The organism is Pontibacter qinzhouensis, assembly GCF_008017455.1.
In the GTDB taxonomy this organism is placed as follows: domain Bacteria; phylum Bacteroidota; class Bacteroidia; order Cytophagales; family Hymenobacteraceae; genus Pontibacter; species Pontibacter qinzhouensis.
Genome location: NZ_VRTY01000018.1, coordinates 1 through 57,671, shown reverse-complemented (window position 1 = coordinate 57,671; position 57,671 = coordinate 1). Strand labels below are relative to the sequence as shown.

Here is a 57,671-nt window from a genome sequence, read left to right as displayed (position 1 = left end):
CACCTTTTTCTCAGGCTGCTCTCCCTCCTGCTCTACTATATACTTATCGTTTGTAAAAACCTGCCACTGTATGGGCTGGCCATGCGGGGTATAAAAAGTAAACGAGCGATCCACTTCGGGCTCGCTCTCGTCGTTAAAGATTAAGCGCCACCATATCCAGATAATAAAAAGGAAGGCAACAATACAGCTTCCTGCTATCAGTTCTTGTATCATGCCGAAAGGTAGCAGCGGCAGGTTACTTTATTGTTACCCATATATTATCATTGCTTTACAATAAACACAAAGACTAAAATAGCTGATTATCAGCTTTACCCATTTATATTTATAACCTGATTTATATTTCAGTCCACCTGGCCTATACCAAGCGGGCCTGTACTTGCCCCTGCCACAACCATTCGTTAGGGCACCTCCAGAAGCAGAAAATTAGTTATAGATCTTTCAGAATATTTTCTTTTCTTTATAAGATGCGAATCAGGTTAAAACTGATTTTGCTACCTAAAACAGCATCTTTATCCGCCCAAAACCCAACTACATGGAAAATCTCATCAACGCTATTAACGACATCGTCTGGAGCAATGCTCTTATTGTACTGTGCCTGGGAGCAGGTATTTATTTTTCTATCAGAACACGGTTTCTGCAGCTGCGCTTATTCCCAGATATGCTGCGGCTCCTGTTTAAAGGCGAATCGTCTGATAAAGGTGTAAGTTCTTTTCAGGCATTTTCTATGGCCATTGCAGGCCGCGTAGGAACCGGAAATATTGCCGGGGTGGCCACTGCTATTGCCATGGGTGGCCCTGGAGCTGTTTTCTGGATGTGGGTGATTGCTTTTTTAGGAAGTGCTTCCGCGTTTATAGAGGCTACGCTGGGCCAGATCTTTAAACAAGTACAAGACGGCCAGTACCGTGGAGGCCCCGCCTACTACATAGAAAAAGGTTTAGGCATGAAATGGTATGCAGTGGTTTTTGCCCTAGCCACCATCATCAGCATGGCATTTCTGCTGCCTGGTGTGCAGAGCAACAGCATCGCCACCAGCATGTATGCGGCTTTTAACATTCCGGTAGGTATAACCGGTGGTGCCATTACAGTTCTGCTTGCCCTGATCATTTTTGGCGGAGTGCGCCGCATTGGTCGGGTAGCTGAAATTGCTGTTCCTTTTATGGCTGGTGCTTATCTGCTGATGACCTTTGTTATTATAGGCCTTAACATTACAGAAGTGCCCGCGGTACTGAGCCTCATCATAAAATCGGCCTTTAACATAGAGCCTGCTTTTGCCGGAGTGTTTGGTATGGCTATTTCGTGGGGCGTTAAGAGGGGCATTTACTCAAATGAAGCCGGCCAAGGCACTGCCCCACATGCCGCAGCTGCCGCAGAAGTAAGTCACCCCGCAAAACAAGGACTGGTACAGGCATTTTCGGTTTACGTAGATACTATGCTGGTGTGCACTGCTACTGCCTTTATGATATTGTTTACAGGTCAATATAACGTTATTAATCCGGATGGAGGATTTATTGTAGAAAACGCACCAGGTATAGCCTTCGGTCCGGCTTTTACGCAACAAGCTGTTAATACCCATTTTCCTAGCTTAGGCGGCGGTTTTGTAGCCATCTCTTTACTCCTCTTTGCCTTCACCACCATAATGGCCTATTATTATATTGCTGAAACCAACCTCAGCTACCTTAGCGCCAAAACCAGCAAAGGCCTTCTGTGGGCGCTAAGGGTACTTATGTTGGCAGCCACCTTTTACGGATCGGTAAAAACAGCAGAAGCAGCCTGGGTGCTTGGCGATATAGGTGTAGGCATTATGGCCTGGCTGAACATGGTTGCTATGCTTCTGCTATCCAAGCCAGCCTTGGCTGCACTGAAAGATTACGAAAAGCAGGTAAAAGCCGGCTTGGACCCTGTGTTCAGCCCTATACATCTTAACATAAAAAACGCCTCAGAATGGGAGAAACCGGAAGAAATTAAAAAAGAAGTAATTGCTTAACGGCACAAAACTATTTCTATCTTAACAGGAACAGCCAGAACAGCAACTCTTTCTATTAGAAAAAAAGCAGCAGGCCTTGACACCCTCAGGCATTTTTTACCTTCTGAAGGCTCTTTTCATTAGAATAATTTACCTACCGAATACTGATTGTTTATGGCTGGTTGCCAATTGGAAGTTGATTTGGATAGTGCTCCTCCATTTAATTTTTTTGAATTATGCCCCCTACAAAACAGTTTCAAAGCAGCCAGTGGCCGCAGAATAATCGTCAAGAGCGAGGACGCTCGCGCTATCATAATTTTTAATTTCTAATTTGGCGAAGCGCTAGTTGATGATCTGGATACGATAAACCTAGTTAGAGAGGTTAATTCAGAAACAGCAAAGCTCCTGCAGGCGTTTTGCTGTTTTTGAACATTACCCTGGCAGCAACTGCACCAGGTAAGCGGCTAAACCAGCCACAGCGCTTATCGCTATCCAGGTTATCATACCAATTTTAAACCGATACATCGCAAGCACCGACACCAGAACCCAGGCCAGCGCCAGCCAATCTGGCTCCCTGCCCTGCCGTAGTACCACCGCACTCCCGAAATAAACCGCCAGGTTCAGCACCACTCCCACCACAGCTGCCGTTACAACTCCCAGAATAGATTTTACCCATGTGTTGTGCTGTGTGCGCTCTATAAGCGGACCGCCTACCAATATAAATAGAAAACAGGGCAGAAAGGTGAAAAACGTAGTAGTGGCAAGCCCTACTGCTCCCATCAGCAAAGAGCCACCGTATTGGTTATAGCCTGCCATAAAGCCTACAAAAACCAGCACCATAATCAGCGGCCCAGGCGTCGTCTCGCCTAGCGACAGGCCATCAATCATCTGCAGCCTGCTGAGCCAGTTAAAATCCTCTACGGCTACCTGGGCTACATAGGGCAGCACCGCATAGGCTCCGCCAAAAGTTACTAAGGCGGCTTTTGTAAAGAAGAACGACAAGGTTTTCCAGAAAATAAAATCCTGGCTGAACAGGTAAAACAGCAGGAACGGCGACAACCATAAAACTACCACCATTACCCCGCGCCACAACAGCTGCATCGGTTTGAGCAATACCTCTGTCTCCCCAGTTGTGCCCTGTACCAGATAAGCTGATGCTTCTACATCTCCGGCAACAGTATATGGCTGGGCTTCTGGATGCAACAACTTCGGAAACAGCTGGCGTGCCAGCACAGCCAGCAGTATGGCACAAATTATAATGTACGGGAAAGGAATGTTAAGAAAGTAAATAGCCAGAAAACTTGCCAGCGCCAGCAGGTAGTGCAGCACACTCTTCAACGACTTCTTTCCGATCTTCAATAGCGCCAGCAACACAATAGCCACCACAGCAGGCTTTAACCCATAAAAGAGGGCCGACACCCAAGGTATAGAACCGTAGCTTACGTAAGCCATGCTCAAACCTAGCAAAATAAAAACCGATGGCAGTACAAACAGAATACCTGCTGCCAACCCACCCCTGACACCATGCAGTAACCAGCCTATGTAGGTAGCCAATTGCTGCGCCTCCGGTCCCGGCAAGAGCATGCAATAGTTAAGCGCATGCAGAAATTTGGCATCAGAGAGCCACCTCTTCTTCTCCACTACAAACTCATGCATGATAGCAATCTGCCCGGCAGGACCACCAAAACTAATGAAACCCAGCTTCAGCCAAAACAGTAGCACCTCTTTAAAAGCAGGCATGGCTGGTGGCGGAAGCTGATTTGCTGCCTCATTTAGTAACTCTTTCTTGTACGTTTTCATGCTGCACATCTCTGTGGTTTAATGAAACTTATAACCAATACCATAGGTCCAGGTCCAGCTGTGGTCGCTGCTCCTATGGTAAGCGGGCGCCATAAAAACCAGGTTCTTATAGTCTACCCTTGGAGCCAGGCCAAGCTTGGGCTCGGCCTGGCCTTTTACCACCAGCAACGAAGGTAAAGCACCTGCTCCTATCGAAAAGTTCGAGTTAAATTTTAGCCGAATGTTTGGGCCTCCTACGTTAATTGCAAAAGTATTTCTGGCATTTGTCGTAATGCCCACCATTCCTTCCAGTGCCAGGTTAAGGACCTTACGTTCTGCTGCCGGAGCCGTGTCCTGTGCTTGCACCTTGCCAGGAGACATAAAAGCAATAAGTAACACAAAAACCATAAAAAGGCCTTTCCCATAAAAATAGAAAGGTTCAGCCTTGGCTGCATTCATTTGAGTATTCACTTTTACCATCGTAAACTGTTGTTTTAAACTTGTTGTACTTCTTTATTACTCATGCAAGAAACAACCAACAGTGCGGGAAAAATAGAACGTGATTAACCTTTAGAATCCTTTTTACCTTTTGCCAAAGATTTTTTGTATTCGGATGGACTTTGGCCTATAAACTTTTTAAAGATGCGTGTAAAATGGCTTTGGTCCGAAAAGCCTGTGAGATAGGCAATTTCTGATAAAGAGTGGTCGGTAGTCTGAAGCAGGTGCAAAGCCTTTTCGATACGCAGTTTCCGGATGTACTCGCCATACGACATGTTATCGAAATACTTAGCGAACTCCCTCGACACATATGCCGGATGTACCTCAAGACCTTTCGCTATCTCACTTAGGCTCAGGCTTAGATTCGTATCAACTTGGTCCTGTATAATTTCCTTTAGCCCTTGTGCCCAGGCTGGTACTTTTTTCCGCTCTTTCTGCTGCCGCATGTAGCGGTTGAACACCTGCAAAAAAAGGTTTTCGGTGGGTTGCTGCAGGTGCTTTACTCCCTGCAGCTGCTTTGCCCAAGTGTACAAGGCATCGTAGAGCACCATTCCTTTCTCCAAAAGCTCATAATCGTCTTTTATGTTGACCGACAGGCCCACCGATATAGCCCAAAGCCCGGCCGACTGTTTGGTTAGGCTGTGATCGTCTGTATCAGCACCTCTTAGTATAGGCGCCATGGTGTGCAAGGCCTCATCTGTGAGCTTATACTTTTCCAGAAAAAAATCAAACGTGCACCGGTCGTTGTAATGCGTCAGCTCGGCTTCCGGAATATCAAACGGAATGGCCTGCAGTTCCTGCGCCTTCTCCAGCACCTGCTGGTAAGGCACAAAATAAAATATAGCCTCATTGTCTATAAATCTCCTGATAAGCCAGGGGCAGGCAATCCGGTCTACCTTTGGTCGTTCGCGTGTAATCCAGTTCATGAAATAAGTTGTAAATACACCAATTTAATAACAGGTAATTACTTTGCTCCAAGCTTCTGACAATAGATTTGCTCCCCTATCAGAAACTGAAGGAAACTAAATTATGTAAATTAAAATAGCCTGCCGAAGCCATTTTGGTCCTAACATAGCCTAGGCCTAAGATTGCCTTGTATGTAGTCTTTCCCAAATTATTTTTTATAAAATTATAATTTAATTTGATTGAAACATAAATCCACTTAAATTTGTATACTAATTCTATAGGAATTAAATATTAAATTAAAAAAAGTGTCAACATGATAAAGGAAATCGCTTTTAGCTTTGCGCAATATGCTCCTTTGACCAATATAGGTCAAGTCCTTTCCAGCATGACTGACACATGTTGTTGTTGCTAAACAATTAGGCAGCTTAACACCCTCCGTTTCTAACTGCCCATCCGTAACCGGGTATCTTTTTCGCTTCTTTTTAACGTAAGCTTTTACAGATTCAACAAATTCGCGCAGAAGAGGCGGCTATGTCCGCTGGTACTTTTAGAGTTTAATGGGCGCCTCGGTACCCAACAGACAAAATGCTGCTATAGGTTACTGTTGTTAGCGCCTTATGCCATAGCTAACTTACCTCCTCCTCCGCATTATAAACTGAGGCCAGCACAGGCAGTAAATCGTACCGCATTAGCTTGTTTTGCGACAGCCAGCCTGAATATGTACTCCAGTAGCAGCAACTTTTTAAGGGAAAAGGCCTAACCGTAAGCCATCAGGCAACAAAAAAAGGTCAACAATAACAAAAAATCAGAACTCATGCAAACTTTACATATCCATTTCGACTCCAGAAACTACCTGTACCAAAAAGCTTTGGCTACTCAAAACATCAGCCAGACTACCACTGCCAACGCGTTTAGCCTGCCTGCTCTCGATAAACCATTTAGCTGGAATGCAACAGGCAAACCAATTTTCTTCTCCGACCGGCTAAGCCAGGCCAGGTTTAAGCTCTTCAGAGCTTTACTGAAAAAAGGACAGAACGTGCTAAGCCTGAATTCTGATTCACAGAAGTGGCAGGAACTGGCTCATTATAAACGGCATGGCTACAGCATCCGGCAAAACAAAACCCCTGGTAATTTGGCCTATAAAGAATTAGTAGATGAGCAAACGGGTATCCTGTACCTGGCTACTATCGGAGATGATCTTTCTGTACCTGATTTCCAGAAGGTAATCCGGTTTGCGCAAGACAGGGGTATAAAAGTAATTGTAGACAACACTGCCGGTGCCGAAGGAATTTTGTTCGACCCTATTGTTTGGGGTGCCGATTATGTTTTATCGAACCTGCTGCACTGGCACCCAGATATAAAAACCCAGGGGCATGTGGTGGTGCGCACTTCAAGCCTGATAATCGGAGACGGATGGGGAGACCAATCGCCTTATAAAAAACAGAAAGCCGGAGAAAGCAGGGTTATTCCGTTACCCACCGCCAGTTTCTGGCGCGAAAACCCAAATGAGGTTGCTCGCATTAAAAACAAGCTTGCTGTTACACTGCAGTTAGCAAAATGGTTTCAACTCGCTGCATTAACCACAGCGGTAGTGTACCCGGGGCTTCCTACGCACCCCGATCATTTTAATACGCTCAAATTTTTCAGGAATGGCTACGGCAATCAGTTCTTTTGGTCGTTGGAAGGCCAGCACCACACTTATGATAAGTTGCAACAACAATTTATAGGCGTTCCCGTGCCTGGCGTTAAAATTACAGCTGTACCCGGCAAGGCTGTATTTAAAATAGAAGTGAGAGACGGAAATCTGAAGGAAATAACAGATGCTCTTCAGCGTGCTTTTGCTCTGGTAAGTAATGCTATAGGAAATAAGCAGCGCCAGGATCAGGAGGCGCAAAAACTCTCGGACCAGATCCGCCTCAGTTTCGAAAACGATACCATCAAAAAAATAACTGCCTCTGATTTTTAGAATCCTTGTCAGTAACTGTATCTTTATATAAAATCAAAACACATAAAGCTATGACATTACAACTTGGAGATGTAGCTCCTGACTTTTCAGCAGAAACTACTTTAGGTAAAATTAACTTTCATGAGTGGCTAGGCGACTCGTGGGGTATTCTGTTTTCGCACCCTGCAGATTTCACACCAGTGTGTACGACAGAACTGGGCACAACGGCAAAACTGAAAGGTGAGTTTGAAAAGCGCAACGTAAAAGTGGTGGCTCTGAGCGTAGATCCGCTCGACTCGCACCACGAATGGATAAAAGATATAAACGAAACGCAGTCTACAGAAGTAAACTTCCCGATTATTGCTGACTCTGACCAGAAGGTGGCGCAGCTTTACGGCATGATTCACCCAAACGCCTCCGACAAGCTGACAGTTCGTTCGGTGTATGTGATCGGTCCAGATAAAAAAATAAAACTGACCATAACCTACCCTGCCTCTACGGGCCGCAATTTTAACGAACTCCTGCGTGTAATAGACTCGCTTCAGCTTACGGCTAACTACAGCGTGGCTACTCCCGCCAACTGGCAGCATGGCGAAGATGTGGTTATAGCACCAGCTATCAAGAACGAAGACATTCCGGCAAAATTCCCGAAAGGTTATAAGGAGGTGAAGCCTTACCTGCGCACCACACCGCAACCGAACCTATAAAAAGCACTGCAGTCCAGTGTATAAAAAGTAGCTAGTACAAAATCAATGTAAAACTTCTGTTAAGGCACTTCAAAGTTCAAGTTTTTAAAAGTCAACTTACTGCTAAAACTTGTGTCTTTGGTTTTACTTAATATTAAACAGCCTGCCTGTTCGGATTATACCCGACTGGCAGGCTGTTTGCATGTTGGTAAGGCCCGATGACATAACAAAAGCAGGACTATCCTTTTAATATGAGCACGGAAGGCGCGTATCTTAACCATACACTCTGCGTCTGTACCAGTTGCTTCCAACTTGAAAGACTAATCAGCATAATATCTTGCTGCCGCAGAAAATCGCGAGAAATATTATTGTCGGTATACAGGGCAATGTTGCCTGGTGCCACCTGCTCCATAGACCGAATAGCTTCTTTAAACTCAGCCGATGCGCCTATCTCTCTAACAGCATCAAGTAATATAATGCCTGCATCATTGTTTTTTATAAGCATTCGGGCGTATTGCAGCAGAAAAATATCCTTTTTCGAGAATACCGGAATAAATACTCTCTCCACTTTCTGCAAACCTTTTTCTATTAAAATGCCAACTGGAATTTTTGTCGCTTTGGTTATATGCCGCACCCGATCGTCAAGCACAGCTTCTGCAAACAGCTTCTCTCTTCCGGAAAGTGTCTCCAACAGTTTTTCTGGATTAATTATTTTGGTAGATACACCTAGAATTTTTCCTAATAAGGTATTCTGAAAGACAGATTGCCCCATTCCGATTAACATCAGGTCGAAATCGCCGCGGTTGGCAGTTTCAATAATTTCCTTGCTGATGTCCTGCGATGGCTTGTAGAGGGTGTTTATCGCTATGTTCAGCCGCTCTGCCTCTGAAAGCACCGGGAAAAAGCTCTCCCGCTCCAATTGCCGCTCCTCAAACAGGTGAGTTTCGCTGCTTTGCGATAAGTGCAGCGCCGTAATGGTCGTGTTATCAGCTGCCCTCTTTGTTAAACTATTTGCCAGTTGCAACATTACCCGTCCACTCTCCGGGTTCCCGAACGAAAGCAGGATATTGAATTTGCCCTTCACTGTTATTCGCTCCGAGAAAGGCGACAACGGTTTTTTCGCAGGCAGCACCTTGTCTATCAGGTCAAGGGCCGGGCCGGTCAGGAAAGTGGTTACGAGCGCCATCAGCACCATCATGGCAAAAATCTCAGGCGACAATACGCCCAGGTCGTAGCCGATGTTTAGCACCACCAGTTCCATGAGCCCGCGTGTGTTCATCAGGCTGCCTATAATGAGGCTTTCGCGCCATGTATGCCCTACGAAACGTGCTGCCAGGGCACTGCCCACCAGCTTGCCGATTGTGGCTACCACTATTATCAGGGCACATATAAGCCAGAGGCTGCTGTTGTTCAGCAAACCTATCTGCGTGCGCAGCCCTGTAAAAACAAAGAAGAGTGGCAGTAGCAGCACTAGTGCAATATCTTCTATTTTCTCTACAAATATGTTGCGGAACCTTATGTTGTCAGGCATCATAACGCCAGCCATAAAAGCACCGAAAAGCGCATGAATGCCAATAACCTCCGTCATATACGCCGACAGCAGCAATACCAGAAAAAACACTGCCACAATGGGCTTGCTCAGGGTTTCTTTGTTTGAGTAGATGTTGCCGAGCCGCTTCAGGAACGGCTGCACCAGCTTTAGCATAAACACCACATAAGTTATTGCCAGCACCATGGTATAAAGCGAACTCACAAACGAGCCAGCCTTTACGATGGCAATAACGGCAGCCAGTATGCACCAGGCCGTAATATCGTCGGCGGCGGCGCAGGTAATAACCACCGTGCCAAGCCTTGTTTTAGAGATACCCCGCTCCTGCACAATGCGCGCCAGCACCGGAAAAGCCGTAATACTCATCGCTATGCCGGTAAAAAGGGCAAAGGAAAGGAAGCTGACATTGGCCGGCGCGTAACCCGCATATATAAAATAGGCCAGCCCCATGCCCAGCGCAAACGGAATAATAATACTGGCATGGCTGATCACAACGGCATCGTGCGCTTTTGTTCTCAGCACTTTTAAATCCAGTTCCATGCCTACCACAAACATAAACAGGATCAGGCCTATCTGGCTCAGGAATTGCAAATTACCAAGCGACTGCACCGGGAACAGCACTACCGAAAGCTCCGGAAACAGCCAGCCCAGCAACGACGGCCCCAGGAAAATACCGGCCACAATTTCTCCTATAACAGTAGGCTGCCCTATCTTGTTGAAGAGGAACCCGAACAGTCTGGCTGTTACAATAATCACGATTATCTGCACGAGCAAAATGGCAAGCGGGTGCGTCAGGTTATGCGACATTGTTTCCAGGAACTGCTCCCAGGTGGTGGTTTCCACGTGGCTGCCGGTTTCTGTTACTTTGGCTGCCTCCAGTAGTTTCCCCTGCACTACTATCCAATACATCAGCGCCGAAAAAACACTTACCACCAGCACATAAAACATGGTGTTCTTCATGCCTTTCTTCTTTGTTGTTCTCATCGCTACTGCTTCCATTTCTAGTGGTTTTAGGGATTCAACATTCTTTGCGGTACTCGTTCATGATGTTTCTTACCAGTTCGGCTGAGGACGGCGGCGTATAAGAAACTGCGTTGGCTCCGGCGGCTATCACCTCCTGTATGGTTTCGGCTGTTTTGCCACCTGTTGCTATAACTGCGCAACCCGGGTCTATGGCCTTTATCTGCCTGACAATGGCTGCCGTTTTCTCCGCTCCCGATACATTAAAAATATCGGTTCCTGCTGCCAGCCGGCCGGCAATGTCGTCGTTCATAGAAACAACTGTTACCACTACCGGAATCTCCAGCTTGTCTTTCAGTTTCCGGATGAGCTCGTTTGGCGTTGGCTTGTTAACAATTACTCCCAGCGCTCCCTGAAACTCGGCATCGAGGGCAATCTCTACGGAACGCTTGCCGCTTGTTACCCCGCCGCCTACACCACAAAATACAGGTTTATCGGCAGCCAGCATAAGGGCATGTGCAATAATAGGCTGTGGTGTAAAAGGGTAAAGCGCAATAACGGCATCGGCATTAATATTCCGGATTATAGCCACATCCGTGCTGAAAACGAAAGATTTCAGAAGCTGGCCAAATACCTTTATACCGCTGCACCTGTTTATTTCGTCAGGTACGGTAATAAAGTGCTTTCTTAAATTTCCTGTAATAGTCGGTATCATAGCTCCGCCCGGTTCTGGTAAACTGCAAATTAAAAAATAGGCTGGTTTATTGATTTGCCTTGTAACCAAGCGGGAAGAAAACGTAACAAAAGGCAGTTTTTCTGTACCGAAATTTTACCGGCGCAACAGCTCCAGGAAATGCTGCCGGTAGGCATCGCCAATGGTAAGCGAAACAGGTCGCTGATCCTTCAGTATGAGCGTAACCTCATCGAAACTGAAGTACTGCACAGCTTTTAAGGAAATGATATCTTTCTTGCTGATGCGGCAGAAGGTATCAGGCGGCAACACCGACAGCAGGTATTGGAACGTTACATTCTTGAGAATAAGTTGATCGCCATTGGTAAGGGTGGCACACTTGTCGCGCTTATCTGGTTCTGTGGCGGTAATATGGAGCAGCTTGTCGAAAAAGAGTATAGCTTTGCCCTTGCTGGTGTTCATCTGTATAAAATCTTTCAGAGGTTCCCGTTGCTTGAGCAGGTTCTCCATCTTCTCTACTGCTTTCTGCAAACGCTCCTGCCTGATCGGCTTTACAATGTAATCCACGGCTTCGAGGTCGAAGGCATCGGCTGCATACTCTTTGTAGGCTGTGCAGATAATAACCGGTTTCTCTTTCAGTAATTGTGCTATTTCCAGCCCACTAAAGCCGGGCATTTCGATGTCCACAATAAAAAAATCAAAGTCCAGCGACTTGTACTCTTCTAGAAACCGTTCGGGCGAGTTGAAGGCTTTTACCACTTCTACCTGCGGCAACTGCTCGCAGAGCATACGCAGGTATGTCAGCCCGGGCAGCTCATCATCTAGCAAGAGACATTTTAACGTTTTTTTCAAGAAGATTCACTTTTAAGTGGGCGATAAAAGTACTGTTCTCCGTAACCTGCTCCAGTGTGTACCTGTCTCTGAATAAGACATCCAACCGTTTTTTCAGGCTGTCGTTGCCAAAGCCGCCTTTGCTTTTTTTGAGGGCAGGGCGTGGCTTTATTTTGTTTGAGACTGTCAGCGAAAAAACATCAGCCTTCAATTCGAACACAACAGAAATAAATGCGTCCGGACTGGTTAAATCAGCGTGTTTAAAGGCATTTTCGATGAGGTCTACCGTAATGAGCGGCGGCAGCAGGGGTTGCAGATACAGCCTGTTATCTTCTTCAATACGGTTCTTTATCTTCAGGTCCATGAGCGGGCTTACCTTGAGCTTGTTTATCTCTATCAGGCTCATGGCAAAGTCCAGTTCCTCCTTCAGGCTCACAAACTGCTTGTCGCTTTCGTACAGGATATAATCCAGCACATTGGCCAGTTTGTCTAAGGCGTTGTAGGTCTGGTAAGCATGCGATTGTATGGAATTGAGGATGTTCTTGAACAGGTGCGGACTCAGCTTGAACTTAATCGTTTCCAGCTGCAATAGGCTCACGCTCTCCTCCAGCTGCCTGAACCGCTGCTCGTTTTCCCTGTTCTTATGTACCAGTTGCCTGTTCTTCAGCCAAAGTGCTACTACGGCTGCCAGGGCAGCTCCAAGCAAGAGCAATAAGACAAACACCAAGGTCTCCATGTTAGCAAAAATAGCCTAATTCGGCGGGTTTGCAAGGAGAGACTTCAGAAATTGAAGCTGGTCTAGACTGCGTCTTAACTTATCGGAATCAGAAATTGCATCATCTTTAGAAAAACTAAACACGTATCACGATACACGATTTTTTATAATTTGTATAAAAGGCGAAACAAATTCCGATAAGTTGTGTCGCTTTCTATAGAGCACATATCAAGTCTGTATTTTTTTATATTGCGCCATGCATACGCCAGCTCCCATACCCATCCACTCGCTCCAGGACAGAACCTCGCTCGGGATAGACCTGCGCAGGCTGCACAACATCGGCCCCGAAGAGGCTGCCGCTTTGGGTACCCACCGGGATGACCATTACATCTTTATTTTTCAGCAAATCGGTAACGGCCGCTTTATGGTCGATTTTGAAGAAGTGGTGCTTCATGACTGCGCTGTCTACTGCCTGTTGCCCGGCCAGGTGCATCAGGGAATTGCCGCCCACCAGTCTACCGGCTGGTTTATGGCAGTAGAAACCATGCTGGTGAGCGATGCCTACCGTGCTGTGTTCGAAGAGAATGTGCTGCTCTATGAGCCTGTGCCGCTTACTATCGAAGAGGCTACCACCTTGAGTAAATGCCTAGGGCTTCTGTCTGAAACATGCGGGCAGGAGCACAAACCGCCGTTCCACCTGCCGGTTATACAGGCACTGGCAGATGCCTGCATCGGTATGTTTGCCTCCGCTTATCTGCAACGGGAAGAACAAAACACAGGTGCTGGCACCCGCCTGTCCATGATTACCCGCCAGTTCAGGAAACTGCTCTTCCGGAATTTTAAAACCATGAAAAGTCCCGCTACTTTTGCCAGTGCCCTGAATCTATCACCAGCCTACCTTAACGAAGCAGTAAAGAAAACAACAGGCTTCCCGGTAAGTTACTGGGTACACCAGCAGATTATAATGGAGGCAAAACGGCTGCTGTACTACACCCAACTGAGCGTTAAAGAAATTGCCTTTGCCCTGGGCTACGAAGATCATACCTATTTTTCCCGCCTCTTTCGTAAAGTGGCCGGGCAGTCGCCAGGGCAGTTCCGGCAGGCTTACCGCAAATAGTCCAATACATACCCTCGTTCAGCCCTTGAGGCAGGATAGCCTTTTTTGTTGCTTTGCATAAAAGAACATGTGCTGATTTTTAATTTAGAGATGTGAAGATTTGGAAATTTGAAGATGGAGGAATCTTGAATGAGTGCTTGAGTGCATAACAACTCTTAACTAATTAAGTCTTATGTCTTTAAAAAGCCTGTGGAAGGCTATTTTCATTAGAATAATTTGGTTGTTGATTGTTAGTTGTTAGTTGTTGATTGTTAAATTGTTTAATGGCTGAATTGTTGATTTGAGAATTAATAGAGGACCATAGGAAGAGCCACTTCTGTTAAGAACAACCTAAAATCAGGTTAATCAGGTTAATCCATTAAATCAAGGTTCCGACAAATGTAGCTTCAGCCCTTGCGGCTGATTGGCCCCAAGAGCCTCTGGAAGGCTATTTTCATTAGAATAATTACAAAAACAAAATTATGGAACATCATCATTCACATGAGCACTGCCACCATGAACATAAGCATGAACACAGCGGAGGAGGCCTGCATGTTCATCCGATCGTGAAGAACATGCGCATTGCTTTAGCCCTTAACCTGTCCTTTACGGTGGTTGAATTCATAGGCGGTATACTCACCAATTCCGTTGCTATCCTTTCCGATGCCATACACGACCTGGGCGATAGCGTAGCTATTGCAGCTTCACTGGTACTCGAAAAGCAATCGCAGAAAGGGCGTACAAATAGCTTTACCTATGGCAAACGCAGGTTTTCCACACTCGCGGCCTTTATAACCTCGCTCATATTAGTAGTTGGTTCTGTGGTGATCATTTTTCAGGCAGTGCCGCGTTTTTTTGCCATTCAGCCAGTACATGCCGAAGGTATGCTGTGGCTCTCGCTGCTTGGAATATCTTTTAACGGCTTGGCTTTACTGCGCCTACGCAAAGGCAGCAAAACCTCCCTGAACCAGCGAGCTGTTATGCTGCACCTGATGGAAGATGCTTTGGGTTGGATTGCCGTGCTGGCAGGAAGCGTGGTCATGTATTTTACCGACTGGTTCTGGATCGACCCACTGCTATCGTTGGGTATAGCGGGCTTTATCTTATATAATGCAACCAACAATATTGCAGCAACTCTAAAGATATTTCTACAATCAGTCCCCTCCTCTTTTAATGGGGCTGAAATAAAAAAAGAGTTGGAAGTACTGCCGCAGGTACAGAATGCCCACGACCTCCACTGCTGGACCATGGATGGCGAATACAATGTGCTGACGGTGCACCTGGTGGTAAAAAAATCTTTCCCGAAGGAAGAATGGAGCACACTTAAGCAACAGGCTTTGGCTATTGTGGCCGAATATCAGATTCAGCACGCCACTATTCAGTTCGAAACAGAAGAAGAATTTTGTGCGCTGGCAAGTTGCTAAGGCAGGAGTAATGGTTCCAATGCCGTATCTGCTGCCTCTTATAGAAGTAGCACTTTGTGTAACAATATACGTTCCCTTGGATGTGCAAATCTTCTGAAAACAGTTTTGAAGAAGCTTTAGATTAGGGTTGGGCAACAGCATCAGAAAACGCCTCCGGAAGGCCTAATTCATTAGAATAATTTGATTGTTGATTGTTAAATGGCTTAAAGGTTACATGGTCGATTTGAAGATGGAGAAATTTTGAATGAGCGAATGAGAGGATGAAAACTCTTAACTTATAAAAGTCTAGCATCTAATATCTAGTGTCTAGTGTCTAACATCTAAAAAAAGCCTCCGGAAGGCCTTTTTCATTCAAATAATTGCTCCCGAACCAGTAACATGACTTCGTGCACTTTGTCTTTCATTCTGCCCTTGTGTCCATGAGCGGACTCGAACCGCTGTACCAGGCTTTGCTGGCCTGTGCCTCACCTCTCAGCCACACGGACGTTATGCTTTAGCAGCAAAAGCTAAATCTTTTCGGGCAATTTCATTAGCTGCGTAAGTGCCTGCTCAATTTCAAGATATTTAAATTTAAATTTCCTGGCTGCAAGCACGCTGGAAACCACTCTCCTGCCCGAAAGTACCAGCTCTGCCTCTGTGCCAATGAATACCGCGCCAAATCGAGTCAGAAAAGCAGGATTAGGCAACCCGAAAGGCACTTTGAGTGCAGCCCTGATGGCTTGCATAAAATCACGGTTCTTTACAGGAAAAGGACTGGCACCATGAACAATACCGGAAACTTCATAATTGATAAGCCATTCTACCAGGTTTAGAAAATCTTCTTCATGAATCCAGGTCATATACTGCTCTCCGGAACCAATTTTACCTCCTAAACCGAATCTTGCCAAATTTGCGAACGGCTTCAGCACTCCTTTTCCGGGTTGCAGCACCATGCCTATCCTCAGAAATACTTTGCGGGTTCCGGGAATAGCGATTTTATGAAAAGCCTGCTCCCACTGCTTACAAACCTCAGGCGAAAAGCCATGTCCGGTTAAGGAATATTCATCTTTAATCTCATCGCCTGAGTTACCGAAAATGGCGGCAGAACCTGCATTAATCCATACGGCCGGTTTTTGTTGCAAACCCTGAATGGCTTTACCAAGCGCCAGCGTAGCGTTAACTCTCGACTCTATGATTTCTCTTTTATTTTTTGCATTGTACCGGCAATTAACAGACTTACCTACCATGTTAATGACAGCAGTGCTCCCCTCCAACTCCTGCGTCCAATCGCCGGGCGTTTTCGCATCCCAGAGCACGTACCTGATATTTTTATCTGCCGGTCTTAGCGTCCTGCTTAGTATGATAATATCTGTACCGGAGTTATAGTACCGTTGGGCTATAGCACTGCCTAATGCGCCTGTACCACCGGCAATCACTATTTTTTGCTTCATGTTATTTAAGTATTCAGGTTTGGCAATTAATAACTGCTGTTACGCTCATTGCCTAATGATAAATAGTTGTTTGTTAGAATCTAACGCAAATTATTCTAATGAAAAAGCTGCTTTTCAGGCTTCTATGCCGCTGCTGTACCTCTAGGTTGCTGTACAGCAGCAGGTTAGTTAACTGATGTTACGCATTAGTTTTTTGTCCCCCTTTGAAGGGGGTTGGGGGATGATTTACTTCTGAGAATAAGATTTGCACTACTGGCTGAACAGCATCAATTTTCTGCAGACTGTGAGTCATCCCCCTAACCCCCTTCAAAGGGGGACGTTTCCTCAAATGTTTAATTTAAGCGTAACATCAGTTAGTTAACTTAAAACCCGGCCTCCTTAAATTCTTGTAAGTGCGTTTGCCTTCCTTCTACCAGCGGATACTTTTTAGCCTGCTTATCTAAAACTACATAAATCGAATCGTTAAATTCGTTCAGGCCACGCAGTATAATCCGTGAAGTGCTGGGCCTGCTGTAATGCAATACCTGCGTTTCGTCGGCATGGTTCTTATTTTTATTCTGAAGGTACAAAACCTGGTTTACTGTATCGGCCTTGTAAAAAAAGTAGCGCCGTTCACCGGCCATCCCTCCTACTTCCCAGCGGGTAACACCCAGATCACGATTCTTTTTTGCTTTGGCCAGGTTATCAGAGTCCTGGGTATTTACCTGGTTCAGCGTCGTGTTCTGCTTATCGTTCTTTACCCGTAGCGGCGAGTAACCGATCATGCGGTCGGCAATTGCGGCTCTGTTTGTTTTGTAGCTCAGCGAAGACCAGTCTTCAAATATGGCATCCTGCCACCTTAATGAGTCTGTTGGGGAGTAAGGTACCACTTCGTTGTTCAGGCGAAACTCCGTTACCTGATACAGGCCTTTTGTTTCGGCAAGACCTGCCGTGCTTGGTATATTGTAGTTATTCCCGTTAAAAAAGCCATACGCCCACATCGCTGCCGCAACAGGCACAAAAAGGAAAATCGAAGTCCATTTTAATGTATTCACCAACGTTTTCTGCCATTTCTGAGTAAACACCGGGTTATAGCGATCAGGCTTCAGGACGTCTTTTTCTTTTACGAGCAGGTTCCAGATGTTAGGCAGGTCGTACCAGGCAATAAAAATACCCAGTATAGCAAAATACGCTGCCGGAACTGCCACACCGGCATCGTAGGCGTGGTTGGCGATGCAGATATTAAATGTTACTACCGCCGCTAAAGCTGCCCCCAGCACAGAGGTTTTCCTATGCAACAAGAGCAGGCCCGGCAGGATTTCCGCAAAGCCCAGGAAAACCGTGTACTCAAACGAGATGCCCACATGCGACCAATACAGCTTCTTTTCAGCAAAATCGATAAAAGGCGTATTCAGCATACCTTCTGTTGGGTAGACCATTTGCATCGGAAACGCTTTTTTTAATCCCCAGCCAACCATGCCGAAAGCCAGGCGGTAGCGTGCCAGCACCCGAATCCAGTAATATAAGCTGCGGTACTGCGTTGATTTTTTGTCGAGAATGGTCCAGATGCCTCCCCCTATCACAGCGCCGATAAACACGAGAATCAGGTTAATGTAATTCAATAACCCAAAAACACCCTCCTCCGACTCTATCAGAATAATCTGTGGCGGCCAGAATGCTACAACACTCTGAAAATCATGATAGGTTATTTTTGAGAATTCCAGCCCGAATAAATGTGTATAAAACCTGGGGTAAGTGGGTATACACAAAAACAGGATGTATAAAAACGCTACCCGGAAGGCTACTTTCTGTATTTGTGTCCATTCTCCCGGTCTCCTGCCCTGTTTTAAGGAAGTGAAAGAACTAGAAATCTCCTCCTTATAAGGAGCTTCAATATGTATTTGTTTTGTTGACATGATGCGCTCTGGTTAGATGTTTCCCAATTCCTTTTCTTTATATTTTAACAGGCTTTCGTCTTCCTTCAAACATCATGTATTTCTTGTGTATCTTTTTCAGCACCACATGAATGGAATCGTTGTTCTCGTTTTTTCCGGATAGCACCAGCGTATTCTCATCCGGCCTTTTGTAGGTCAGCTGCAGCTTTTCATCCCGGTGGTTTCTGTTTTTGTTCTGAAGTAAGAGCGTCTGGTTTACCGTGTCTGCTTCGTAATAGAAATAGTGCCGGCCTGCATGGCCGGCCAGTTCATAGTTCCGGTCAATGTCGTGTTCATGAAAAGCTTCTGCACTTGTGAAATCGATTTTAACCGGGCGGTTCACTTTAATAGTCAAGGTCGACCATTTTTCAAACACGACATCCTGCCAGCGATTCGGGTCTGTCTTGGAATAAGGAATAGTATCCCGGTTCAGAACAAACTCCTGTACACTGTAGTAGCCATAGGCGTTTTCCAAACCCGGCGTATGAGGCACTTTATAGGGGTCTGTTACAAAGTTATCGAAGGTTTTGTAGCCGAAGAGCAGCACAAAAAACAGGAAAGCCGTTCTTAAACTCAACCTCATCTTGCGTAATACCTCATCAGAGAAGTCCGGAATTAATTTATTCGCATAGGTCGGTCCCTCTTTAATCAGGAGATTATATAACCTCGGTATATCATACACAAACAGAAATACGGCCAGCAACACGATAAGACTGCTTAAGGTCAGCTCACCAATATCGTAAAGGCCGTTTACGACCGCTACATTGCCAATGAAACCGAAAATCAGGCCTACACCAAATGTTACGGTTCTCCGGTTAATCAGTAAGAACGCAGCAACTATCTCTACAAAGCCTAAAAACGACTGGTACTTGGGTGCAATCCCGACTGTCTGGAAATATACTTTCCAGGCAAAAAAATCGCCATAGTTCGTGAGCAGGTTACTTAACGATGGGTAAGGCATCTGTAAAGGAAACAGTTTAATAAAGCCATAAGCTGTTAATACAATAGCCAGCCTGTAGCGCACCACCACCCGAAGCCAATAATAAAGCACGGTGTATTCCTGCCGCTTTTTATCGACGGTGCTCCAGGCCAAAGTGCCTGCCACCGCAACAAGCAGTGCAATTCCCCAGTTGGCGAATGCCCCGATTCCTGACTCAGGCAAATGCTCCTGCGGAATAAACTGTACCTGGTATTTGGTTAAGGTAAACAACTCATGAAAATGCAGCTGTGCCCAGTTTACTGAAAAAAGGTCGCGGTAAAACTTCCAGTCAATCGGGAGCACGAGTAAGGAAAGTAATATGAAAACGAAACGAAATAGGACCCGTTCCCAGGGCTTCCAGGCCTGATGCACCTGGTTTGGCTTTGCAATGCTGCCGAAATGGCGCAACACTTCTCTCCAGCTAAAACCAGCCGGTTTTGAATCTATAGAGCTCATATCTTAAAACGATTAAGTAGAAACGAATCGGTTAATTCCCGTAACCGGGGTTTTGCGTTAAGGATGAATTTGCCAGAATCTCTCCCGCTGGTATCGGGAAAATGTACCTGTTAGAATCGTTCAAATTGAAAACTGCAGGCGCTCTGCCTGTTCTCACAATATCGAACCACCTGTGCGGCTCTAACGCAAATTCCACCCTTCGCTCATTTTCGATTGCCAGCACAATTTCATCCTTGGTAGCGGCAGTACTGGCTGCCACATTTGCCCTGTCCCGCACCAGGTTCAGGTCGCTGAGAGCGCCGGCCAGATCCGGGTTCGCTTTTTTGACACGTGCTTCAGCCCTGATCAGGTAAAGCTCTGCTGTTCTGATGCCATAGGCTGCAGCTGTATTGGTCGGGTAGATGCCGCCAATAAACTGGCCTGCTGCGTTTCTGACAGAAAGAATCTTTCTGCCCCCGCCCACTGCCTCATCGTTTAACAGGTTGTGCAGTTCCGCTTTGGGCTCCAGCTGCCTGTTGCTGGTGTTCCATAAACCATAGCCGGCGTTCAGATCATTTACGCTGTAAGAAAACTCCAGCACAGATTCTGTTGTACCTGCTGCCAGGTTAAAAGGCTTGATTAAACGGTAGTTATTGTTGGCCAATATGCTATTGATATCCTGCTCTGCCTCCTCGAATTTGTTCTGATAAAGATGCAGCCTGGCTCTTAGGGCATACACCGTATACCTGGTGGCCCTGTTTCGTACGACCGTTAGTGGCAGTAACTCCTCCGCCTTGTTTAAGTCGGCCAGCACCTGCGCATACACCACTGCCTGCGGACTTTTATCAACGCCTAGTTTGTCTGCAACCACTTTGGTAGGGGTAAAAAAAAGCTGCACATTACCATACACGCGGGCCAGATCGAAATAAGAGTAGGCCCTGATAAAATATCCTTCCCCTAAAAGCTGGTTTTTCAAATCGGCAGTAAGGGCTACGTCATTCACCAAAGGCACTTTTTCGATGACATGGTTCGCCCTATTTATGGTGTTGTAGAAGTTGCCCCAATAAGTAGACACAAACCCAATGTCTGACCGCAAGGCATAATTAATTACATTCAGGTCGGTCTGCGCATTATTTAATGAGCGTACATCGCCGCCAGATTGCAAAATAGTGTTCTGGAAACCGCTGCTGTAATTGGAACTGGCCAGAGAGCGGTAGGCACCCCTTACGGCTGTTTCTGCTGATGCTTTATCAAAAATGGTATTTGCGTCAGACACCTTGTCGAAAGATTCTACATCCAGGAAATTTTCGCAGGACGATAGAAAAAAGCTAAACAGGAATAGCAACGGAACTATAGATATCTTTTTCATGATCTTGAATTTAAAATGAAATGTTGGCACCGAACTGAAGTCCACGGGGTTGAGGCGGAGTAGCAGTATCCAACCCGTCAAGGTTTTGCCCGGCACTACCCGAAGATTCAGGATCAGCCCCGGTATATTTGGTTGCAATCCAGAGGTTTGTGCCCAGGGCATATACCCTGACTCTGTTTAACCCCAGGCGTGCTGTAACTCTTTCGGGCAAGTTGTAACCCAGGGAAGCTGTTTTAACCCTGATAAAAGAAGCGTCTTCCAGGTACCTGCTGTTCTGCTCTATATTGTAATTGTTGCCTACACTTGTTACGCGTGGAGTACTGGTTATATCGCCGGGTTTTTGCCAACGGTCCAGCTGGCTTTTCAGAATGGAGCGGGAGGCATCTCTTGTACCGCCGCCTTCCAGTATATACCTGTTAAAGTTAAAGACGGAGTTACCGTACTGGTAAGTAAGCAACACGTTTACATCGAAGCCCTTGTAAGAAAAGGTATTGGTAAGGCCGCCAAAGAATTTCGGGATCAGGTTGCCAAGCAGTTGGCGGTCAGCCTGTGTTAATTTCCCGTCCTTATCTACATCATCAAAAACGGCATTCCCGGTTTCAGTATCCACGTAAAGCTGCTTGTAGAGCCAGAAACTTCCAAGAGCAGCGCCTTCCTCTGTTCTTCTGTACTCGCGTGCTTCGAATGTAATGGGGCTAATCAGCTTTTCGGCACGATTTACGTTTCTGGAAAAGTTGAAATGCGTACTCCACTCAAAATCATTCTTTCTTATGTTTATGGTCGAAAGGGCTACTTCAATTCCCTTGTTACTTACCTCTCCGGCATTGGCCAGCGTGCTTCCATAGCCAGTCGCTAATGGCACCGGCAAATAAAGCAGGGCATCGGTAGTATATTTATAGTAAGCGTCAATGTTTACCATCACCAGGTCGTTAAATAAACCCAGGTCGAGGCCAGCGTTATAGGTGGTTGTTTTTTCCCACTTCAAATCGGGGTTCTCCAGTTGTGAGGGGGCTATACCGGCTCTGGGTCCGCTGGTCAGGTTATCGGGGTATTGGGCGGTGCCAGACCATAGCCCGCGCGATGCGTAGTCGTTGATGCCATTCTGGTTGCCTGCCGATCCGGCGCTTACTCTTAATTTCAATTCAGAGACAGGGTCTACATTGCTCAGGAAATTTTCCTGTTTCATTCGCCAGGAAGCGCCTATACCCGGGAAATATCCCCAGCGGTTGTTAGAGCCGAATTTTGAAGAGCCGTCTGCCCGCAGCGTGCCTTCCAGGAAATACTTGTCGCTGAAGTTATAATTTACCCTCCCGAAAAAAGACGCGATGGTAGAGATGGATTTACTTTGCTCAGCTGTTCTGTTAGCCGCTGCAGAAATTTGCTGAAATGAATTATTAGGAAAGCCCGAACCGGTTTCTGAGGCCACATTAATGGTGCTGCTCTGAATGCTGTTGCCCAGCAGCACTGTTATGTTATGATTAGCAAGTAAACTCTTGGTATAAGACAGCGTCTGTTCGTTTTGAAAAACAGCCAGGTTAGTGAAGACCTCATGCTTATACCCGGGAGGATTCGGAGCGCCGCCAATAATGGTTTGGTCGTTAAAAAACTCACGCTCATTATAATAGTTATAATCTAACCCAACAGAAGATTTAAAGCGCAGGCCCGGCACAATATGGACTTCTACAAACTGGTTGCCTATGTAGCGGATGCTCCTGGTAGAAATATTAGTAACATCGGTATTGGTCAGGTTATCGATATTTTCGTAAATGGATCCCCTTGCCAGCGTGCCGTCTTCGTTGGTTAAAGGCAGGTAGGTGGGGTGATGCAGCGCTGCCAGCAAATGACCCGCCTGCTGCCCGGCTCCGCCCCTTACCTGTTGTCTGAACGAACGGTAAACGCCATTGCTGGAGCTGAAGGTTATTTTGCTGCTAAGCTTTGTATCCAGGTTCAGCTTAAAACTGGCACGCTCAAATTCGGCCGGTTTCAGAATACCTTCCTGGTTTGTGTAGCCTGCCCCGATGTTATACCGGATATTCTCACTGCCTCCCTGCACATTAAGATCATAATTTTTGGTCTGCGCTGTTCTGAAAACCCGGCCCATCCTATCGTAGGTGTGCTGTTCTTCGGGAGTTCCCCGGCCAGGCACACCGTTTATAACCTCAGCTGCAGGCCGGAACGGCCGGTTGGCATACGTTTGGTTTAATGCCGGGTTATCAAACCCTGAATTTACCCACTGCTCGTTTACCAGCATGGCGTGCTCAGGACCAGTGGTTAATTCCCAAAGCCTGCCTCTGTCTGCCTGCTGCCAGCCCTGCGAAATATCGAGGTTAAACCTGGCTTTGCCGGTACTGTACTCTCCTCTTTTTGTGGTAACCAGTATAACCCCGTTCGAGCCCATGGAGCCATAAATGGCAATAGCGCTGGCATCTTTCAGAACTTCTATACTTTCTATATCGGCAGGATTTATGTCTGCCAGCGGCGATGTTTGCTTTCCGCCGAGGTTGATAGTCGACAGCGGGTTGTTGTTTACAAGTACCCCATCAATTACATACAAAGGATCGTTGCTGGCATTGATGGAGGCTGTTCCTCTTACCTGTACTTTTACGCCCTCTCCCGGAGTACCTGAAAACGTATTTACCTGCACGCCTGCGGCTCTTCCCTGCAGCTGCGCATCGAAACTTGCCACCGGTATTTGTGTCGTTTCTTTCGGATCTACTTTTACAATAGCACCAACCAGGCTTTTACGGTTTTGTGTGCCGTAACCCACTACTACTACTTCGCCTAACGCTTTTGAATCGTCCTGCAAGGTTACCTGGATGGTTTTTTGATTGTTCAGCGGAATTTCCCTGGAAGCAAAGCCAACAAAGCTGAAGACAAGCACATCGGTAGGATTAGGAACTGCCAACTCGAAACTACCGTCTACACCTGTAGTGGTTCCCAGGTTGGTATTTTTTACCAGAACTGTTACGCCCGGCAGTGGTTCGCCGGTAGCGCTCACTACTTTGCCCGTTATATTTTCTCTTACTTCAACGGCAGGTGTAACAATATTTTTAGTTTTAGAGAGGTTTAAGGAAGGTTTTGCGGCATAGGCCAATGAATTTGATTGGTAAAGTACAAGCAATACCAATATATGGCTACTTTTTTGTAGTAGTCTTTTCATAATTTACTTAAATTTGGTTGCAGTTAATTTTCCCGGCTTTCCCGATTCTTTGCCTGTTCCAGAGGCGATGAAAAGGGAAAGCTTTTTTTTTGCTGGCAACTATCTCTTTGCCAGTCTTAATTATTGATTGTTAGTTGTTGATTGCTAAATTGTTTAATGGTTAAATGGTTTATTGGAGATGTGAAGATTAGGAAATAGGCAGAGAATAAATCCTCAATTTATAAAAGGGTCTAAGTAAAAGGACACAAGTATCACGACACAAGGCACATGACATTTTTATTCATAAATCATTTGTATTCAATAGATTTAACTATTAATTTCTGTGTCTTAAAGTGTAATGTAATTTTGTCCTGATACTTAGCATCTAATATCTAGGGGCTAGTGTCTAACATCTCAAAATCCTCCAAAAGGAGCATTTTCATTAGAATAATTGAAACTGAACCCGGCATAACTTTATCCGGATGCCTTTAGTTTTCTAGCAGCACTGGCTTTGACTCTTCATAATTGTATATATTTATTTACAAAAAATGGGTTTGGGTTAGAAAGTAAGATGTAGCTAAAGATTAAGCTAATGTTAGAGATGGTGGTGGAAGGTAAAGTGTACGGGGAACAAGGAAGGGATTAATTAACAACAACGACTATAAAGCCGCCCGGCCACAGTAGTTACTGTTGACGCTAGTAATAAGGTTGATGTGTTTTTATATTTCATAAACATTATGTCTATAGAATTAGTATGCAAATAAAACAAACTTGTTAAGCATATCCAAATTATATTTCATATATTAATTATAATAAGGAGTTCAACCTCTGAAATATAGCTATCTGGTGCTCAAATAAAGCTGGCGCTGTTTGTTTAAGAACTGTAGCCTGGTCATCCTTACAGTGGTAAAATTACTGATCAACATTATATACAGCGACAGAATTTATCAGAATTCAACACTTGATTTGTTCCATTTCAACAGAATTATGAAAAAAGTCCTGTGTCTTGTGTCCTGTAGCAGATGGCAGTACAAATCTGATTTCCGGGAAGTTAAGTCGACGTCTATATGAGCTGAAATTCAAAGCTAAACTTCCTTCTTCCGCTCTTCAACTTCTTCCAGTATCGCTTCTGCCAGGGCAACTGCTTGCTGGCGGATCTCATGCAAGGCCGTTGATTCGTATAACATGCCTTTACGGGGCGGCCCCAGTGTGAAGAGGTTATAGTTCGGGTTATTATCTGCTCCAACTAAATTTCCTTCGGCAGTAGTTTCTAATCCCAACCGGAGCATATCTGGCTTAATGAGGCCCTGGTTAAGTAACTGACGTAAAAGTGGATCTGTGCTTTTGATATAGTCGCATAACGGACCTGTACAATTTATTACACGCGCTACTGCAATTATTTCATTGCGCTGCTGCCCTCTCTTCCTGATGACAACTTTTGCTGTATCAGCGCTTAATGTTATGGTTTCAAGTGTTCCGGCCAGTACAACAAGCTGGCCTTGCTCCTGCAATTGCTGCAAGAGCAAGGCAGAACTGTCGGGCATCCGGTGGCGGTGCACTTCCCAGAAAGGCCGAACATGCCGCAGGAACCGTTTCTTCTCCTCTATCGGCCATCTCTGCCAAATAACAGGAATGGCAGTGCGCAGGGCATCAATCACGCTATGCCAGGTATACCCATCTGCAGCAGCTTCGGCTACTGTTTCACGTACATACCGAAGCGCATTGGTTACTGTATCAAAGACAATGGTTGGTAAAGGTGCGAGCTTTAATGGCTTAGCACCCAGGTTGTAGGCTTTCGGTAGCATCCCATGCCTGGAAACAACGTATATCCTGCCGCTGTGCCCCCTGGCATGCAGGCTCCCGACCAGGTCTACCATCGTGAGGCTGGACCCAATAAGCAGAACAGGAGCATCGGTTGGTAATGCTTCCAAGGCATCGGCTGCCCAGGGGCTGGCTTTATAACGGTCGCTACTATAAAATGCCATATTCCGGATGGGCACATTTAATGGCGGCAGATTTCCGGGAGCCAGCACCACTTTGTGCGCCTTAATTAAACTTCCATCTTTCAACCGCACCGAGCATACTCCGGTAAATGGGTTTGGCTCTATAAAAAGAACAGTTGATTTTACCTGCCGCAATTGCACGCCTGCTAAGGCATCTGCTTCAGCTTCTTTTAACCGCTGCGCCACATAATCACCGAATATAAACCGGGGTATAAATGCATCAGCAATATGCTGCTCTGGCAAATTTAAGTTGTAGTGGGGTTGGTTTTTAATCAGCCAATCCGCAAAATCAACAGGCTTCTCAGGGAAAAGGCTCATACAGGAAGCAGGCACATTCAGCGGCTGAAACGGCAATTTACTACTATAAGCCACGCCTCTATACAGCTTTTCCTCTTCCTTTTCCAGTAGATAGATAGTTGTACCTTCTTTTGCTGACTGCAACAGACGTAAAGCTGCTAGCGTGCCACTTAAACCGCCGCCTACTATCGCTATATGTATACCGCTTGTCGCAATCATAAATAAGCTGTTTTTAAGAAATTTTCAAAGCCAGCAGGAGCATCATATAAACTGCGACTTCACTTATCGGAATCAGGAATTGTATCGCTCTGGGAAAAACGACACACGTAGCACGACACACAACTTTTTATTTTTTCAGCGATATAGATTCCGATAAATTGTGTCGCAGTCTTTGGAGCCGCTATTTGTTTTATGATTTTATGCATATTATACGCATTCCAGTACCGGACAGGGGAAGAAAACAGGTAGGGCAAAGCCAGAATAATTGAATTTCATAGCTGCATTTACTAAAGTAGAAGCTATCGGTTTCAGGGTGCTTGTTATAACTTGCCTTACCTAAAATTATTTCGGGGGAAAAGACCTTCCGAGAGATGTTTCGGCTGTTAATGCTGCTGCAATCTGACCTTCTAACTACCAGTTCTATCCTTGACAGAAGTACTTTTTGCTGGCATATATTCCCTGGAATGGTTCCCTGTCGGGGGACAGGGAACGGGACTTAGATTTGAACCTTAATTAATCGACAAAACTTACTTGAATGTACTTAGTGCTTCTTCGATTTGATTTTTAGAAACGACTTCAGCCTACAGAATCAGGAAAAATAGCATTTGCCTGCCATTCATAATTTTGAATTTCTAATTTTTAATTTGGCGCAGCACTTAGCCCTCCAAGAACACCCGTAAATACTGGTTAAACTGCTCCGGCTGCTCCACCATAGGCACATGCCCGCATTCGTTTATGAGGCGAAGCGTGGCGTTGGGCAACAGCCTGTGAAAATGGTGCGCCACTTCGATCGGGGTTATCTCGTCCTGCACTCCCCAGAGCAATAATACCGGAATCTTTATGTGTGACAGGTATTCGGCCATGTTCTCGGTTTGCGCAGCCCGTGCCAACGTAATAATAGAGGAAGCTTTGGCAGGAATCTGCAGCGTCTGGAACACTTTCTGTACCAGCACATCGGTGGCATGCTCCTTCTTGAAGAAGGTATAGGCCACGCGTTCGCGGATGTAGCTAAAATCCTTCACTCTCGGAAATGTACCTCCGAAAGAGTTTTCGTAGAGGCCGGAACTTCCTACCAACACTAATTTTTTTACCTTGCCGGGGTGGCGTAACGTATAGAGTTGGGCTAAATGGCCACCCAGCGAGTTGCCTACCAGCACCACTTTGTCCAGGTCCTGCCGCTCTATGTACTGCTCCAGGAAAGTCACCAGTTTATCTAGTTTACTGCTGCGCAGGCTGCGGTCATAAACAGGCAGTTCCGGCACCAGTACTTTCCGGTGTGCTGAAAACTCGGACTCTACTTTCTGCCAATTGCTCAGGCTGCCAAACAGTCCGTGCAACAAAATGAGCGGGGTTGTATCGATGCTTGTTGTTTCTTTTTCGAGTACTAAAATCTGGCTATTCATATCAGTTAAATTATAAATGCTGTTTTACCAAAAGAAAGGTATATGGAAGAGAGTCAGCAGTTACAACAATAGCGAAGGCAGATATGGAAGTATGTTTTCATTAGAATAATTTGGTTGTTAGTGGCTGATAGTTGATTGTTAAATTGCTAAATGGTTGGTTAAACATAAGAAAGCCCAGGTCAATTCAAGCAAAGTTTTAACTCATAACTTTTAACTTATAACTAAACAAAAGGTCTGGCATCTAAAATCTATTTTTGCCTCCGGAAGGCCGTTTTCATTCAAATAATTGATCCTAAACCAGAATACAACTTACCTGATTATATTAGAGCAAGATTATTACTGGAGCAACTCGTTAAAACAACCGCCAACTGAGGCTGGCGAGGTAATCGTGTGTCTTACTTTTTTATCAGGTCCGATTATATACAACAACCTGACTGGCAGCTTGCCAGGAGAGTTGTGAGGAGCTATGCCATAAAGCTGTGCCACTTTCTGGTCGGGGTCAGCGATAACCGGATAAGTTATTTCCATTTCCTGTGTCATGTACTTGCCTTGAATCCAGTATTGGTGCGAGTCAAGCGGATCAGTGCTAAGCGCCACCATCTTTATGTTGCGCTTCTCAAACTCGTCCTTCAGGTTTACTGTCTTGCCGGGCGCATTGGTGTAAACAGGCGCGAAACTAGTAACATGAGAGAACAGTACGCCCCAGGACTCTCCGAGCCACTCATAGAAGTTGATGGTGCCCAACGAAGTTTCTGCCGTAAAATCAGGGGCAATATCTCCAAATTGTAAGGCCATAGTTTTGTGTTTTCGATAAGAGCATGTTATTAGTTCATCTTTTGCATTGCAAATTACCCCTAAAGGTCTTGCTCCTGAATCCTTTCAGTTCCACTTCAACAACACCCTTTATGACTGACTTCCGCTTACATAACAAAATTTAAACAACCTCTGAAACTGAATCTGTTAACTGGTAGCAAAACATCAAATACCGGGTGCCTCTACACTTGCCATGGCTTCCTGGCTCTCCGGGCTATGTAACTGAACGTCGGTTGCTTGCTGTCCATCTTCAGGCTGGCGCTGTTGTGCTGAAATGCTATCCAGGTTAGTGAAAGCCCGCTGCAGGGCATCAGTAATGGTTTTGAGATTACTTTCTCTGACTTCAATCTTAAAGACAGTTTTACCGCTAACCGGAGTTATTTTAACGCCCGGCACCGGTTCTCCCAGGAACTGCTTTTGTAGTAGACTGAAGGCAGGTTTATCTCCTTTCACTTCCCAAAACAGCTGGTTGCCGTAGCCATTGCGGAAGAACTTGAGCGCGTTAAAGTGGTCGGGGTGCGCAGCCAGGCCTGGGTATACCACCGCTGCTGTGTGAGGCGAAGCGACAAGCCATTTCGCCAGCTGCAGCGTAGCAGAAAGTTTACCTTTTATCCGGTCCACCTCGTTCGGGTTTTCGCGCCAGAAGCTGCTGGTAGGCAACGGAATAATTTTTCCTTCTTCTTTATTTTCTGCTGAATAAGGAGAGCGCTTTGCCCAGGGCTGGCCTACAACAAGACTGGAAGACCGAACCACCACATGCCCTTGCAGCTTAATATCCGGGTGCCAGTGCAACAGGTTCGAGAGCACAAAGTCGGCTCCCCAGGTTATCGGGTCGAACAGAATTCCTTCTGCGCCTGCCGTATTATCTACCACCACCACTATGCCACGGTCGTGGGCAAATCGAATTACTTTCTGGAAGTCTGGCACCGACAGGTCATCGCCGATAGTGGCGAGGTAGATAAGGCTGGTTTGCTCATCTACCAGTTCGGTGTAGCTGGTGGCATAACCAGGCTTGAATTGCCGTATTTCAAATCCGCGTTTAGTATAACGCGAAAATTCTGTCCACTTCTCACTATCGGCGTTCAGACTCAGTATATTTTGCCCCTTCTTCACTAGTGTCTGAAACAGTTTATAACGTGCCTGCGCCAACCGGTCTGCGAAGAAAATAGGACTTCCTTTCGCATTCCAGTAAAACTGCCTGTTCAGCTCCTGCAGGTCGAAATTTTGAGCCACAGCTAGGGTGCCCTGGGTGGTAACCTGGTTAGCAAGTGCTTTTTGGTAAAAATAACTTTTAGAATCGAATTGTATATTGAAGGTATGCATGGTTTCTGATGTTTGGTTTTTGTTGATTTTGATTTCCAGATAGAGCCACTTGCTTTATCTGCTTAAAGTAGCGCCAGGGCGCATTCTATAGCTTTTTAGGCTGTTTTTATCCTGATTAACAGCTTATGTATTCAGGACAAAATTCATTGAAAATCAACAACATATCGAATCCACTACATAAATAAACATCCTAAGATGAAGAGCTGCAGGAGCCAAATTAAATTGGTGTAAAGTTTTATTTTCCATATCGCCTATAAAACAATTATCTGATAAAATATTTTATGTCTATAGGAATAGTAGACAAATATACATAAAATAATTATTCCTCAAAATCTTATTCTAAATTTTTATTTTTTTAATCTGAATTGACCTTTGGATAACATCAGTTAATTATTTGTGATACCAGTTGTTTAATATTTCTTGACAGGATAAGTAGATCGAAACTAAAGGCTTTGCTAATCCAATGACTATGTTAGGCAAAAACAAATAATCATATCTGAAAAGTAATAAATTCGTAAATTTAAAGTATAACTCTATTTAATATGCCATGACAGAAATACAACTCTATACAAAATTAAGTAAACTTCCACCTGCACTTAAAGCAGAAGTAAATGATTTTGTTGATTTCCTTTTAAGCAAGAAAAAGAAAGCTGTTAAAGCTAAGAAGCCCAAATTCGGCTATGCAAAAGGACAATTCAAGATGTCTCCTGACTTCGATGAACCACTTAATGATTTCAAGGAATATACGGAGTAGTCGCTTATACTAAATTACTGCGTCCCAAACCCATTAAGTTGTAATTGTCCTAATAAATTATGCCCACAAGTTTTTTACTAGATACTCATGCCTTAATTTGGTTCTTGAACGGGGACAAGCAACTCTCTAAAACTGCAAGAACCGCAATTGAAGAGGAATCGAACGACAAGTATATAAGCGTTGCCAGTCTGTGGGAAATGGCGATAAAAATTAGCTTAAGAAAGCTTGAGCTTGCGGCATTCTCTGATTTAGCAAATATGATTGCTGAAAACGGATTTGAGATACTTCCAATTACTTTTGAGCATGCCTTAAAAGTTGCTAAATTAGATTTTATACACGGTGACCCGTTTGATAGAATATTAATTGCACAATGTATCGTTGACCATCTGGCAATCATCTCAAAGGATTGCAATATAGCAAAATATCCTATCGAAGTACTTTGGTAAAATTCCTTTGCCTGATCCAGCACATAATATATACTTCGGCTATGCTTTGTTCACATTAAGTGCCAAATCCGTTAGCGGTAAACTGAATAATCGATGGTAACAAAATTGACAAAATTACAGTGGATTGAAATACTTCTTGATAAGGCACTAATGATTGATCTTGACATAGCAATTTTTCAGGGACTCTATTCCTTTGAAGGACACAAGGCACCAGCAAGTCAAATCGGGCTTATATTAGGCTATACAGGCAAAAATACATCAAGCGCTTTAAACTTAGAAATTATACGTTTAGGAAAAAGGATAGCTAAAAAATATGAAGTAGCATTTCATAAACGAGAAGATGGCTCAGTTAGAATATGGGACTTGTTCTTTAACGGTTGGAGTGAAAAACCCTTTTTTATTTGGCAATTGCGTCCAGAGTTAAAAGAAGCACTTGAGGAAACAGGATTAACTGGAGAAGAATATTATCCGGAGGAAATTCCAGTTGATGAACAGGCAACTTTAAAAGAAGGATTGAAACGGACAATCATTGTCAATACATATGAACGAAATGCTAGAGCAAGGCAAAAATGTATAGAATATTGGCAAACAATATGTTGCATATGTGAATTTGATTTTGAAGAAAAATATGGAGAAATAGGGAAGGGTTTTATTCATGTTCATCATCTTATTCCTGTTTCAGACATTGGAAAGACTTATCAAATTAACCCAATCAAAGATTTAAGACCAGTTTGTTCCAATTGTCATTCAATGTTACATAGACAAAATCCACCATTAACTATAGAAGAAATAAAAGAAAAAATAAAAAAGCCTGTCGCTAACCACACTTAAAGAGGGAGTGCAATTTAAACTGTGCCAGTTGCGATTTATTTTACGCAGTTTGATTTCTACTTGATTATTGAGAAAAGCTGATTCTTAAATTTATTGAGGAGCTACTTTTACAAGAACAAAGAGGCGAGGATTACCTTTCCGGATTTGCAACATGAGTAAATCGCAACTTGAATTATTCTAATGAAATGGATCTTTCAGATGCGACTCTGCTGTTGCTCCAGCTTGGGGTCATGATCAGCCGCAAGGGCTGAGGCTACGGGGTCATGTTTGTATAAATCAGAATTTAAAGAGTTATGAGTGAATTTTTCATTCACCCAATCAATCAGAATTTCCCCGTCTCCAAATCAACAATCAGCAACTAACAACCAACAACTAAATTATTCTAATGAAAAAGGCCTTCCGAAGGCATTTTTGCCACTGATGCCGTTGCTTAACCCAGGTAAGCGGAGTCGCTCTAAAGCTGTTTCAGATGAAAACTGTGCACTTTGTCGCAACCCGATTCCTGAGTAAAGTTGTCATAACAAATCAGCAAATTTCACTTGAAAACTGGTGAACATGCTTCTAAAAGGGCCATGAAAGCACCTTTTAGAAGCATGTTTAATTTTGAATTTCTAATTTTCAATTTAGCGAGGCTCCTAAGCTCCTGCCTCCATATTACCGAAAAGGAAAAAAGCGATAATCAACGTAATGAAGATATTGAACAGCTGCGCCAGCAGGAAAGCGTAAAACGGTGTTCTGCTGTTCTTCTGGATGAGGTCTTTAAAGTTGGTCTCCAGCCCGATGCTGGTAAAAGCCAGCACAAACCACAGCCCCTGCAAGCTCTTCAGGGTCCCTTTTATGGCTTCGTTCACCTCTCCTGGCACCACAAACGAAAACAGCAGCGACGCCACCACAAAACCGATCACGAACTTAGGGAAACGCTCCCAGATAAGGCCAAGCGTAGGTTTTGTTACTTCACCGTCCGGGCCGGTTTTTTTGGTGTAGGTCCAGTAGATGCTGATGGCGAAAGCCGCAATGCCTAATAGTACATTCTGCGAAAATTTCACGATTGTACTTATTTTAAGCGCCGCCTCTCCTACCAGGGAACCAGATGCCACCACGGCCCCGGTTGTATCGATGCTGCCTCCGAGCCAGGCCCCGGTCACCTCCTGCGGAAAGTTAAAGTAATGGGCAATATAGGGCATAAAAATCATCATCGGGATGGCCGTAATCAGCACCATGGAAATGACATATGAAAGCTTCTTCGGATCGCCGTTTATAGCGCCGCAGGTAGCAATCGCGGCCGAAACACCACAGATGGAGACGGAACTGGAAATCATCATCGTGAGTTCATCATCTACTTTCAGTTTGCGGCAGAGCCAGGCGGCAAAGTACCATACCGAGAGCACCACCACCAATGCCTGAATCAGCCCCAGAGAACCGGCTTTCAGAATATCGGAGAAAATGACGCTGGTTCCCAGCAGCACCAGGCCGATCTTTACGAAAAGCTCGGTTGAGAGCGCCGAACGGAACCAGTCGGGCAACTGGAACAAATTGCTAACCAGTAACCCAATGGAGAGCGCAAAAATAACGGCCTCCAGGTTCAGGTTCTTTACCTGCGCATTTCCGGCCAGCACCAATGCCACCACCGTGAGCATATAAATAACAGGGAAAACAACCAGAATACTCCGAAACGATTTATTTGTTAACACCGCACCCAGCACCGCTATACCGAATGCATACAGGAAGTGGTAAAAAACAGCCAGCAAATTGGCCGGAACAAGAACGGTTTCCACCAATGCACTGTGGTTCTGCCAGTTACAATCCGGCTCAGGCAGCAGCAGCCCGCCAATCGCCAGCAGAATAATCAGGAAGCCGAGCACCACCACGGCCCAGTCTTCGTGCAGGACAAACTTTTTTTTGATAATGGGTACTTGTGTTTGTATTGTTGACATGATACTTTATGTTAGAAAGTTAGAGACTGGTTTTTCATGAAAAATCAGCCAGCAGCTAATGGAATGGTCGGTTTTAATTTAAAAATGTCTTTTAATGCAGTTTTAGCTGCATGATAGCCACACATGCCGTGCACGCCACCACCAGGCGGTGTGGAGGAGGAGCAGAAATACAAGCCTTTAACAGGCGTGCGGTAAGGCGACAAGCTTAAGGTAGGCCGGGTATAGAGCTGCGCCAGGTCAATGATGCCCCCGTTAATGTCACCACCGATGTAATTGGGGTTATAGGCTTCCAATTCAATCGTGTTCTTCACGCTTTTGGCCATAATAATGTCGCGGAAGCCAGGCGCAAAACGCTCTACCTGCTGCTCAATAGCCTTTGTCATGTCTTTTGTAGATCCGTTGGGTACGTGGCAGTAAGCCCAGGCAGTATGTTTGCCAACCGGTGCCCGGCAAGCATCGAACAAGCTCTGCTGGGCTAGCAAAACAAATGGCTTCTCCGGGTGTTTCCCCTGTGCCGTAGCCTGCTCCGAAGCGGCTATTTCTTCAAGTGTGTTCCCTAAATGTATCGTGCCAGCCTGGCGGCAGGCAGCCGTAGAAAAAGGAATAGGTTCGCTCAACGCCCAATCTACTTTGTATACGCCCATCCCGTGCCGGTACCTTTCCAGTTGATTTTTATAGTTGCCAGGTAGCCGGTTACCGGCAATTTTCAGGAGTTGCCTGGGTGTTACATCGAAGAGCACAGCCTTTGCCGCCGGCAACTGGCTTAGTGACTGTATGTATTGGTTTGTCTCTATTTTGCCCCCCAGCGATGTAAAGTAAGATGCCAGTGCATTGGCTATGCTTTGCGAACCTCCTTTCGGCACCGGCCAGCCCCGCAGGTGCCCGGCCGCCATCAGCACCAGCCCAATAGCAGAGGTAGTGAGGTGAGAAAGCGGCTGAATGGAATGTGCTGCCATGCCTGCCCACAGTCCTCTGGCCTCTGCTGTTACAAATCGCTTTGAAATGTGCAGGGCAGAAGGCAACGCTTTCAGTCCGAAGCGGGCCATGGCAAAAGGGTGCTTCGGGAAAGGCAACGGCCCCAGCACATCGGGGGCAATAGCAGGCCAGTCCCGCACCAGTGGCTGCACCAGGTCCCGGTAGGCTTTTTCGTCCTGCCCGAACTGCTGCGCCGTTTCCTCCACCGATTTTCCTAATGTAGCCACTTTGCCTCCATCGAAAGGATGTGCCGCGGCAAGAGGCGGATAAATGTAGCGCAAACCATGCTCTTGCAATGGCAGGCTCTGGAAAAAGGGCGAACCCGCTGCCAGCGGATGAATAGCGGAACACACATCGTATTTAAAGCCCTGCAGATTAAGCTCTGCTGTTCGTAAGCCACCTCCTATGGTACTTTTACCTTCCAGCAGCAACACCGACAGTCCGGCATGTTGCAAGGTTATGGCAGCCGCTAATCCGTTTGGTCCGGAGCCCACTACCACAGCATCGTATTCGTATTTTTGCAAAATATTCTCTTTTAAATTAATAAGTAAAAGGACACAAGTATCACGACATAAGATACACGTCTTTTTTATCCATAAATCATTTGTATTCAATAGATTAAACCATTAATTCCTATGTATTAAAGTTTAATGTAATTTTGTCCTGATACTTATTACCCAGCTGTATCACACGTTTAAGCCTGGTATCTTACTACTTGTGACCTCTTACTTTATGTAATATAATCTAAATTTATCTCCAGGTTTCCGGCTTAAACAGCACTTGTCCGTCTCGCTTTAGCACAAAAGTTGTAATGGGGTTGAGATGGTAACCACCCATGTCCTCTCCTCTGGCAGCCAGCAGTTGCGCCAGCGTTGGCTGTACGTAACCTGTTTCGTCGGTAGCCCGGCTCATAATTTCGGTTGCGCCGCCCCGCCACTCCCACAAATGCCGGAACACGGTATGCGCCTTGTCGAGCACGGGCTCCTGCAGGCGAGCACACTGCCAGCTTTTACCTGCATCGGTACTTACCTCCACCTGTCTTATTTTGCCACGCCCGCTCCAGGCAATTCCCCTTATCTCGACCCATCCTTTATCGAGCTGCGTGGGATAGGCAGGGAACGTGATAATAGAACGGGCATCCATTTCAAAGCTGAACTGCCTGATTTTACCATCCCGCACAGGCTCAGAGTACTTCGAGGTTTCTTCGCGTGTCATAAAGGGCTGATCCGACAGTTCTATGCGTCGCAGCCATTTCACGCTGGTGTTGCCTTCCCAGCCAGGGAGCAGCAGGCGGGCCGGGTAGCCTTGCGCCGGGCGAATGGCTTCGCCGTTCTGGCCGTATACAATTAAAGCATCGTCCCAGCCTTTGCGCACGGGAATACTGCGGGTCATTACGGCGGCATCGGAACCTTCTGCCAGGAACCAGGTAGCCTTCGGCTTCACCCCCACCTCCCGGAATAGCGTCGACAGCTTCACGCCGGTCCATTCGCTCTGGCTTGTCAGGCCGCAGATTTCCTGGGGTGTCATGTTTTCACGGCCGGTGCGGAAGTTGCCGGAGCACTCCAGGAAACAAATTCTGGAAACCGCTGGAAAACGCTTCAGGTCGGCCAGTTTAAAGACCATGGGCTTTTCCACCATCCCATGAATCACCAGTTCGTATTTGGCAGGATCTATTGCTGGGATTCCGGCATGATGGCGCTCAAAGTGCAGGTCGGACGGTGTTATCATCCCGTGCAGGTCCTGCAGCGGTGTGCGGGAAGACGTGTCGGAGGGCAGGCGTACCAATTGCTCAAAAGGCGATTTCTGTCCTGCCTCACCAGGCGGCAGCCCCTGTATTTTAGTAGGGTCTGCCGCCGTGAAAGCAGCCTCCGGCAAACCTGCCTGCACCACCTTGCCTGCGGCAGATTGCACCAGCACCAGGGCAGCCGTAGCCGCCCCTCCAAGCATGGTGCGACGGCTCACTTTCCGGTAGAAAAGCGGCTCTTCCCCTTCTTTCAGCTTCACCAGATCATCGTTCATGTACTTTGTGTTTTATATTAATCGCAGCTGCTTGAGGCGCTGCAAATTTCATTTACTGCTTTTCTATTCGGCTTCAAAAATCTAAAGCTACTGCTACCTCCTTCATCAACTTACTGAACTTTAACGTACCTCTGCTCCGCCTTTTCTGTCGTCTGTTATGAAGCGTTCTTTTGCCGGCATTTGCACCTGCGGTAAGCTTTGTGCTGTCATCACGGCATCTGCTGGCAATATATTGTTGGCATGTAGCAGGTAGGCGGTTAAGCTATACACTTCATCAGGTGTAAGAGAGCCGGGAGCATTAAAGGGCATCGCCCTGTTAATATAGTCGTAGAGCGTGGTGGCATAGGGCCAGTATGTGCCAATCGTTTTACCATTGTTGCCTCTTGCACCGGCTGCTGTAACCAGTTTGTCGAAAGGACCTTCGGTGCCGGTGGCGCCATGGCAGGCAGCACATTTGGCTGCATAAAGTTTCCTGCCTGTCACTACGTCACCACTTCCGACAGGCAGCCCCCGCCCGTCTGGACGCACATCCGTGTCGAGTAAGGCGATTTGGCTTGCTGTGGCTGCTTTGCCGAAACCAAAAGTGGCCGGCCAGTCTTCTGTTTCGGCTATGGCTGCCGCATCACGGCTGTTCTGAAGCTCTTCTATAGCCGCATCTCTGCTCCTGCAGGCAAAAAGCAGCAAGAGGGGCATCAAGAGCAGTAAGCTTCTATTCCCGGATCCTCTCACGCGCTTTAAAAAGTTTGGTACTGATAACATTATAGTTTAAAAGAGCTGCTTTAGGAGCTTCGCCAAATTAAAAATCAGAAATTCAAAATTAGAAATGTTGAAAAGGTGCTTTAATGGTCCTTATAGAAGCATTTATTATCAGTTTTCATTTAGGAGCTGCTGAATTTATGTTAACAGCTTTACTTAAGAAAAAACTACCAGTAAAAAGACAGAAATTCCGATTGTCTTAAACAAAGAGAAAAGTAGCCCATCATTTTCTAAAGGTTTTTCCCTATTTATTTTACGTTAAATTACGCCGGTGCAGAGCGCCGGCGTAATCCCCTTTCTAACATTGACTATCTCACCAATCAATATTTTCCGGCCTGCAGCGTACTTTTTGAAAGCGCGTATTTCCTGTTTACCTTATCGAGCACTACATATAGGGAATCGCTGTTTTCGTTGATACCCGTTAGAATAACTCTGTTGCCATCTGTTGTCTTGTAGTGCAACACCATCCGGTTGCGTTCCTCGTTTCTCTGGGCTTCGGCAAATTCCCGGTCACGTCTGGTGGAGGCGGCAAGCGGGTGGATCACCTTATTTTCGTCGCCAATGTTAGCACAAGCCGTGGCTGGTATCCAATCGGCTGCGTTCAGGGCTAAACCGGCCTGCTGGTTTTTATCGGTGCTGAGGTTATTCTGGCCTCCGTCGCTGCGCACGTTGGCCACCCTGTTGCGGCGACCCTGAAACGGAAAGTATTTATCCTGCAGGTACAGCACATTCTCAATAGTGTCGGCATAGTAGTGGAATACCCGCTGCCCTCCGCCAACACCAGATACCTCAAAGGTCCGGTTGATGTCACGCATCGGGGAGCCTCCGCCATTCGACAGATCGAGCGGCACCGGGCGGTTCACCTTAAAGGTAAGCGTGGTCCAGTTCTCGAACGTGGCGCTCTGCCAACGCACCGTGTCCAGTGGCGAGTAAGGGATGAGCTGGTTATTGAGGCGAAACTCAGACACGGCAAAGGTGCCCCGCAACTCTTTTACGCCAGCTGTAGAAGGCTGTTTGTAAGGGTCGTACAGGAAATTGATGAGCTGGTAATAAAAGAACAGCCCCAGAAAAACAAACAGCAAACCCGCCTTTATACCCACCCGGGCATACTGCTGCCATTTTTTGGAGAAGGAAGGATAAAAATTAACGGGCACGGTAAGGCGCTCCTGAATAAAGAGACGGTACAGCCGCGGCACGTCCTGTGCCAGCAGGAAAGCTGACAGCAGCACGAAATAGGAGCTGTACACATGTACTCCGCCATCGTAGGCAAAGTTCACATACACAATATCGCCCAGCGCACCGAAAAGCAATATAGCTCCAATGGTGGTAGTGCGGCGGAAAAGCAACAGCGTACCTGCCGTTACCTCTACCACGCCTGCAAAAATCTGGTACCAGGGCACAATACCGATGGAGAGCCAGTATATTTTCTGCGCCGTTAAATCACCGAAACTGGTTTCCAGCAGTCCTAGCGAAGGGAAAGGCATCTGCACAGGCAGCACTTTGGTAAAACCAAACCCGATGATACCGATTCCTGCCCGATACCGCACGATGGTACGCAGCCAGTAGTAGAGCAGGTTATAATCTGAAGGCGAAGGCTTCCTGATTTTGTCTATTACCGTCCAGATGAAGCCACCGGCAAGGGCGACAAGAAACGTGATAATCCAGTTGGCATATCCGTTGAGCCTGCTGCCGAACAGCGTGTTCCCGAAAAAGTCGATACCGGAGCCGAAGCGGGCAATGTCGTACAAGTCGCGGTAGTGCAGGCTGGCCCAATCAATCGACACCATGTGCTTGTACCAACTGGCACTATTGGGAATGCAAAGGCTAACGAAGAAGATAAACGTTATCCTGAAAATTAACTTTTCGTACGCTTGCCAGGCTGGTACCTGCGGTCCGGTCGCAGCTGTTGCCTCCTTCGGCACCGGCTCTACCGCCAGGTGAGGCTTTGGTACTGCCAGAACTGGTGAATTTTCTGTTTTAGACATCATGTAAATAATTTATGTTCCGATAATTATTTGGTATTCTGCCGGCTCTCCAACGTTAGTCTGTGCAGCAGGCAATTCGTCAAACATGTTGACTGCTCTGGAAGGCTATTTTCATGCAAATAATTTGGTTTACCGCTTATGTGCCTGTTGCGCCTCAGAGTTTAAATTCTCCTCTTCTGCCGCCGCGTTTGTCTACCTCCTCAAGCAAATATTTCTTATCCAGTTTGTCCAGCACCACGTAAACAGAATCCTGCTGCTCGTTCACGCCAGACAGGATAATGCGGGTGGCGGCGGGGCGGGTGTATTTTAAGGTAAACTTCTCTCCCTGGTGATGCCTGTTCTTGTTTTCCAGCACCAGTACCTTTTGTGCCGTATCGACAGTGTATTGGTAATAATGCCGGCCGGCGGCACCCGCTTCTTCGTAAGGTCGGGCTTCCTGCTCGCCAGCTATTTCTTCTGTATCTGCCGTTTCCAGTTGCACCGGGCGGTTCGATTTTATGCTCAGTGTACTCCACTCCTCAAACACCACATCCTGCCAGCGCTGTGGGTCAGTTTTGGAGTATGGAATCGGCTGCCCGTTCAGGCGGAACTCGCTTACATTGTACAGGCCGGCAGCATTGGCCAAACCGGGCGTGGCAGGGTAATGATAAGGGCCGGTGCGGTAGCTGGCATAGGTCTTGTACCCGTACACAAACACAAAGAAGAAAATAAAAGCGGTTTTCAACAGCAGCCGGCTCGTTTTGAGGTAACCTGCCGTAAATACCGGCTTTAAGCTACTTGGTTTGGCCGGGCGCTGCAGCACGAGCAAATCGTACAGCCGCGGCACATCATACGCCAGCAGGAATAAGGCGATACTGATCAGGTACAAGCTATACACGTGCTCCCCCCCCTCATAGGCCAGGTTCGACATAAACACGTTGCCATGAAAAGGCAGGATAATGAGCAGCCCGATAATGGTGGTCTTGCGGTGAAGCAGGAAAAGTGCCCCCAGTATCTCTACCAGCCCCAGAAACGACTGGTAACCCGGCACAATACCCGCACTCATGGCAAAAATTTTCCAGGCGGTGAGATCGCCGTAGTTCGTGTTCAGGTTGCTGAGCGAAGGATACGGCATCTGCATCGGGAAAAACTTGATGAAGCCATAAGCCAGCAAGGCGGCCGCCAGCCGGTAGCGTAGCAGCACCCGCAGGCTGTAGTACAATCTCTTATAACCCTGGCTATCGCGATCGCGATAGGTCCAGAACGCGGCTCCGATAGCAGCCACCACAGCAATGCCAGCCCAATCGGTAAAGGTGCCGATGCCCCAGCCTGCGGCCTCTCCAGAGAAGAAACGGGGAGTATAGCGGCTGATGTAGAAGATATCGCGAAAGTGCAGGTCGAGCCAGTTCACAGACAGCAACTTTTGGAAATACTTCCAGTCCAGCGGCACAGCCTGCAGGAAAAAGTAGATGGCGAAAAAACGGAATGCTATCTTTTCTGTTTCACTCCAGCCTGTTCCGGACTGCCTGCCTTGCAGGTCTGGCGCAGTTTCAGCGACCTCTCGCTTGTGTGACGTATGCGGTGTTTCGACTGTAGCCATGTTTTTGTTTTTTTAAGTTTTAAAATTGCCGCGGCAAGGCAGCCTCTTAGTAACCCAGGTTCTGTTGCAGCGCCTTGTCGGCCAGCAGTTGGTCTATAGGAATGGGCAACACCAGGCGGTTTTCGTCGCTTATGTTGAGCACGGCAGGAGCGCGGCCGGTACGCACCAGGTCGAACCACCGATGCGGCTCCTGCGCGAATTCTACCCGCCGCTCATCCTCTATCGCCAGCAGCAGGTCTGCTTTGCTTGCAGCGGCTGCGCCTGCCAGCCCGGCCCTGTCGCGCACCGCATCCAGGTCTGCTTTTGCGCCTGCCAGGTTATCGCGCTGTGCCCGGGCCTCCGCCCGTATCAGGTACAGTTCGGCTATCCTGAAAATATAAGAGGGGTCGGATCCCGGTGTGCGGTAGTAGAGGGTGCCGTACCAGCGGTTCTGGTTGTCCTGGGCCACCAGCACATTCCGGTTACCACCTATCTCCGGGTTGTTTAGTAGGGCGATAACGGCATCGCTGGGTGCCCATTGCCGCGTGCCGCCGTTCGCCTGTGGCTGCCATTGGTTGCGATGGCCGTTCACCTCGGTGGTACCATTGTAAAACACCTCAAATACCGACTCCTGCGTTCCCCGCACATTACCCGCGAAAAAAGCGCTGTATGGCTTCAATAACCTGAAATCTGAATCACTGATCAGTTTGGAAGCAAACTCCTCTGCCTGCTCCCAATTCTGGCGGTACAGGTAATAGCGCGCCTTCAGGGCCCATACTGTTTTGCGGGTAGCCCGGTACCTGTCGGTTGTGAGCGACAGCAAAGGTTCTGCCGCCTCCAGATCGCTCAGAACCTGGGCGTACGTCTCGTCCACGGAGGCGCGGGCTATACCCCGGTTATCTGTTGGAGAAATAGTAGGTGCTGTAATGATCGGGACACCGCCAAAAGTGCGGGCCAGGTCGAAGTAGGCTAATGCCCTGATAAAATAGGCTTCCCCAACCAGCTGGTTCTTCTGCTCCTGCGTAAAGGTTGGATCGGCAACAGCAGGCACTTTGCTGATAACATTGTTTGCCCGGTTTATGGTACGGTAGATAGCCACCCAGGCACTGCCGATGGTGGAGTTCTCTGCGTTTACCTGGTGGTTGATAAATTCCTGCACCTGCGACTGCGAGCCCGTCCATTGCACATTGTCGCCGGAGAGGTAGCCGATCGACTGGAAGGATGTGCCATAGTAACTACCGCTGGCCAAGGCACTGTATACGCCCCTAACCGCTGTTTCAGCCGAAAGCTTGTTTACAATGGTCACCTCATCCGACACCGACTCAGCTGGCTTTACATTCAGGAACTCCTCGCAGGAGCTGAAACCAAGAAGCAGGAGCACGACCAGGAATTGTTTTTTTAGAGGCTGATACGCATATATACTTTTCATGAAATCAAGAATTAAAAATGTAAAAACTGTTTACCTTTTTGGCTGAAAAGCCCAATTAAAGAGTCAGGTTCAGGCCGAACTGCAGGGTACGTGGCTGTGGCGGCGTTCCTAAGTCGATGCCTTGTGCATTGGGCGATGAGCTGGCGCTTGATTCGGGATCTGCCCCGGTGTATTGTGTAAGCAGGAACAGGTTGGTGCCGGAGAAGTAAAGTCGCAGCGTTTCTAGGTGCAGTTTCTCTGTCAGGTTCTTCGGCAGGGTGTAGCCCAGGTTCAGAGAGCGCAGACGCACAAAGGAACCGTCTTCCAGCCAGCGGCTACCCCCATCGCGATAGTTGTTGATATTAATGCCATCTATGCGGGGCACATCGGTTATGTCGCCTGGCTGCTGCCACCTGTTCAGGTTGTTGGCAAAAATAACGCGGGCCTCATCGCGGGCCCCGCCTGCCTCGCCAAAGAAAGCATTATGGTTATATACTTTGTTGCCAAACTGGAAAGCCAGAAATGCCGAGAGGTCGAAGCCTTTATAGGTGAAGTTGTTGGTAAGACCACCAAAATATTTGGGCCAGATATCGCCCACAATCAGCCGGTCTTCTGTTGTAATCCGGCCGTCCTGGTTCACATCTTCGTACACGGCATCGCCTGTCTGTGGGTCTACGTAGAGTTGGTTATAGACCCAGAACGAGTACAGCGGGTGCCCTTCCTGCTGCAGAATAAGGTCGCGGCTGCCATAGCGCAAGGGGTTTTCCAGCTTCTCAATCTTGTTGATGTTGCGGGCAATGTTAAAACTGGTAGACCAGGTAAAGTCGTTTGTGTTGACGTTAACGGAGTTGATGCCCAGCTCAAAGCCTTTGTTGCTGATCTCAGCGGCATTGCTCCAGTAAGAGCTGAAGCCGGTGGTGGCAGGGAGCGGTATCTGGAGCAGCCCGTTGGTGGTGTATTTATGGTACACATTTGCCTCCAGGGCCAGCCTGTTGTTGATAAAGCCAGCTTCTAAGCCCAGGTTAAACTGCCGGGTCTCCTCCCACTTCAGGTCGGGATTGCCCAGTTGCTGTGGCGCTGTACCCGGATTATCCTGATAGGGAGTACCGCCTGTCCAGAGGCCTTGGGCCGCAAAGTTGCTGATGCCACCCTGGTTGCCGGTAATACCGTAGCTGGTTTTTAGCTTCAGGTCGCTCAGCGCCTCCACATCCCGCAGGAAGTTCTCTTCTTTTACACGCCAGGCAGCGCCAACCGCCGGAAAATAGCCCCACTTATTGTTTGCCCCAAAGCGGGAGGAACCATCTGCCCGGAAGCTAATATCGAGCAAGTACTTGCCGCCATAGTTATAGTCTATTCTGGAGAAGAAGGAAGCCAGCGTATTGGCAGACCAGCTTTGGGAGCCGAGCGTTGTGGCAGCTGAGGAAATGATTTTGAACTCATTGTTAGCAAAGCCCCTGCCCTCGGCGTAGGTGCGGGAAAGCACGTCTTTCTGCAGGGTATTTCCCACCAGTACGCCTAGTGTATGTTTCTCGCTCAGCGTCTTCTTATAAAACAGCGTCTGCTCGTTTAGCAGGCTGGAATATTGGGTGAGGCTGGAGGTGGCCAGACCTCCCTGACTTCCTTCAATTAAGAAGGTGTTCCAGTACTCCGACTCGTCGTAATTATTATAATCTACGCCGAAGCTTGTTTTAAATTTCAGGTTTGGCAGCAGTTCCGCCTCCGCATACAGGTTGCCAATGTAGCGCAAGCTGGTGGTGTTTACATCGTAGTTCTCCAGCAGCAGCGTTACGTTATCGAAACCGGCCCGGCCAACAAGTTCACCGCTCGCATTGTATGGCGACAAAACCGTAGGCGAGTGCAGGGCCGCCTGCAGCAGCCCGCCGCGCGGACCGTCTCCTGCCCTGCCCTGGTTGCGCACGGTCCTGGAGAAGGAGTTGCTGGTTCCTACTTTTACCTTATCGCTAACGTTCTGGTCGAGGTTTACTTTAAAACTGGCCCGTTCAAACCCGATTGGCTTTAAAATGGATTCCTGGTTCGTGTAGCCCCCGCTGATATAGTATTTAGTAGTGCTGGTGCCCCCACTCAGGGATAAGTCATAGTTCTGGATAGCGGCCGTCCGGAATACCTCGCTTAACCTGTCGTAAGTCTGCTGCTCTTCCGGCAGCCCCCTGCCGCCTTCCGCTACCGGGCGGTAAGGCCTGTTTGCTTCTGTCCTGTTCAGCGCAGGATTATCCAGGCCGGTATTGACCCAATGCTCATTTACCAGTTCGGCATGTTCCGGACCTGTGGTCAGGTCCCACAGCTTTACCGCTTTCGCCCAGCCATGAGAGGTATTGAAGGATATTTTTGGTTTCTGATTGTAATTTCCACGCCTGGTTGTTACGATTACCACACCATTTGCTCCCCTTGCCCCATAAAGGGCTGTTGCGGTAGCATCTTTTAGTACCTCAATACTTTCAATATCGGAAGGATTAATGTCTGCTATAGGAGAAGTAGCCTTGCCGCCAGTATTTAAGGTTTGGAGGCTGTTACCGTTGATGAACACCCCGTCTATTACATAAAGCGGATCGTTACTGGCGTTGATGGAGGTAGCGCCGCGCACACGAATGTTAGAGGCCTCTCCCGGCACACCCGTCGGAGAGGAAATCTGCACGCCTGCCACCTTGCCCTGCAACTGCGCATCGAGGCTACCTACGGCTATTCCTTTTGTCTCTGATGGATCTACTTTGGCGATGGAGCCAATCAGGTTTTTACGCTCCTGCATTCCATAGCCCACTACTACCACCTCACTCAAGGCCCTGGCATCTTCTGACAGGCTTACCCGCAGGCGCTGCTGCCCGGTATAGGCCAGTTCCTTTGTCTGATAGCCAACATAAGAGAAGACAAGGGTGCCGTTGTTTTGGTTTAATGGCAGGCTAAAGTTGCCATCGAGATCAGTAATAGTACCTGTACTGCTTCCTTTCAGCACTACTGTTACACCTGGCAGCGGCTCTCCTTTAGCAGAAGTCACCTTGCCTGTGATAGGGTTTTGCAGTGGTTGCAGTTTAGCTTGAAGGTGTATAGTTGCAGAAAGAGAAGTCGGTGTATGTAAAGTGGCGTTTGCTGCTGCCGGGCCTGCTACATTGGCGGCTGCCAACAACAGCAAAACCTTACTACTTTGTAGTAGTAAATTTTTCATAATTGCTAAATTTGTGTGTTAGTATTTATTACCTGCTTTCCCGGCCGGTGCCTGTACCAGAGGCACTAAAAACCGGGAAAGCTTTTTTAGTCAATACAGCACCTGTACACCTTTGCTGCAGGCATACACACTGTGTTAAACATGTTCTTTATCGCTGGAAAAAAATCCAGAAGGAGAACCAGGATTTTACATTGCGACTGTGTACCAGACAGTATCAGCGAAAATCTGGGTAAATTTATTCTGAAACTTGTTAAGAAGAGAAATAGAAATCAGCAACAACAGCAGATGCGGTTCTGCATTAAAACTATGTCGTTTGATTCGAAAGTTGACAAACCTTCATGTGATCTGATTGAGTATATATTTTTCATTGGCTTTATTTTTTCTGGTAGCTTATAACGGTAGCACTAATTTTTATTTTATAGTCTATAGAAATAGTAGACAAATATATAATAATTTTTAATCAACACCAATTTTCAGGAAAATTATTGATAACATTTTTAATTATTGGTTAGTCAAGTATTCAATCATCAAATAATTTAGTTGTGTGCTACACTAAGTGCCATTAAATTATTTTAAAGGTTCTGGAGCGATTATTCTAATGAAATTGGCCTTCCAAAGGCTTTTTGTCTGAATTAGGATTAGTGGATTAACAGGATTTTCTTAAAGTTTCAGGAAGGAGCTTCTCGTCCACAAGATCCTTGGCAGGATGACAACTGTGCTTTGTCGTACACACCCTCAAATCCATGATAAGCGGTAACATTTTTTTGCATATAGCCGGGTTTTCCCGACCTTCGGGTAATGAGAAGAATTGCATCCACCCTACTCGCATCACTTTCTGTACTGCTTGCCGTTTTTTGTAGCGCACCCGCTGCTTTTGCACAACAACCCGTTGTGGTACCACCTTCGCCACCAGTTCCGGCACAAGACACTCTTCTGGCTCCCCCACCCGATAGCCTGGTAGTGCCGCGTTTTGTACTCATCGACTCGGTTAGCTACCGCTTTATCGGCGACGGTAACTTTAGCTGGGGCAACGTAGACCGTAGCCTGGTGGTGCTGCGCACCGAGGCAGTTTTTGGTGGTCCGGCTATAACCATTACCACCAACCCACGGTTTGCCTATGGGCGGCAAAACCAATTGCTGGCGGAGCGGGAGTGGTACACCGATATGAACATTGAGGTACTAAAGCAAAACAAGATATACGGCTTTGCCATGGGTACGCTGGAGCGTAGCAACCTGCGGCGCATCGACCTGCGGCAATTAGCAGGAGCAGGTGTAGGATTTAAGCTTCTGAAAAACGAAAGGCACGAATTATCTTTTACAAACGCCATTATACACGAATCTACTAACTTTCGGGAGAGGCCTACCATTGTAACGCAACGTAATTCTGCGCGTCTTCGGGGTAAGCACTCTTTCCAGAACAAACGCATCCGCCTCTCCCACACCACCTTTTTCCTGCCATCGCTCGAAGACTTTTCGAACCTGCGCTGGAACACGATCATCTCAGTAGAATTACCATTGACAAGGTGGGTAACCATTAGAAGCAACTTCGAGAACACCTACGAAAGCATTGTGGAACCAGGCCGCAAAAAAAACGACACCCGCGTTACCTTCGGATTTTCTGTTGGTAATAAACGTTAAGAAGTAAATAGTTATGAATTGGCTGCGTTGCACCTCCGAAGTGCAACATTCCCAAAACAACAATCAGTAATCAACTATTCAGCAACGCACAATCAAAAAATGCTGCGGAGGTGGGGCCAAGCCGGGGCGGAAACTATTAATTTTCGGATTCCCTTTCATTTCCGTAACTTTGCAGGCAACACCAAAAGGAACTTTTCATGCTTTCAAAAAAAGCAAAATACGCTCTTAAAGCACTCGTTTATCTTACAAAGCAACAGCAAGCCGGGTTAGTCAACATTTCTGACATAGCCGAAAAAGAACGGATACCGCGTAAGTTTCTGGAGGCAATTCTGGTTGACCTGAAAACGAATGGCATTTTACATAGTGTGAGGGGCAAGCGAGGTGGTTATTCTTTAGCCAAGGAACCCTCTGAGATATCGGTTGGCAATATTATCAGGATGATAGATGGACCCTTGGCACAAATACCATGCGTAAGCCACCTATACTACCGCAAGTGCGACGAGTGCCAGAACGAGGCGACCTGCGAAATCCGGATTGTGATGAAGAAAGTGCGCGATGCTACAGCCGCTATTCTGGATACCACTTACCTAACCGATCTCGAAGCACTTCATGCCTTTTTAGAAGAAGAGTCTAAACAACCTATTGATTTCCAGATTTAACACTTCTCTACCTAGTGCTTCGCCAAATTAAAAAATTATGATGGCGCGAGTGTTCTCGCTCGTGCTTACTATTCTGCAGCCTCCGGCCTCCTTAAAATTCCTTTGCAGAGGCATAAAATCTTAAGTAATTCAATTGGAGGAGCACTAGTAGTTGCTTTCACCTACTAATGGAGAGGCAGAGAGAAGCACCTATAAGTGCTGCGCTAAATAAAATCCTCCAAACAAACACAGGCTAATCTGTTTCTTGGCTGTATTTTACTGTTTGTTAACAAATTAAGCCCTTATCACCCTAATATTTGTTATTAGTTTAAGTATATTCCGGTTGCTATAGACAAACAATTACAAAACTTAAGCGCTTAAGCCTTTAGCCTGGACTCCCCTGAAGTAAACAAAAATATTTTTAAATGTTTGTCTACCTCTTTAATAGATTTAATATACATTGCGTTAAAATTAGCTTTCACACCTGCAGTATGCGGATTTTGTTCTTGCTTTTATTTTTTTTTCCGGTTCTGGTGCTGGCACAGGTGCAGCCAACTAAAAACATACAGCGGCAGGATTTGCTTTGGGTGCGCTACCAGAACCAGCTTACTATTAGCCCAAAGCTACTGCTTCAGACTGAAATAGATAACCGTATGTTCCACTCGCCCATGAAGCAACACCACTTGGTAATGCGAACACAGGGGAGGTACATGGTGGCGGAGCACTTGCAGGCAGGCTTGGGGATTACGTATGCCCTGCAGTACCCCCAGGACCCCAGGTCTACAAGCGACCTGGTTGTGCCGGAACTGAGGGTGCAGCACGATATAACCCTGAAGCAGAAACTTGGGAAAGCTAACCTGAACCACCGGTACATGCTCGAAGAACGCTTTATCAGGAAGGTGGAGGAACAGGACCTGCTGCCCGGTTATAATTTTAACTTCAGGTTCCGATACAGATTGCAGGTTGAGGTGCCGCTTGTAAAAAAAGAGACCGAGGACCTGGGGCTGGTAGTCTATGACGAGGCCATGCTCAACTTCGGGAAAACCATCGGCAAGAACGTGTTCGACCAGAACAGGATGTATGCGGGTGTAAAGTGGGGTGTTACAGAAGCGCTTGCTCTGGAGTTAGGCTACCTGTACTGGTTTCAGCAACGCTCCTCAGGAGTCGATTTTTATAGTAGAGAAATAGCACGATTAAGTATTTACCATAAAGTAACCTTAAAAAGGAATGACAAATAAAATTTCACTAAAGCACATTGGACGGCTGATTATAGCACTGAAAGTAGGCTTGGTTATTTTTCTGGCGCTAAAAGTGCTGGTGTATAGCGATACCAGCTACAGCATAACCTTCGATAGCACCTTTCTTATATTTGTGGCAGCCGGCTTTCTGGCCCAGATAGTAGACGGAGCACTGGGCATGGCCTATGGGGTAAGCTGCTCTTCGCTGTTGCTCTACTTTGGAGTATCGCCGGCTGTAGCGTCGGCCAGTGTGCACACAGCAGAGGTTTTCACAACAGGAGTGTCGGGTTTGTCGCATCTCTTTTTAAAGAACGTAAACACAAAACTATTCCTCAAGATTGTGATTCCCGGTGTTATAGGGGCGGTTATCGGGGCCTGGCTTATCTCCGATTATTTTGATGGCAACATGGTGAAACCTTATGTGTCGGGTTACCTGCTCCTGATTGGTATGCTGCTCATTGTTAAAAGCTTCCGGAACATTAAACCGAAAGAAGAAGTGAAGCGGGTCTCGTTATTAGGCTTAACCGGTGGCTTTTTCGATGCAGTTGGCGGCGGCGGCTGGGGACCAATCGTAACTTCAAACCTTATACTACAAGGTAAAACACCCAACGAAACCATTGGCACTGTTAACACTGCCGAATTTTTTGTAGCCTTCTTCAGCACAGGAGTCTTTCTTTTCTTTGTTGGCATCGATAGCTGGCAGATTGTGCTGGGCCTGATTACCGGTGGCGTAGTGGCTGCCCCGATCGGAGCGTTTATGGCTAAAAAGATAAAACCTAAAACCCTCATGCTGATGGTTGGTATCCTGATAGTTGCCATCTCCAGCTTCACGATTTACAAAAGCCTGATGTAAGCTTACATAGATTTTCAGATGTGTACATACGAGCGCCCGGACCTGTATAAGTCCGGGCGTTTTGTCTTGTAGCCTTCTACTGTTCTTTGCCGGCTAGTCCTGCATAAATAGTCCTTTATCTGCTTCACTTTTCACTGTTGCCGCCTGTTTTCACCGGCAACATTCCTGCATTGGAACAGAATACACAACAATTTAACCTTTATGCTACACGAAGTGCATGCACGTAAGTTTTGTCGGATAAATAAATCTCTATTTCAATATCAGATTACAAATTATTCTAATAAAAATAGCCTTCCTAAGGATTTTCATCTGAAATGTGCCAAGGGTCTACCCAATAAATCTTATTTGGATGCATGCACTACGAGATTAATCTAATGAAATTGGCCTTCAAAAGCATTTTTATCTAAAAACAGCCAAGGGTAGTACGCATTGCCAGAAATAAAAAAAGCCCTACCTTTTCAGGTGGGGCTTTCGCTGTAGGGGAAGGAATCGAACCTCCACGAAGTAGTTAGGCAAAATTCTTTAGTTGATTAAAAAATATAATTGCTTTATCCCGGATTCTCCACCCCCGAGAGAGGAGGGCTTGTCTGCCAGTTTCAACACCCTACAGTGTCTTTATGTGCTACAAATATAAAGCGAAGTTTTTTAACATTCAAAATATTTTAATAAAAAATATTTTACAATGAAAATAAAGCAAAAAATAACCGATAAATTTAAAAAACTTCAAACAACTAACTCTTTCAAGCGATTTCATTAAAAATTTATCAAAACTAATACCCGTTAGGCTATTTTCGAAAACTACCTTTTGTTTCTGTTTATTATTTATTAATGAAGCTTCTGCTTTACCAGTCTAAAATACCATTTGCAGGTACTTTATCTAGCTAATTCATTCAGAATGAACAACCTAAACAACGAAATTCCAAACTAACACTATGAACTGTGACTGAACCTTACTGCATATAAAGTTTTACCTCTTCAATTTTAACAGAACGAAAAGTCGTGTGTCTAAATACTTATATCCTGTTTAAAGTAAGGTATTCAAATCAGGATTCTGATTATTCAGGATACTTGCTACCACTTGCAGCAACGTCTACCAGTTACCTTTTATGCTATGAAGCAGCAGAGACACCAGCAAAAGAAGCTAAAGGAACAACCCCTCCTGTTGGCAAAAGATACATTATAGCTCCTCCCCTTCCTGCTCTAACCTTGATTTGATACCTGCAACTAGTATAGTGGCATAAGAGGCACCTAAAGCCTTAATTTGTTGTTATAGAAAGGTTAGGCTCAACTGAAGCCGACACTGCGATTGCGCCTGCATAAAACAGCAGTTGTTGGTTATAAAAGTATAGCTAAAACGAAATTAAAGTGGTAATTTTACCTATTAATGTATCTTTTTACACACATGAGTGAAGTGGAAGAAAAACAAGTAGCAAATAATTATTCAGCAGATAGTATTCAGGTGCTGGAAGGGCTCGAAGCAGTCCGCAAGCGACCTGCCATGTACATTGGCGATATTGGTATAAAGGGCCTGCACCACCTGGTGTGGGAAGTAGTCGATAACTCCATCGATGAGGCCATGGCCGGCCATTGCGACGAAATTTCAGTTACCATAAATCCCGATAACTCCGTTACCGTTTCCGACAACGGGCGGGGCATCCCAACTGACTTTCACCAGAAAGAAGGCCGCTCTGCCCTGGAGGTAGTAATGACGGTACTGCACGCCGGAGGTAAATTCGATAAAGACACCTATAAAGTATCGGGAGGTTTGCACGGCGTAGGGGTTTCCTGCGTTAACGCGCTCTCTACCGACCTGCACGTAACAGTACACCGCAACGGCAAAATTTTTGAACAACACTTTAATATTGGCGCGCCGCAGTACCCGGTGCGCGAAATCGGTGTTACAGACAAAACCGGTACCACGGTGCAGTTTAAGCCTGACGGCTCTATTTTCACCACCACCGAATATAAGTACGATACCATCCAGAGCCGTATGCGGGAGCTTTCGTTCCTGAACAAAGGCATCCGGATTAACCTGCAGGACCTGCGCGAACTCGACGAAGAAGGACAGCCATTGCTGACAGATTCATTTTTATCGGAAGGTGGCTTAAAGGAGTTTGTGGCCTACCTCGACGAGACCCGGGAGAACCTGATACCGGAACCTATACACGTTGAAAGCGAGAAAAACGGCGTTCCCGTAGAAATTGCGCTGCAGTATAACACCTCCTACTCAGAGAATATTTTCTCTTACGTAAACAACATCAATACCATCGAAGGAGGCACACACGTGGCCGGTTTCAGGAGAGCACTTACCCGCACCCTGAAAAGCTACGCCGAAAAATCGGGCATGCTCGACAAGGTGAAGATTGATATTGCCGGTGATGACTTCCGGGAAGGTTTGACGGCTGTAATCTCAGTGAAAGTAGCAGAGCCGCAGTTCGAAGGTCAGACCAAAACCAAACTGGGTAACTCAGAGGTTTCGGGTGCTGTGGATGTGGCAGTAGGAGAAATGCTGAACGAGTACCTGGAAGAACATCCAAGAGAGGCGCGTATTATTGTGCAAAAGGTAATACTGGCGGCACAAGCTCGTTTTGCAGCCCGCAAGGCCCGCGAAATGGTGCAGCGCAAAAACGTGCTTTCCGGCACCAGCTTACCTGGTAAACTCGCCGACTGCTCCGATAGCAACCCGGAGAACTGCGAACTCTACCTGGTGGAAGGTGACTCAGCGGGTGGTTCTGCCAAGCAGGGCCGCGACCGTAAGTTTCAGGCCATTCTTCCGCTTCGTGGCAAGATCCTGAATGTGGAGAAAGCACAGGAACACCGCATCTACGAAAACGAAGAGATCAAGAACATGATCACGGCTCTTGGCGTGAGCTTTGGCACTCCCGAAGACGACAAAGCCCTGAACATGCAGAAACTGCGTTACCACAAAGTCATCATCATGACGGATGCGGATGTAGACGGATCACACATTCGTACGCTGATTCTCACCTTCTTCTTCCGCTACATGAAAGAGCTGATCGAGAATGGCTATATCTACATTGCACTACCTCCGCTTTACCTCGTTAAAAAAGGCAAGGAAGAGCGCTACTGCTGGAGCGAGCAAGATCGCCTAGATGCCATTCGCGAAGTAGGTAAAGGACGTGAAGACACTGTGAACGTACAGCGTTACAAAGGTCTTGGAGAGATGAACCCGGAGCAGCTCTGGAACACCACCATGGACCCTACTTCCCGAAGCCTAAAGCGTGTATCTATCGACTCTGCCGCAGAAGCCGATCACCTGTTCTCTATGCTCATGGGCGATGAGGTAGGCCCACGCCGCGACTTTATAGAACGCAATGCCAAGTACGCCCGCGTAGACGTATAATTTTATTAAAACAACAAATGTAAAAAGAGCCAGCTATACCAGCTGGCTCTTTTTGTTTTTACACGACCTCTTAGCTCGACTTTAGCATTTTTAGAAATCAAGAACAGCCAAACAGTGAATTATATGCTATTGGCATTTCTATTTCTGAATGTCGGGTAAATTTATAACATGCAAAAATTAAAAAGTGCTTTAATTACGCTCTGAAGGCATTCTTTTTCTGTTTTCAAAAATGTTAAAGTCGAGCTTAGTGTTTCCCGAACCTGAAGGTATTACCAGGTAAAGCCATAAAACAGCCGGTTCTCTACGGCTACTACAGAGCGAACACCGTTCAGCGAGTGGGGGTGCAGGAGCCCTCTATTTGGCGGGTCTTGATTTTTTAGGTTCTGTTTTTATTAAGACAAGAAGAATAAAAGCATAAGCAATAAAACAGGCACCTGGTGCAGCCAAAGAGAGACTAGCAACTCAGCTCACTCAGGCTACAAAGCCAGTAGCTCTTGCAGAAGGCTCTCGCCCACAAGATCCCTTCTGGATGACAAAACTGGAGGATCTTGGCAAAACAATGGAAAAAATGAAACACCAACCCAAATCTCAACCGGCCTTACTCCTCTCCTAATCAACTCCCGATAGAAAAGGAAATATCTCCCTTCTTGCCCTTAGTATAAAATCCATAAAATCCTTTCAGAAGGTCATTTTCATTAGAATAATTCTGCCGAAGGTTTTGGTGCAGGCAACTCAGCTGCGGCTTCCCGAAAACTTACAAACAAATTAACAAATGGCTTTTCCACCGCCAAGCTCCACTATTTTAGTATATTAGCTAATTATCCACTTTCGCAATAGGCAAAACAAATTTTTATTGTTGAATCTAGAGATTACCTTCGCATTCTAAACACGAGTACCATGACGCAAAACGGACAAAAAACAGACCTCCGCAACAACTGGAGTCTGGAAGAGATAAAGGCTATTTATTACAAGCCCGTACTGGAGCTGATCGTTGAAGCTGCCACTGTGCACAAGCAATACCAGGCCACCGGCGAAGTACAAGTATGTACCTTGCTTTCGGTAAAAACAGGTGGTTGCCCGGAAGACTGCTCTTATTGTCCGCAGGCTGCCCGGTACCATACAGGTGTGGATGTGCATAAACTGCTGAGCAAGGATCAGGTGCTTACCTCGGCGCAACGTGCCAAAGAAGGCGGCTCCACCCGCTTTTGCATGGGCGCTGCCTGGCGTGAGATCCGAGATAACCGCGACTTCGACCAGGTACTGGAAATGGTGAAAGGCGTAAACGAACTGGGGCTGGAAGTATGCTGCACCCTGGGCATGCTGAACGAGTACCAGGCGCAACGCCTGAAAGAGGCCGGCCTCTACGCCTATAACCACAACCTCGACACCTCAGAGGAGCATTACGATAAAATCATAACCACCCGCACCTACAACGACCGCCTCGACACACTTGAGCACGTGCGCGAAGCAGGTATTTCGGTTTGCAGCGGTGGCATTATTGGCTTAGGCGAGACAGACGAAGACAGAATCGGCATGCTGCATACGCTCTCCACGCTGCCGCAGCACCCCGAGTCGGTACCGGTTAATGCGCTGGTGCCGGTAAAAGGCACGCCATTGGCAGAGCAGCCGCGTGTGTCGGTGTGGGAGATGGTACGCATGATCGCCACCGCCCGCATCCTGATGCCGCAAGCGATGGTGCGACTTTCGGCTGGTCGCGAGCAGATGAGCGTAACGGAGCAGGCCCTTTGCTTTCTGGCAGGTGCTAACTCCATTTTTACCGGCGAAAAGTTGCTGACCACCCCTAACCCTGATTTCGACACTGACAAAGCTATGTTTGAGCTCCTGGGCCTGCAACCACGCCAGTCGTTTAAAGAAGTCGCAGCAGAAACCTGTTAAATTTCTGGAGCTTCTATTTCTGAAGGCATTTGATAACAGGTGCCCTGATCCTGCGTCCGCTAAAAAGTAACTGCACGATTCGGCCTGGTAATTATTTAAATGAAAATAGCCTTCGGAAGGAGTTTCGTAGAATTTCATCCAAAGGTCTAAAGCCCTTGTGTTTAACTGTAGCTGCTTAAACAGCTACCTATAACCTATAGGTGGCGACACAACTTAGAAGAAATCAGCATTTGATTTTTCCAATTTTACAGAAAAAAAAATAATCCTATGGCATGTGTCCTGCGTCTTGTGACCTATTGAAGATGGCAGTGCAATATCGGATTCCGAAAGGTGAAGACATAGATTAAAGGAACAAACAACGAAAGGTAAGAGCATCTACTATTTAACATCTGGCAATTGGTAAACATGTGGAAGGCCTTAGAAGAGAAGTTAGCCGGTAAACTGGCAGAGCGCGAAGCCCAGGGAAACCTACGGCAGCTCCGGTTCACCGGCAACCTTACCGACTTCTGCTCAAACGATTACCTGGGCCTGGCAAGGTCTGAGAACCTGAAGCGGCTTATACAGCAGGAATCGGAAAAATATTGGCAGCTCCCCATTGGTGCAACCGGCTCCAGGCTTCTGTCTGGTAACTGGCCCCTGATGGAGGAACTGGAAACGGAGATTGCCCGCTTCCATAAAGCAGAAGCTGCCTTGCTTTTTAATTCGGGTTACAGTGCCAACGTGGGGCTGTTATCGGCGGTGCCGCAACGTGGCGACACTGTTTTTTACGACGAAGCCAGCCATGCCTCGCTTAAAGATGGCATGCGGCTTAGTTTTGCCAAATCCTACTCCTTCCGGCACAACAGCCTGGAAGACCTGCGTCAAAAGCTGCAGCACGCCAGCGGGCAGGTGTTTGTGGTAGTAGAATCGGTGTACTCGATGGACGGCGACCAGGCTCCCTTAGTGCAACTGGTGGAGCTATGCCAGGAGTTTAAGGCCGCTTTAGTAGTAGATGAAGCACATGCAATTGGCTTATACGGCCCCAACGGCGAAGGCCTGGTAGTGGAGTTGGGGATGGAAAAAAAGGTTTTTGCCAGAGTATTGACCTACGGCAAAGCCATGGGTTGCCATGGAGCAGCGGTAGTAGGTCCGGCTGTGCTGCGCCAATTTCTGGTGAACTACAGTCGCGCTTTTATTTATACCACCGCGTTGCCGACTCACGCTGTTCTGGCACTTAAAGGTGCTTACCAGCTGCTGCCTACCCTGCATCAGGACCGGGAGGAGGTAAAGCAACTGTCGGCTTATTTATTTAACCAGTTAAATGATATAGAAACAATTAGCTGCACCCCACAAAACAGTGTTATTCTATCTGTTTTTGTGCCGGATGCGCAGCAGCTGAAGCCCCTGGCTTTGGCATTACAGAACCAAGGATACGACATTCGCCCGGTCATGAGCCCTACCGTTCCGAAAGGAAGCGAACGGTTACGGCTCATTGTCCATTCGTTTAACACTCAACAGGAAATTGATGGGCTTGTAGGCGCCATTAAGAGACACACATGAAACGCTACTTTGTAACAGGCATCGGAACGGACGTAGGCAAAACAGTTGCCGCTGCCATACTTACCGAGTCCCTCCAGGCAGATTATTGGAAACCCGTGCAGGCCGGAGGCCTCGATTTTACTGACACCGACACTGTAAAGAGTCTGGTGACGCATGAGCAGGCAGTATTTTTTCCGGAGGCTTACCGCCTTAAAATGGCTGCCTCCCCGCATCGTGCTGCGGCAGCCGAGGGCATCGAAATAGATGTAAAAAACATTAAACTCCCGCAAACAGACCACAACCTTATTGTAGAAGG

41 protein-coding genes and 1 tRNA gene (1 of these 42 running past the window's edge) are annotated in these 57,671 nt (G+C 46.7%); 16 read left to right on the top strand and 26 right to left on the bottom strand.

Annotation, left to right across the window (positions count from 1 at the left end):
- Nucleotides 1–213, bottom strand: partial view of a hypothetical protein gene (locus FVR03_RS06725; protein ID WP_147920969.1) — the 5' portion only. Its footprint begins 6 nt before the window's first position; 213 of the gene's 219 nt are visible here — the first part of the coding sequence; the start codon lies at nt 211–213; its stop codon lies beyond the left edge, outside the window.
- Between the two features lie 319 nt (nt 214–532).
- Between FVR03_RS06725 and FVR03_RS06720 the strand changes: the two genes are divergently transcribed.
- A complete protein-coding gene (locus FVR03_RS06720) occupies nt 533–1,984 on the top strand; it encodes an alanine/glycine:cation symporter family protein (protein ID WP_147920968.1) in 1,452 nt (483 codons plus the stop codon).
- A gap of 411 nt (nt 1,985–2,395) precedes the next feature.
- Here FVR03_RS06720 and chrA read toward each other — a convergent pair whose 3' ends face one another.
- The 3 genes from chrA to FVR03_RS06705 form a co-directional block, all read right to left on the bottom strand.
- On the bottom strand, nt 2,396–3,763 hold the full coding sequence (chrA, locus tag FVR03_RS06715; protein ID WP_147920967.1) for a chromate efflux transporter: 1,368 nt from the start codon (nt 3,761–3,763) through the stop codon (nt 2,396–2,398).
- A gap of 18 nt (nt 3,764–3,781) precedes the next feature.
- On the bottom strand, nt 3,782–4,222 hold the full coding sequence (locus FVR03_RS06710) for a hypothetical protein (protein WP_222707185.1): 441 nt from the start codon (nt 4,220–4,222) through the stop codon (nt 3,782–3,784).
- Nucleotides 4,223–4,305: 83 nt separating this feature from the next.
- Nucleotides 4,306–5,166, bottom strand: a complete 861-nt coding sequence (locus FVR03_RS06705) for a chromate resistance protein ChrB domain-containing protein (protein ID WP_147920965.1) — start codon at nt 5,164–5,166, stop codon at nt 4,306–4,308.
- A 794-nt stretch (nt 5,167–5,960) separates the two neighbouring features.
- Here FVR03_RS06705 and FVR03_RS06700 point away from each other — a divergent pair.
- Both FVR03_RS06700 and FVR03_RS06695 read left to right on the top strand, forming a co-directional pair.
- Complete coding sequence (locus FVR03_RS06700; protein WP_147920964.1) at nt 5,961–7,112, top strand: PLP-dependent transferase; 1,152 nt, start codon at nt 5,961–5,963, stop codon at nt 7,110–7,112.
- A gap of 50 nt (nt 7,113–7,162) precedes the next feature.
- Nucleotides 7,163–7,798, top strand: coding sequence for a peroxiredoxin (locus FVR03_RS06695; RefSeq protein ID WP_147920963.1), 636 nt, complete (start codon nt 7,163–7,165; stop codon nt 7,796–7,798).
- Between the two features lie 217 nt (nt 7,799–8,015).
- On the opposite strand, the gene FVR03_RS06690 is transcribed toward FVR03_RS06695, so the two are convergent.
- The 4 genes from FVR03_RS06690 to FVR03_RS06675 form a co-directional block, all read right to left on the bottom strand.
- Complete coding sequence (locus FVR03_RS06690) at nt 8,016–10,325, bottom strand: cation:proton antiporter domain-containing protein (protein ID WP_255474099.1); 2,310 nt, start codon at nt 10,323–10,325, stop codon at nt 8,016–8,018.
- Between the two features lie 19 nt (nt 10,326–10,344).
- Nucleotides 10,345–11,001, bottom strand: coding sequence for a beta/alpha barrel domain-containing protein (locus FVR03_RS06685; protein ID WP_147920962.1), 657 nt, complete (start codon nt 10,999–11,001; stop codon nt 10,345–10,347).
- Nucleotides 11,002–11,115: 114 nt separating this feature from the next.
- Nucleotides 11,116–11,829, bottom strand: coding sequence for a LytR/AlgR family response regulator transcription factor (locus tag FVR03_RS06680; protein WP_147920961.1), 714 nt, complete (start codon nt 11,827–11,829; stop codon nt 11,116–11,118).
- Nucleotides 11,795–12,544 (bottom strand): sensor histidine kinase, encoded by a 750-nt coding sequence (locus FVR03_RS06675; RefSeq protein ID WP_147920960.1) that lies wholly within the window; start codon nt 12,542–12,544, stop codon nt 11,795–11,797. Before FVR03_RS06675 ends, FVR03_RS06680 begins: the two co-directional genes overlap by 35 nt.
- Before the next feature lie 235 nt (nt 12,545–12,779).
- Here FVR03_RS06675 and FVR03_RS06670 point away from each other — a divergent pair, with 235 nt between their 5' ends.
- Together FVR03_RS06670 and FVR03_RS06665 are read left to right on the top strand one after the other, a co-directional pair.
- Entirely contained in the window at nt 12,780–13,640 is an 861-nt protein-coding gene (locus tag FVR03_RS06670; RefSeq protein WP_147920959.1) for a helix-turn-helix domain-containing protein, read from the top strand.
- Nucleotides 13,641–14,101: 461 nt separating this feature from the next.
- Nucleotides 14,102–15,043 (top strand): cation diffusion facilitator family transporter, encoded by a 942-nt coding sequence (locus FVR03_RS06665; RefSeq protein ID WP_147920958.1) that lies wholly within the window; start codon nt 14,102–14,104, stop codon nt 15,041–15,043.
- 414 nt (nt 15,044–15,457) lie between these two features.
- Here FVR03_RS06665 and FVR03_RS06660 read toward each other — a convergent pair.
- The 10 genes from FVR03_RS06660 to FVR03_RS06615 form a co-directional block, all read right to left on the bottom strand.
- Nucleotides 15,458–15,528 (bottom strand) — tRNA-Cys (locus FVR03_RS06660).
- Between the two features lie 21 nt (nt 15,529–15,549).
- A complete protein-coding gene (locus FVR03_RS06655; RefSeq protein ID WP_147920957.1) occupies nt 15,550–16,473 on the bottom strand; it encodes a TIGR01777 family oxidoreductase in 924 nt (307 codons plus the stop codon).
- A 362-nt stretch (nt 16,474–16,835) separates the two neighbouring features.
- Complete coding sequence (locus tag FVR03_RS06650) at nt 16,836–18,368, bottom strand: hypothetical protein (protein WP_147920956.1); 1,533 nt, start codon at nt 18,366–18,368, stop codon at nt 16,836–16,838.
- Nucleotides 18,369–18,405: 37 nt separating this feature from the next.
- Nucleotides 18,406–19,821: a DoxX family protein gene (locus FVR03_RS06645; protein ID WP_255474098.1), complete on the bottom strand. Its 1,416-nt coding sequence runs from the start codon at nt 19,819–19,821 to the stop codon at nt 18,406–18,408.
- Between the two features lie 31 nt (nt 19,822–19,852).
- On the bottom strand, nt 19,853–21,169 hold the full coding sequence (locus tag FVR03_RS06640; protein ID WP_147920955.1) for a RagB/SusD family nutrient uptake outer membrane protein: 1,317 nt from the start codon (nt 21,167–21,169) through the stop codon (nt 19,853–19,855).
- A gap of 10 nt (nt 21,170–21,179) precedes the next feature.
- Nucleotides 21,180–24,329: a SusC/RagA family TonB-linked outer membrane protein gene (locus FVR03_RS06635; protein WP_147920954.1), complete on the bottom strand. Its 3,150-nt coding sequence runs from the start codon at nt 24,327–24,329 to the stop codon at nt 21,180–21,182.
- A gap of 1,064 nt (nt 24,330–25,393) precedes the next feature.
- Nucleotides 25,394–26,827, bottom strand: a complete 1,434-nt coding sequence (locus FVR03_RS06630) for an FAD/NAD(P)-binding protein (protein ID WP_147920953.1) — start codon at nt 26,825–26,827, stop codon at nt 25,394–25,396.
- Between the two features lie 656 nt (nt 26,828–27,483).
- Nucleotides 27,484–28,230, bottom strand: coding sequence for an alpha/beta fold hydrolase (locus FVR03_RS06625; RefSeq protein WP_147920952.1), 747 nt, complete (start codon nt 28,228–28,230; stop codon nt 27,484–27,486).
- A 336-nt stretch (nt 28,231–28,566) separates the two neighbouring features.
- Nucleotides 28,567–29,025 (bottom strand): redoxin domain-containing protein, encoded by a 459-nt coding sequence (locus FVR03_RS06620; protein WP_147920951.1) that lies wholly within the window; start codon nt 29,023–29,025, stop codon nt 28,567–28,569.
- 183 nt (nt 29,026–29,208) lie between these two features.
- On the bottom strand, nt 29,209–30,366 hold the full coding sequence (locus tag FVR03_RS06615; protein WP_147920950.1) for a PLP-dependent transferase: 1,158 nt from the start codon (nt 30,364–30,366) through the stop codon (nt 29,209–29,211).
- Nucleotides 30,367–30,913: 547 nt separating this feature from the next.
- On the opposite strand from FVR03_RS06615, the gene vapB reads away from it, so the two are divergent.
- The 3 genes from vapB (at nt 30,914) to FVR03_RS06600 (ending at nt 32,397) form a co-directional block, all read left to right on the top strand.
- A complete protein-coding gene (vapB, locus tag FVR03_RS06610) occupies nt 30,914–31,120 on the top strand; it encodes a type II toxin-antitoxin system VapB family antitoxin (protein ID WP_147920949.1) in 207 nt (68 codons plus the stop codon).
- 59 nt (nt 31,121–31,179) lie between these two features.
- Nucleotides 31,180–31,566: a type II toxin-antitoxin system VapC family toxin gene (locus tag FVR03_RS06605; protein WP_147920948.1), complete on the top strand. Its 387-nt coding sequence runs from the start codon at nt 31,180–31,182 to the stop codon at nt 31,564–31,566.
- A 105-nt stretch (nt 31,567–31,671) separates the two neighbouring features.
- Nucleotides 31,672–32,397 (top strand): HNH endonuclease, encoded by a 726-nt coding sequence (locus tag FVR03_RS06600; RefSeq protein WP_255474097.1) that lies wholly within the window; start codon nt 31,672–31,674, stop codon nt 32,395–32,397.
- A 635-nt stretch (nt 32,398–33,032) separates the two neighbouring features.
- Here FVR03_RS06600 and FVR03_RS06595 read toward each other — a convergent pair.
- The 8 genes from FVR03_RS06595 to FVR03_RS06560 form a co-directional block, all read right to left on the bottom strand.
- Nucleotides 33,033–34,331, bottom strand: a complete 1,299-nt coding sequence (locus FVR03_RS06595; RefSeq protein ID WP_147920946.1) for a YeiH family protein — start codon at nt 34,329–34,331, stop codon at nt 33,033–33,035.
- A 44-nt stretch (nt 34,332–34,375) separates the two neighbouring features.
- Nucleotides 34,376–35,830, bottom strand: a complete 1,455-nt coding sequence (locus tag FVR03_RS06590) for a phytoene desaturase family protein (protein ID WP_147920945.1) — start codon at nt 35,828–35,830, stop codon at nt 34,376–34,378.
- Between the two features lie 226 nt (nt 35,831–36,056).
- Entirely contained in the window at nt 36,057–37,325 is a 1,269-nt protein-coding gene (soxC, locus tag FVR03_RS06585; RefSeq protein ID WP_147920944.1) for a sulfite dehydrogenase, read from the bottom strand.
- Between the two features lie 120 nt (nt 37,326–37,445).
- Nucleotides 37,446–38,018: a c-type cytochrome gene (locus tag FVR03_RS06580; protein ID WP_147920987.1), complete on the bottom strand. Its 573-nt coding sequence runs from the start codon at nt 38,016–38,018 to the stop codon at nt 37,446–37,448.
- A 383-nt stretch (nt 38,019–38,401) separates the two neighbouring features.
- Nucleotides 38,402–40,069, bottom strand: coding sequence for a hypothetical protein (locus FVR03_RS06575; RefSeq protein ID WP_255474096.1), 1,668 nt, complete (start codon nt 40,067–40,069; stop codon nt 38,402–38,404).
- A 151-nt stretch (nt 40,070–40,220) separates the two neighbouring features.
- Nucleotides 40,221–41,645 (bottom strand): DoxX family protein, encoded by a 1,425-nt coding sequence (locus FVR03_RS06570; RefSeq protein ID WP_255474095.1) that lies wholly within the window; start codon nt 41,643–41,645, stop codon nt 40,221–40,223.
- A 46-nt stretch (nt 41,646–41,691) separates the two neighbouring features.
- Complete coding sequence (locus tag FVR03_RS06565; protein WP_147920943.1) at nt 41,692–43,053, bottom strand: RagB/SusD family nutrient uptake outer membrane protein; 1,362 nt, start codon at nt 43,051–43,053, stop codon at nt 41,692–41,694.
- Between the two features lie 55 nt (nt 43,054–43,108).
- A complete protein-coding gene (locus tag FVR03_RS06560) occupies nt 43,109–46,210 on the bottom strand; it encodes a SusC/RagA family TonB-linked outer membrane protein (RefSeq protein ID WP_147920942.1) in 3,102 nt (1,033 codons plus the stop codon).
- A gap of 798 nt (nt 46,211–47,008) precedes the next feature.
- Here FVR03_RS06560 and FVR03_RS06555 point away from each other — a divergent pair.
- The 8 genes from FVR03_RS06555 to FVR03_RS06520 form a co-directional block, all read left to right on the top strand.
- Nucleotides 47,009–47,848 (top strand): DUF481 domain-containing protein, encoded by an 840-nt coding sequence (locus FVR03_RS06555; RefSeq protein ID WP_147920941.1) that lies wholly within the window; start codon nt 47,009–47,011, stop codon nt 47,846–47,848.
- Nucleotides 47,849–48,045: 197 nt separating this feature from the next.
- Nucleotides 48,046–48,507, top strand: a complete 462-nt coding sequence (locus FVR03_RS06550) for an RrF2 family transcriptional regulator (RefSeq protein WP_147920940.1) — start codon at nt 48,046–48,048, stop codon at nt 48,505–48,507.
- Between the two features lie 470 nt (nt 48,508–48,977).
- Nucleotides 48,978–49,724 carry a DUF2490 domain-containing protein gene (locus FVR03_RS06545; RefSeq protein ID WP_187270068.1) on the top strand — a complete coding sequence of 249 codons (747 nt, stop codon included), beginning with the start codon at nt 48,978–48,980 and terminating at the stop codon, nt 49,722–49,724.
- The gene (locus tag FVR03_RS06540; protein ID WP_147920938.1) at nt 49,714–50,577 is read left to right on the top strand and encodes a sulfite exporter TauE/SafE family protein; all 864 of its coding nucleotides are present in this window, start codon (nt 49,714–49,716) and stop codon (nt 50,575–50,577) included. The genes FVR03_RS06545 and FVR03_RS06540 overlap by 11 nt, the downstream gene beginning before the upstream one ends.
- Before the next feature lie 1,402 nt (nt 50,578–51,979).
- Nucleotides 51,980–53,941 carry a DNA topoisomerase (ATP-hydrolyzing) subunit B gene (gene gyrB, locus FVR03_RS06535; protein WP_147920937.1) on the top strand — a complete coding sequence of 654 codons (1,962 nt, stop codon included), beginning with the start codon at nt 51,980–51,982 and terminating at the stop codon, nt 53,939–53,941.
- Nucleotides 53,942–54,838: 897 nt separating this feature from the next.
- Nucleotides 54,839–55,837, top strand: coding sequence for a biotin synthase BioB (gene bioB / locus FVR03_RS06530; RefSeq protein ID WP_147920936.1), 999 nt, complete (start codon nt 54,839–54,841; stop codon nt 55,835–55,837).
- 405 nt (nt 55,838–56,242) lie between these two features.
- Nucleotides 56,243–57,376, top strand: a complete 1,134-nt coding sequence (locus FVR03_RS06525; RefSeq protein WP_147920935.1) for an aminotransferase class I/II-fold pyridoxal phosphate-dependent enzyme — start codon at nt 56,243–56,245, stop codon at nt 57,374–57,376.
- Nucleotides 57,373–57,671: AAA family ATPase (locus FVR03_RS06520; protein ID WP_147920934.1), on the top strand; the 299-nt coding region annotated here is incomplete at its 3' end. The genes FVR03_RS06525 and FVR03_RS06520, both read left to right, overlap by 4 nt.

Bases quoted from the DNA above. Each gene is read 5' to 3' on its own strand.
- FVR03_RS06565 (WP_147920943.1), bottom strand. From the start codon at position 43,053: ATGAAAAGTATATATGCGTATCAGCCTCTAAAAAAACAATTCCTGGTC.
- FVR03_RS06615 (WP_147920950.1), bottom strand. From the start codon at position 30,366: ATGCATACCTTCAATATACAATTCGATTCTAAAAGTTATTTTTACCAA.
- FVR03_RS06555 (WP_147920941.1), top strand. From the start codon at position 47,009: ATGAGAAGAATTGCATCCACCCTACTCGCATCACTTTCTGTACTGCTT.
- gyrB (WP_147920937.1), top strand. From the start codon at position 51,980: ATGAGTGAAGTGGAAGAAAAACAAGTAGCAAATAATTATTCAGCAGAT.
- FVR03_RS06655 (WP_147920957.1), bottom strand. From the start codon at position 16,473: ATGAAGCAAAAAATAGTGATTGCCGGTGGTACAGGCGCATTAGGCAGT.
- FVR03_RS06720 (WP_147920968.1), top strand. From the start codon at position 533: ATGGAAAATCTCATCAACGCTATTAACGACATCGTCTGGAGCAATGCT.
- FVR03_RS06570 (WP_255474095.1), bottom strand. From the start codon at position 41,645: ATGGCTACAGTCGAAACACCGCATACGTCACACAAGCGAGAGGTCGCT.
- FVR03_RS06675 (WP_147920960.1), bottom strand. From the start codon at position 12,544: ATGGAGACCTTGGTGTTTGTCTTATTGCTCTTGCTTGGAGCTGCCCTG.
- vapB (WP_147920949.1), top strand. From the start codon at position 30,914: ATGACAGAAATACAACTCTATACAAAATTAAGTAAACTTCCACCTGCA.
- FVR03_RS06695 (WP_147920963.1), top strand. From the start codon at position 7,163: ATGACATTACAACTTGGAGATGTAGCTCCTGACTTTTCAGCAGAAACT.
- FVR03_RS06705 (WP_147920965.1), bottom strand. From the start codon at position 5,166: ATGAACTGGATTACACGCGAACGACCAAAGGTAGACCGGATTGCCTGC.
- FVR03_RS06690 (WP_255474099.1), bottom strand. From the start codon at position 10,325: ATGGAAGCAGTAGCGATGAGAACAACAAAGAAGAAAGGCATGAAGAAC.
- FVR03_RS06620 (WP_147920951.1), bottom strand. From the start codon at position 29,025: ATGGCCTTACAATTTGGAGATATTGCCCCTGATTTTACGGCAGAAACT.
- FVR03_RS06560 (WP_147920942.1), bottom strand. From the start codon at position 46,210: ATGAAAAATTTACTACTACAAAGTAGTAAGGTTTTGCTGTTGTTGGCA.
- FVR03_RS06525 (WP_147920935.1), top strand. From the start codon at position 56,243: ATGTGGAAGGCCTTAGAAGAGAAGTTAGCCGGTAAACTGGCAGAGCGC.
- FVR03_RS06580 (WP_147920987.1), bottom strand. From the start codon at position 38,018: ATGCCCCTCTTGCTGCTTTTTGCCTGCAGGAGCAGAGATGCGGCTATA.
- FVR03_RS06630 (WP_147920953.1), bottom strand. From the start codon at position 26,827: ATGATTGCGACAAGCGGTATACATATAGCGATAGTAGGCGGCGGTTTA.
- FVR03_RS06550 (WP_147920940.1), top strand. From the start codon at position 48,046: ATGCTTTCAAAAAAAGCAAAATACGCTCTTAAAGCACTCGTTTATCTT.
- FVR03_RS06595 (WP_147920946.1), bottom strand. From the start codon at position 34,331: ATGTCAACAATACAAACACAAGTACCCATTATCAAAAAAAAGTTTGTC.
- FVR03_RS06640 (WP_147920955.1), bottom strand. From the start codon at position 21,169: ATGAAAAAGATATCTATAGTTCCGTTGCTATTCCTGTTTAGCTTTTTT.
- FVR03_RS06650 (WP_147920956.1), bottom strand. From the start codon at position 18,368: ATGTCAACAAAACAAATACATATTGAAGCTCCTTATAAGGAGGAGATT.
- FVR03_RS06685 (WP_147920962.1), bottom strand. From the start codon at position 11,001: ATGATACCGACTATTACAGGAAATTTAAGAAAGCACTTTATTACCGTA.
- soxC (WP_147920944.1), bottom strand. From the start codon at position 37,325: ATGAACGATGATCTGGTGAAGCTGAAAGAAGGGGAAGAGCCGCTTTTC.
- bioB (WP_147920936.1), top strand. From the start codon at position 54,839: ATGACGCAAAACGGACAAAAAACAGACCTCCGCAACAACTGGAGTCTG.
- FVR03_RS06635 (WP_147920954.1), bottom strand. From the start codon at position 24,329: ATGAAAAGACTACTACAAAAAAGTAGCCATATATTGGTATTGCTTGTA.
- FVR03_RS06540 (WP_147920938.1), top strand. From the start codon at position 49,714: ATGACAAATAAAATTTCACTAAAGCACATTGGACGGCTGATTATAGCA.
- FVR03_RS06700 (WP_147920964.1), top strand. From the start codon at position 5,961: ATGCAAACTTTACATATCCATTTCGACTCCAGAAACTACCTGTACCAA.
- FVR03_RS06625 (WP_147920952.1), bottom strand. From the start codon at position 28,230: ATGAATAGCCAGATTTTAGTACTCGAAAAAGAAACAACAAGCATCGAT.
- FVR03_RS06665 (WP_147920958.1), top strand. From the start codon at position 14,102: ATGGAACATCATCATTCACATGAGCACTGCCACCATGAACATAAGCAT.
- FVR03_RS06645 (WP_255474098.1), bottom strand. From the start codon at position 19,821: ATGAGCTCTATAGATTCAAAACCGGCTGGTTTTAGCTGGAGAGAAGTG.
- FVR03_RS06710 (WP_222707185.1), bottom strand. From the start codon at position 4,222: ATGGTAAAAGTGAATACTCAAATGAATGCAGCCAAGGCTGAACCTTTC.
- FVR03_RS06545 (WP_187270068.1), top strand. From the start codon at position 48,978: ATGCGGATTTTGTTCTTGCTTTTATTTTTTTTTCCGGTTCTGGTGCTG.
- FVR03_RS06605 (WP_147920948.1), top strand. From the start codon at position 31,180: ATGCCCACAAGTTTTTTACTAGATACTCATGCCTTAATTTGGTTCTTG.
- chrA (WP_147920967.1), bottom strand. From the start codon at position 3,763: ATGAAAACGTACAAGAAAGAGTTACTAAATGAGGCAGCAAATCAGCTT.
- FVR03_RS06575 (WP_255474096.1), bottom strand. From the start codon at position 40,069: ATGATGTCTAAAACAGAAAATTCACCAGTTCTGGCAGTACCAAAGCCT.
- FVR03_RS06670 (WP_147920959.1), top strand. From the start codon at position 12,780: ATGCATACGCCAGCTCCCATACCCATCCACTCGCTCCAGGACAGAACC.